The organism is Kocuria arenosa (genome assembly GCF_042879215.1).
In the GTDB taxonomy this organism is placed as follows: Bacteria; Actinomycetota; Actinomycetes; order Actinomycetales; family Micrococcaceae; genus Kocuria; species Kocuria arenosa.
On record NZ_JBHZTA010000003.1, the window covers coordinates 166,562 to 221,233 of the forward strand.

Below are 54,672 nucleotides of genomic sequence, written 5' to 3' on the forward strand. Positions count from 1 at the left end.
GCGCACCGACGCGGGATCCGACATGTCCGCGCGTTCACCGTCGTTGCGGGAGGAGCGCACCACCTCATGCACTGGGGCCAGGGTGTCGGCCACCGTCCGGCCGATCAACCCGGTGGCCCCGACCACGAGCACCTTCTTCATCCTCAGTTCTCCTGTTCCATGATGGCGATCAGTTCACATGCGCTGTCGATCGTGTGCTTCTTGAAGGCCGTCTCGATCTCCGGACGGTCACGCCGCGACAGGGCCTCGATCAAGTAGTGATGCACCAGGCTGGCGCGGGCGGGATCCGAGCGGACGGCCTGGTCCTGAGCCAGGGCGATGGTCAGATGAGCTTCCGTCACGGGCCAGAACCGCAGGAGCATCGAGTTCTCCGACGCCGCCCAGATGCCGCGGTGAAACGCCACATGGGCTTCATGGAGAGTCAGCGGATCAGGATCGTTCTCCCACCGCTCGAACTCCCTCCAGGCGTCCTGGACAGCAGCCATCCGCCGGCCACTGGCGTCCTCGAGAATGGCGTCCACCGCGAGCATGTCCAGGGCGTGCCTGGCCTTGGCGATGTCCAGGAGCTGGTCAGGCTCCAGGTTGGCCACGCGCAACCCCCGGTAAGGCTCCTGGACCAGCAGCCCTTCCTGGGACAACTGGTTCAGTGCCTCACGGATGGTGGGACGACTCACGCCCAGCGTCGATGACAGGGTGACTTCCGTCAGCTTGTCGCCGGGGCGCAGATCTCCCCGCACCACGGCTCTCCGTAGTTCGCGGAGGACTCCGTCCCTGCGCGACATGCTCGCCACGGGAGACAGGTTGCCCTTCCCGCCGTGCTGGACCTCGGTCGGGGAGCCCACAGTCTTCAGATCCATACCTTGTCCTGCCCTCGATGCAGCGCCAGCCAACAGCCACTCTGCAGATTGTCAGACATTTTGTGCTTGAGCTTAGCCTTGAAAGTTCTCCTGTACCAGCCGTCCGAGGTTAGGAATAGGCACACCAAGCCTCCGCCCCCGCAGCAGAGCCTGCATCCGGGCAGATGGGTGGGCCGGGGACAGGATGCACCTGCCCCCGCTCCGAGACGGCTGCCCGGCTCAGGGGGTCCCGGCGAGAAGGACGAGGGCGGCGTGCACCGCCTGGGCCCTGGGGGTCCTCATCGTTTGGAGGTGCGCACAGATCTGCTGGACTGCTTGCGGATCCAAGCGGTGGCCCTCGGCGCTGTTCCTGCACACCGTCCAGTCCACTGCGGCCGCGTAGCGGTCACTGATCAGCATCTCGTGGTCGTGGCAGTAGTGGTGCAGGGGCGCTGCCGTCAGTTCCGGGAAGGTGGCCGCGGTCCAGGCCACCACCGGGAGCAGGGTCACGGCCTCCCGGCCGCACCCACTCACCTCACAGGCGGTCCCTGACGTCACAGCTCTACTGTGCCGGGGCGAACAGGCCCATGAACAGGTTTTTGTGCATCTTCATGGGTATTACGAAGCCACTCCCCCAGCGCTGACAGCGAGGAGAAGTTCGTCCTCGTCCTGGTGCAGGAGATCGTTCTTCCGGGAATGGCCCCTGTCGTGACTGCCCGCAGCGGGACCAGGAGTGTCTGCACCGTCCCGCGACCTGGCGTCCTGTCCTTCTTCAGACCTGGCGGTAGTAGCGTTCCTCGAGCTGACGATCGATTCCCTTTTGGCGCGCCCGGACCGCCAGCATCCGCAGGGCCGGGTCGAGCAGACGCCCGGGGCCGGGGAGATGGATGTCGGACTCCACCAGGATCAGCGCACCGTGGTAGAGGTTCTTCGGCCGCCCGTCGGGGTGGGTCAGCCCGTCGGTGGCCATGTTCTGCAGGGTCACCAGCCACTTCTCGAACCCCGGGTGGGCGGGGCGGACCTCCAGCACGAAGCGCAGGGTGCGGTCACCGGCGGTCCGCCAGCCGTGCACGGCGCGCGGGGGCACCACGGCTTCCTGGCCCTCGATCAGTTGCACCTGCCGGCCGGCGATCCTGCCGTCGAGGGTGCCCTCGAACAGGTGCAGGGTCTCGGTGTAGAGCGTGTGGTAGTGCGGGAACACCCTGATGCCCGGGGCATACTCCGCGTAGAGCAGGCCGTACTCGCCTGCGGTCTCCGCACCGGTGCGCACCCAGGTCAGCGCGGTGCCCTGCGCCTGGTCCCGGTACGTCGCCCGGCCGTTGCGCATCTGGCTGATCTGTTCGGCGCTCCAGTCCATGGTCATCGCCCCCCCGACCAACAGATTACGATCGGCCGCCATCCGGTGTCCCGGGTCGTTTCCAGATCGCAATCTGCCCGATCGCGCCCCGGCGTCACCCGGGGGCTGCGAGCCGACCGCGTGCTGATCGCAGACGGGTCGGTATCCCCGCGGCTCATTGCCGAATCCTGCCGGTGCCCGGGACCCCCCTGAACACACAGCTCGGCAGAAGCGGGAGAACCATGACCGTCAACGTCGGCTCCGGCCCCGTCTACATCAGGGTGCGCTGACCGCACCACCTGGCCCTGGGCGGGCGGCGTCCGGTCGGCCCGACGGGCGCCGCGCATCCAGCCCTCCCTCGGGACGACGCCGACGCAAGGTCCTGCGACGGCCCGCAGCGGGCACACCATTCTCGTGACGGCTTCGACGGCGGTCCCTCCGTCACCGCGAGAAGCGGGACTGCGTCACCAGAGCATGACTTCGACCTCGTGCTGCTCGCCACCACCCCGGTGACCATCCGGTGGTTCCCACGTACCGGGGCGGGGGTGATCGCCGTGGCAGAGGCGACTGCGTCTCCGCCCACGGGAACGCAGGACATGGTTCCGAGGGATCGAGCCACCGCTGAGCGCTGTCACCGCTGAGCGCTCTCGCCCCGGAACGCGGAGACCGTCGTCACCGATCCCCGTGGCACGGTGGCACGTCGAGGCGTGATGCCTCCAGGATCGCAGGAGCAGTCAGTAGACCGGTTTGTCCGGCTCCACCTGCTCCACCCAGGCGAGCACCCCGCCCTCGAGGTGGCGGACCCGCTCCTCCCGCTGCGCGAAGAACGGCCGCAGCGCGGCCAGGGCGGTCGCGGAGCGGGCCCCGGCCTTGCAGTGCAGCACGAGGTCCGCGCCGCGCGCCTCCGGCGGCAGGGCGTCCGCGCCCCGGTCCAGGATGTCCTGCAGCGGGACGGGCACGGCGCCGTCGATGGCCACGAGCTCCCGCTCCCAGGCCTCGCGCACGTCCACCAGGGCGAAGGACGCCTCCCCGTGCTCCCGGCGCTCGAGCAGCCGGGCCAGCTCGGCCGCCCCGACGGTCTCGGCGGGGTCCGCCCCGGGCAGGGCGCAGACGGCGTCGGGCTCGGCCACCGCGGTGACCGGGGCGGCGCCGGGATCCGGGGCCAGGCGCATCTCGCGCCAGGTCATCGCGAGCGCGTCGTGCAGCAGCACCCGCCCGAGCAGGGGCTCCCCGGTGCCGGTGATGAGCTTGACGGCCTCCGTGACCATGACCGAGCCGACGGTCGCGGGGAGCATGCCGAAGACGCCGCCCTCGGCGCAGCTCGGCACCTCCCCGTCCGGCGGGGCCTCGGGGTAGAGATCCCGGTAGGTGGGCCCGTGCCCGGCCCAGAAGACGCTGACCTGCCCCTCGAAGCGCAGGATCGAGCCCCAGACGCAGGGCGTGCCGGTCAGGGCGGCGGCGTCGCTGACCACGTAGCGGGTCGCGAAGTTGTCGGCGCCGTCCAGGACCAGGTCGTACTGGCCGATGAGGTCCACGGCGTTGTCCGCGGACAGACGCACGGGGTGGATCCGCACGTCCACGAGAGGGTTGAGCGCGGTGACGGCGTCGGCGGCGGAGACGGCCTTGGGGCGGCCGACGTCGGCGGTCGTGTGCACCACCTGGCGCTGCAGGTTGGAGAGCGCCACGACGTCGTCGTCGACGATCCCGAGGGTCCCGACCCCCGCCGCGGCGAGGTACTGCAGGGCCGGGGAGCCCAGTCCCCCGGCGCCGACGACGAGCACGCGGGCACCGCCCAGCCGCCGCTGGCCGAGGGGCCCTATCCCGGGCAGGGTCAGGTGCCGGGCGTAGCGCTCGAGCTCCTCGCGGGTCAGTTCGGGGCCGGGTTCCACGAGCGGGGGCAGCGGGCTCACGGCCGCTCCCCCACGGGCGCCCAGTCCCCGCGCGGCGCGTCGGCCGGCTCGGCGGCCGGCCCGTCGTCGGACGCGCCCGGATCGATCCGTCCGGCCATCGGCGAGGACGCCTGGGCGTGGCTGCGGACCGGGATGCGCCCGGCGCCGGCGGCGAGCCGGCCGGCGACCACCGCGTGCCGCATCGCGGTGGCCATCGCCACCGGGTCCTGGGCACGGGTGACGGCGCTGGCCAGCAGCACGGCGTCGCAGCCCAGCTCCATGGCCAGGGCGGCCTCGGAGGCCGTGCCGATCCCGGCGTCGAGCACCACGGGCACGGACGCCCGGGAGGCGATGAGCTCGATGTTGTGCGGGTTGAGGATGCCCAGGCCCGTGCCGATGGGGGCGCCCAGGGGCATCACCGCCGCCGCGCCCAGGTCCTCGAGGCGGCGCGCCACGGCCGGGTCGTCCGAGGTGTAGGCGAAGACCTTGAAGCCGCGCGCCACGAGCTGCTCGGTGGCGTCGAGGAGCTCTACGACGTCGGGCAGCAGGGTGTCCTCGTCGGCGATCACCTCGAGCTTGACCCAGTCGGTCTCGAGGGCCTCCCGGCCGAGCTCGGCGGTGAGCAGCGCGTCCCGGGCCGTGTAGCACCCGGCGGTGTTGGGCAGGATCCGGATGTCGTTGCGCTCGAGCAGCGCGAAGAGGGAGTCGCCCTGGCCGGGGGCGTAGCGGCGCAGGGCCACGGTGGTCAGCTCGGTGCCGGAGGCCAGCAGCGCCTGCTCGAGGGTGTGCAGCGAGCTGAGGCCGCCGGTGCCCATGATGAGCCGGGAGGTCAGCTCCGTGCCGTCGAGCAGGAGCGGGTCGGGGTGCGGGACGGTCACGTCAGCCTCCTTGGACGGCGGTGATGATCTCGACGGCCTGGCCCTCCGCCACAGGGGTCCGCCGCCAGCGGCTGCGGGGCACGACCGCGGCGTCCACGGCCACGGCCACGCCGAGGCGCCCACCGTCCAGCGGGGCGCCGTCGGGGCCCAGGGCCCGGCCGACGGTCTCGGCGACGAGGTCGACGACGGTCGCCTCCGCCGCCACCTCGTGCGGGCGGCCGTTGAGGGTGATGGCGGTCATCGGGGGCTCCTGCTCCGGGGCCCGGGTCCGGCGGCGGCCGGCTCGGGGTCCTGTCGACGGGCCTCGACGGGTCGGTCGAAGCGGTGCGGGTCGGTGGTGGCGAGGTGCTCGGCGTCGGCGGCCGGATCGGGCCCGGCCCCTCCGGCGACCAGCTGCGCGGCGAGCCGGGCGGCCAGCGGGGCGAGCAGGACGCCGTGGCGGAAGTAGCCGGTGGAGACCACGAGCCCCGGCACGGGCGAGCCGTCGGGGTCGCGGACCCGGCCGAGGTACGGGATGTCGTCCGGGGTGCCGGGCCGGGCGCGGGCCAGCACCTCGACCAGCTCGAGGTCGGCGACGCCGGGCACGAGGGCCTGGGCGTCGCGCAGCAGCCGGAACACGCCGCCGGCGCTGGGCCCGGTCAGGTCGTCCTCGCGGGAGGTCGCCCCGATCACCACGGTCCCGTCGGTGCGGGGCACCAGGTAGACGGGCACTCCGTGCACCAGGCCGCGGACGGTGCGCTCGAGCAGCGCCGGCGCCCCGGCGAGGACCCGGGCGCGCAGGATGTCCCCGTGCACCGGCCGCAGGGGCGGGTGCCAGTCCTCCGGCAGACCCTCGAGGTCGCCGAGGTCGGCACCCGGGGCGAGGACCGTCCAGGTCGCGGAGACCATCCCGCCGCCGGCCAGGCGGACGCCGGTCACGGCGCCCTCGGCGTTGCGGCGCAGCCCCGTGGCGAGGTCGTGGACGAGGTGGGCCGGTCCGCCGTCGCGCGCGGGCGATGGCTCGGGGACCTCCGGACGCTCCAGGGGCTCCGGGGCCTCCGAGGTCTCGACGGGCTCCGGGAGCTCCGGGGCGAGGAGGGCGGCGAGCAGCCCGGCCACGAGCCGGCGCGGGTCCACCTGGTGGTCGTCGGGGATCCGCAACGCGGCGGACAGCCGCGGGCTCAGGGCGGGCTCGAGGGCCCGGGCGGCGCGCAGGGTCAGCTGCTCCACCGTCATGCCGTGGCGCCCCTGCAGCGCGCGGAGGTCCGCCAGGGCCTGCCGGTCGGCGGCGTCCACCCCGCAGACCAGGGTCTCGGTGGCCCGGTGGCCCACCGTCCCCCCGGCGGCCTGCTCGAGGGCGGCCACGAACCCCGGGTACTCGGCGGCCGAGGCGGTCATGAGGGGGTACAGGGGCTCCTGCCGGTACTGGACCTCGCTCACCGGGGCGAGCATCCCGGCCGCGGCGCGGCTCGCGCCGGAGCCCGGTTCGGGGTCCACCACGGCCACCGAGCGGCCGCGGCGGCGCAGCTCCCAGGCGGTGGCGAGGCCGATCACCCCGGCGCCGACCACGGCGACGTCGGCCCGGACGTGCTCGGGCTGCCCGACCAGGGGGTGGGGTGCGGTCGTCGGGGCGAGGTGCGCGGAAGTCACACGGAACGTCCTTTCCTACGGCGGCATGACCCGCATCAGGTGTGGCGGTCGGCGCTGGACGCCCTCTCAGCCCCCGGTGGGGCTCCCGCAGAACCGCTGACCTATCATCAGCGTGTGACCCAGCATACCCGTGACGCCTCCGCCCCCGCCGAGCCTCCCCTGCGAGATGCCCGGACGGCAAAGCTCCTCGCCGCCCGGCTGTACGTGTGCACGGACACCCGCCGGGACCGGGGCGACCTCGAGGAGTTCCTGCACGCCGCGTACTCCGGTGGCGCGACCATCGTCCAGCTGCGGGACAAGAGCATCGACGCGGACGAGGAGATCGCCGCGCTGCGGCTGCTGGGCCGGGTCGCCGCCGAGTACGGCGCCCTGTTCGCCGTCAACGACCGCGCCGACATCGCCGCGCTGGTGGGCGCCGACGTCTTCCACGTGGGCCAGCACGACCTCACTCCCGCCCAGGCCCGGCACCTGCTGGGCCCCGACGTGCTGATCGGGCGATCCACCCACGACCTCGGACAGGCCCGGACGGCGCTCGAGGACCCGGACGTCGACTACTTCTGCACCGGCCCCGTCTGGGCCACGCCCACGAAGCCGGGGCGCCCGGCCACCGGACTGGAGTTCGTCCGCGCGGTCGCCGCACTGACGGAGGCCCGGCTCGACGCGGACCCGGAGGTCCTGCCCGTGCCGTGGTTCGCCATCGGCGGGATCGACGAGCAGCGGCTCCCGCAGGTGCTGGACGCCGGGGCGCGCGGCGTCGTCGTCGTCCGCGCCGTCACCGAGGCCCCCGATCCCCGCGTCGCCGCGGGGCAGCTGCGCAGCCTGCTCCCCGCCTGAGCCCGGCACGGTCCCCCACCCCGGCCCACCGTCCCGATGACCGACCGGCTCCCCGCCGCCGCCCAGCACGTTCTGGGAGCATGGACGCAGGACGACGACGGAGAGGTGGCCCATGGACCCCGAGCTCGACCCCCAGGTGCGGCACGCGGTGGAGCGTCCCGCGGAGACCGCCCGCGGCCCGGAGGACGTGCAGCTGCGCGTCCGGCTGGCCGGTGAGCCCGCCCGCCGCGCCCTCGGCACGCACTGGGAGCAGGGCCTCCCGGAGGACGCCGCGCCGAGCGACGACCGGCTTGCCGCCGCCGTGCTGCTCGCCACCCTCTTCGGCGACATCTTCTGGCTGGAGCGCGCGGCCCGGCTGCCCAGCGACGTGCCGGGGTGCCCGTCCGCGCCGCCGAGCGGGCTGCTGGAGCTGACCCGGGTGCCCGGGGCCCGTGCGGCCCTGGCCACCGTGCTCGAGCGCCCGCTGCTGACCGGGCTCCTGGAGTGGGGCACCGACCCCCTGCCGGAGCAGCCCCCGCTCGCCGTGGCACGGGCCGCCCGGGACCTGGGCGTTCCCGACGACGGGCGCGTCTACAAGGTGGTGCGCCGCCGCGCCGAGCGCTTCCTGGCGCGGGAGCACGACGGGTCCGAGCCGCTCGAGCAGTTCGTGACCCTGCTGAACGAGGCGGAGCGGGGCCACCGCGAGGACGGTCCCGTGCTCTCGGGCGAGACCCTGCCCCCGGCGTCTCCACCGGCGCCGGGCCCGACGGCGGGGCCCCCGTCCGCGGCCGGCCCGGCGGCGGACGGCGACGTCCGCCCGGGAACGCCCCCACCGGGTGCTCCCCCGGCGGGCTCGCCCGAGAATCCGCAGTGGGGCGTGAGCCCCGCGACCCCCGCCCCGCCGCCGCCCGGGCAGTTCCCCGGGCAGTTCCCTGGGCAGGGGGCACCCGGACAAGGTGCACCCGGGTACGGGGCTCCCGGACACGGCGTCGAGCACCAGCCGCCCGGAGGACCGGGAGCCGGCGGGCATGGGCCCTCCGGACCGGTGTTCGGTCCGGGCCCCGGCGGCTGGCCGCCGCGCCCGGCCGAGCCCGAGGAGGACGACTCCGACAACCTCAAGGCGTGGGGGTTCGTCTTCCTGGGCATCCTGGCGGTCATCGCGGCGCTGATCTTCATCCTCTGACCACGCCGCCGGCCCACCTGCTCCGACCACCTGATCCGACCACCGAACCGCGGCGGACCGCGGCGGACCCGGAACGGTCGTGCACCCCGCAGCGGATCGAGCACGGGGTCCCGCTCGCCGGCACCACAATTTACTTGCACAGGAAAGCTTCTCGCGCTATTCTTGGGGACATATCAACCAATGCACTGCCCCTGCCGACGGAGAACCCCGAGATGCCGATCTTTCCCCAGAACCCCGATCCCCGGAGCCTGACGAAGCGCCCCGCGGAGGACCTGCTGTCCGCCGGCACCCGGATGGGCGCCGTGGAGCTGCTGGTCTCCGACCTGGACACGATGGTCGCCTACTACGCGGACGCCATCACCCTCGACGTGCTCGCCCACGCCGGGGACACCGCGGTCCTGGGCCGGGACGGCCGGACGGTGGTGCGGCTGCGCCAGGTCAAGGAGCTCCCGCCGGCCCACCGCGGGCAGGCCGGCCTGTTCCACACCGCGGTCGTCTTCGAGGACGAGCCCGCCCTGGCCGCGGCGCTGGCGTCCGTGGCGACCGTGGCGCCCCACTCCTTCACCGGCAGCGCCGACCACCTCTACAGCCAGGCCTTCTACTTCGACGACCCCGAGGGCAACGGGGTGGAGCTCTACACGGACCGGCCCCGCGACACGTGGCGGCGGGAGCCCACCGGCCTGCTGACCCTGGCCTCCAACCCCCTGGACCCGAACGGGTTCCTGCAGGAGCACCTGGCGGAGCAGGGCGGGCGCCCGGCGGCACCGCCGGCCACCCTGGGCCACGTCCACCTGCAGGTGGGCGACATCCCGCTGGGCCGGCAGTTCTACGTGGACGTCCTGGGCTTCGAGGTGATGAGCGACATCGGTTCCGCCCTGTTCATCGCCGCCGGCGGCTACCACCACCACATCGCGCTCAACACCTGGCAGAGCGCCGGGGCCGGCCCGCGTGCGGCGTCACTGGGGCTGGGCCAGGTCAACATCGACCTGCCGGACGCCGACGACGTCACGGCCCTGGAGTCCCGGCTCGCGGACCACCGGATCCCGACCCGGCACGACGGCGCCGTGCTGCGCTTCGAGGACCCCTGGAACACCCTGATCCAGGTGGGCGTCGCGGCGTAGTCCCGGCCGGGTGCCGCGTCCGCACCCACCCGCCGGCGGCACCGTGCTCGATGCCGGCGGATGCTCGCCGACACCACGGTCCGCCGGTAGGTTGGGCCTCACGCCCGGGGCGCCCGGGCGCCGAGGGCGTGCGGCGACACGGCGCCGCCCGGTCCGAGAGCGAGGAGCAGGGCATGGGCGAGAAGGACGACACCACCGGCAAGGACTTCGACGAGGCCGTCAACATGACGGCCGAGCAGCTGTCGACGTGGCTGGACACCGAGGAGTCCACCTCGGTGGGCCAGGACGACGGCGGGGAGTCGGTGGGCCACCGCTCCGGGCGGCGGATCGTGGAGATCCTGCAGAGGCCGAAGGGCGAGCGCACCGAGGCCGACCACGAGCACATGCGCAAGGTGGTCGGCTACGTCCACCGCCACCTGGCCCAGCGCCCCGACGGGGACGTGCGCGAGACCCGGTGGCGCTACTCCCTGATGAACTGGGGCCACGACCCCCTGAAGGACTGAGCCGGAGGGCCGGGCCCATGCCGCCGGATGGGCCCGGCGGCGTGGGCGGCCCACCGCGGTGCCCGGCGACGGGCACCGACCCGCCGCCGCGGCGGGCACCCCGGCAAATATTGCAGTTGTGCAAAACGTGCAGAAGTGCAAAAATGTGGTCGTGAACGACGACTCCCCTCCCACCCTGCGCGCCCGCAAGAAGGCCGAGACCTGGTCCGCGATCCACGAGGCGGCCGCCGCCCTCGCGGTCGAGCGCGGGGTCGAGGGCACCACGGTGGAGGCCGTCGCCGCCGCGGCCGGCGTCTCCCCGCGCACCTTCTTCAACTACTTCCCCGCCAAGGAGGACGCCGTCCTGGGCATGCGGGCCCCCACCCTGGACCCGGAGCTGCTGGAGGGGTTCTCCCTCGAGCACGACCTGCTGGGCCAGGTCTCGCGCCTGCTGCTGGCTGTGACCCGCAGCGCCTACGCGGGCCGGGACGCGGAGCGGCGCCGGAAGCTGCTGCAGGACCACCCGGGGCTGGGCCGCCGCCGGCACGAGCTGATGCTCGAGGCCGAGGCCCTGGTGCGCCGCACCCTCGCGGAGCTGCTGTCCCGGGACCCGGAGTGGTCGGCCGGGATCGAGGAGCACCGTGTGGACGAGGTCGCCCGGATGCTGGTCATCCTCGGCGGCGTCCCCCTGCGCTTCGCCATCACCGCCGAGGGCTACTCCCCGGCGCACGGGCTGCCGGCCGAGGACCACGAGTCGGCGCTCGCCCTCCTCCACCGCCTCCAGGAGAAGCTCTCATGACCCGCACCCCCGCCCACCGGGCCGAACCGGGCTCCGGCTCCCGGCACCTCGTGCTGCTCTTCGTCGGCCTGATGCTCTCCATGCTGCTGGCCGCGCTGAACCAGACCGTGCTCAGCACGGCGCTGCCCACGATCGTGGGCGAGCTCAACGGGGTCGACGAGATGCTGTGGGTCATCACGGCCTACATCCTGGCCTCGACGATCATGATGCCCGTGTACGGCAAGCTCGGGGACCTGATGGGCCGCAAGCCCCTCCTGCTGGGCGCGATCCTGGTGTTCATGGCCGGCTCCGTCGTCGGCGCGCTCGCCGGCACCATCGAGGTCCTCATCGCGGCCCGCGCCGTCCAGGGCCTCGGCGGCGGCGGACTGATCATCCTCTCCCAAGCCGCCATCGCCGACGTGGTGCCCGCCCGGGAGCGCGGCAAGTACATGGGCGTCATGGGCGGGGTGTTCGCCCTCGCCTCGGTGGCCGGTCCGCTGCTGGGCGGGTTCTTCACCGAGGGGCCCGGCTGGCGCTGGGTCTTCTGGATCAACATCCCGCTCGGACTGCTGGCGCTGGCCGGAGCCGTCCTGTTCCTCAAGCTCCCCCGGCACCGCGGCCGGCCGCGCCTGGACGTCGGCGGGATGGTGCTGCTGGCCGTGGCCACGACCTGCCTGGTGCTGTTCGCCACCTGGGGCGGCGGCAAGTACGCCTGGACCGACCCCGTGATCCTCGGCCTGATCGCCGGGACGCTCGTGAGCGCCGCGGCGTTCGTGGCCGTGGAACGGCGCACCGCCGAGCCGATCATCCCGATGCACCTGTTCCGCGAGCGCAACTTCGTCCTCACCACCCTCGCCGGGCTGCTCACCGGGGTGGCGATGTTCGGGGCCCTCGGCTACCTGCCCACCTACCTGCAGATGGTCTTCGGCGTCGACGCCACCCGGTCCGGGCTGCTGATGGTGCCGATGATGGCCACCATGCTCGTGACCTCGGTGCTCGCCGGGCAGGCGGTCAGCCGGACCGGACGCTACAAGTGGCTGCCGGTGGCCGGCAGCGTGATCGTGGCCGTGGCCATGGGCCTGCTCGCCACCCTGACCTCCGAGCAGGGGGTGTGGCACGTGTGCCTCTACATCGCGGTCCTGGGCCTGGGACTGGGCCTGTCCATGCAGGTGCTGGTGCTGATCGTGCAGAACACCTTCCCCCTGCGGCAGGTCGGCACGGCCACCGCGGCCAACAACTTCTTCCGCCAGATCGGCGCCACCCTGGGCTCGGGGGTGGTCGGCAGCGTCTTCGCGAGCCGCCTGTCCGACCTGATGGCCGATCGCCTCGCGGCGACCGCGCTCGAGGGCGGTGCGGGCGGGGCCAACTCGCTCACCCCCGCCGTGGTCGCCTCCCTGCCGCAGGCGCTGCGGGACCCGATCGTGACCTCCTACAACGACGCCCTGACCCCCATCTACCTGTGGATCATGCCCCTGGGGCTGCTGGCGGCCGCCGTGCTGTGTTTCGTGGCCGAGAAGCCGCTGGCCACCACGATCGAGACGGACGTCGAGCCCGAGGCGCTCGCCGAGGGCCGTCTCGTGGACACCGCCGACGAGCCGGACGACCCGCGGACCGGGGACGAGGGCCGGGACGCCGGCGACCCGCGCGAGGAGCCGACCGCCCTCGAGCCGGCCTCGGCGGCCCGGTAGCAGCGCAGCCCAACAGCCCCGGCTCGGCAGCAGCACAGCCCGGCGGCAGCGGCGCAGCCGCCGCTGCCGGGCCGCTGCCGCGCCCGGCAGGGGTCGCCGCACCCCGGTTGGCTCCGTAGGCTGAGGACCGTGCTCGGCACGGCCGGGCACCCGGGCCGGCGGTCGTCCGAGGACGGACGAGTGCCGGCTCGGTTGAGCACCGGAGCAGAGGAGCAGCAGATGAGCCTGAGCAAGGGCACCAAGGTCACGTGGAACACCCCGCAGGGCACGACCGAGGGCAAGGTGGTCGAGAAGAAGACCGAGGACTTCGAGCTCGACGGCCGCACGTACCGCGCCAGCGCGGACGATCCCCACTACATCGTGGAGTCCGACAGCTCCGGGGCCCGGGCGACCCACAAGGCGGACGCCCTCACTGAGGCCTAGCTGCCGGCCTGACGGCAGCCGCAGCGGCAGGATGCGGCGCTCAGCCGCGGACGCCCGGTGTGTCCCAGATGAACGGGCCGAAGGACGGGCCGGCCGGTTCGAGGTACTCGACGTCGGACGCCGGGATCAGGGCACCCGGGCTGTACCCATCGGCCTCGCAGCGCACCAGCACGACCATGCCCAGCTCGATCGGATCGTAGGGCGCGCACAGCACCACCTCGCCCGCCCGCAGGTTCAGGCCCGCGCGGTCGGTGCGCATGCGGTAGCGCGCCACGTGGGAGACGGTGATGGACGAGACCGGGACGACGACCGGACCCACGCCGATGCCGGGGAGCACGTCGAGGGACCCTGTGTCGTCGGGAACAGGGGTCAGTTCGGAAATGCTCATGGTGGGAATCTCCAGTCGTGCGAGCGCATCGGGGTCTGCAAGGGGTCCCGGTGCCGGGCGGGGTGCTCGACGACGCTGTCCTTGTCCATGATAGAGAGCTGCGTCACACAGGGGAAGAGTCCTTCGCATCGGTCCACGGCCCACCGTGCGAAGTGCACGAACTTTCACGCACCGGCGTCCCAGCCGTCGCCCGGCGTCACAAAGTGCTTGCCACCCTGCCGCCAACCCGCTCCCGACCAGGGCTGTTGCGAGAAATCGGCGAATGTGACGCACAGAACGCCCCGATGGCGGCGGCGCGGCCCCGAGTCGCGCTTACATTCGCTGTCATGAGCTACGAGGGGTCGACACCATGATCACGATCAACATGAACAACGCCGCGCTCTGCCGGCTGGAGCAGCAGGACCGGTCCCGGCCCGCCGCACGGCCGGTGAGCAGAGCCACCACCGCGAGCGCCGGCCCGGTGAGCGGACGGGAGACCGCACCGGGACCGAAGGCCGCTCCCCCGACCCCGACCTCGGTCCCGGAGAACGCCAGGGGCTGATCGTCCCGTCCCGGCTCAGCGGCTGCCGACGAGGCGGTTCGCCCGCACCACTCCGAGGTGGGCCTGGCGGCCGGCACCGACGATGCCGGCGGCGTTGCGCAGCTGCGCGGGGGCCACGCGGGCCCGCAGCCGCAGGTGGGGCAGGAACTCCTGGTGCCGCTCGCTGATGCCCCCGCCGAGGACGATCAGGTCCGGCGAGATGAGGCGCTCGAGGTGGGACAGGTAGCGCTGGAGCCGGTCCGTGTAGGTCGGCCAGTCCAGGGCCTCCTCCATCCGGGCGGAGGCGCCGGCCCAGCCGTCGACGTCCCGGCCGTCCAGCCACACGTGGCCGAACTCGCTGTTGGGGATCAGCTCTCCGTCCAGGAACAGCGCCGAGCCGATCCCGGTGCCCAGCGTGATCACCAGCACCGTGCCGTTCGCGCCGCGGGCGGCGCCGAAGCGCACCTCGGCGAGCCCGGCGGCGTCGGCGTCGTTGAGCACAGCGACCTCGCGCCCCAGCCCGTCGGCGAGCAGCTCCCGGGCGTCCGCGCCGATCCAGGAGTCGTCCAGGTGGGCGGCCGAGCGGGCGATGCCGTGGTCGATGATGGCCGGAACGCCGATGCCGACCCCGGCCAGGGGCCCGCCCGGCCCGGGCGCGTTCTCCAGCTTCTCCAGGACCCCGCGCAGGGCGGCCACCACCGCGGCCGGGGTGGCCGGCGCGGGCGTGGGCACCCGGCGGACCGGGCCCACCGTGGTCCCGCGGACCGGGTCCACCACCGCGTACTTGATGCTCGTCCCGCCGATGTCCACCCCGAGGCAGCGGGCGTCGTCGTCGCCCCCGGCGGGGACGGGCGGGACGGTCGGGGGCGTCCGGACGGACGGCAGGGCACAGGTCATCTCACGGTCCTGGATCGAGGCGGGGACGGCGCGCCCTCGAGCGGGCGGCGCCTGTTCGACTGTACAACCGGGCGGGGACGGCAATTATTCGCGCCGGTGCTGCTGCTCGGCCGGCGCGGCCCATCCCGCCCCGGGCGTTCCCTAGAATCGAGAGGTCCAGGTCACCCCGGCGAGCGCCCGCGCCCCGCCCGGAGCCCGGGCGTCCCGCCGCCGTTCGAAGGACATCCTCGCATGACCAGCTCTCCCACCGCCGCGTGGCCCGTGCCGCAGAAGACCACCAACCGGGTGCTGCTCGCCTGCTGGCTCGCGATCCTGGCCGAGGGGTACGACGTCGGAGTGCTCGGCGCCGTCCTGCCCGCCCTAGCGGAGCACCGGGAATGGGATCTCACGCCGCTGGAGCTCGGCGGACTCGGCTCCTACGCCCTGATCGGCATGCTCATCGGCGCCATGACCATCGGCACGCTCTCGGACCGGATCGGCCGGAGGAAGATGCTGCTGGTCTCGATGGCCATCTTCACCACCATGCAGCTGGGCGCCGCGCTGGCCCCCACCCCGGAGGTCTTCGGGCTCTTCCGGCTGCTCGGCGGCCTGGGCATGGGCGGGATCATCCCGGTGGCCGCGGCTCTCACCATCGAGTACTCGGCGCCGCGGAGCCGGTCCTTCCACTACGGCGTGATGTACTCCGGCTACTCCCTCGGCATCCTGGCCGCCGCGCTCGTGGCGATCGCCCTGCTGCCCACGCTGGGCTGGCGCTGGGTGGTCGGCGTCGGGTTCCTGCCCGTGGTCCTGCTGCCCCTGGTCGCCAAGCTGCTGCCCGAGTCCCTCGAGTACCTCGTGGGCAAGGGCCGCCGCGAGGAGGCCGCCCGCCTGGCGGAGCGGCTGCACGTGGACCCGTTCGTCGAGAGCGACTGGACACCGGTGCTCTCCGAGGAGGCGGAGGCGCGGTCCGTGGGATGGAAGCAGTCGCTGGCGGCCATGTTCTCCGGCGGCTACCTGATCGCCACGGTCTTCTTCTGGATCTCCCTGTTCTGCGGCATGGTCCTGGTCTACGGCCTCAACACGTGGCTGCCCTCGATCATGCGCTCGGCCGGCTACGAGCTCGGCCCGGCCCTGACGTTCCTGGTGGTCTTCAGCCTCGCCTCGGCCGTCGGCGGCATCGCCCTGGGCCGCGCCGCGGACGCCTACGGCAAGAAGCTCATCCTGGTGGTCTTCTACCTGCTGGGCGGGGTGGGCATCCTGCTGCTGATGTTCCCCAACAGCATCGTGATCAACTACGTGTTCGTGGCCCTGGCCGGCATCGGCTCGATCTCCACCTCGCTGGTCCTCACCGGCTGGGTCGCCGAGTACTACCCCGCCCACTCCCGCGCCACCGCCACCGGCTGGGCCCTGTCCTTCGCCCGGATCGGCGCGATCTCGGGCCCGCTCATCGGCGGCTGGATCGGCTCCATGGCCCTGCCGTTCCAGTGGAACTTCATCGTCTTCGCCGCCGTGGCGCTGATCGCCGCCGGGGCCGTGGCCCTGATCCCGCAGTTCCCGGGCCCGGCCGCGCGGCCCGGTCCGTCGGGGCGCACCGAGACGGTGCCGGCGGCACCGGGCTCCTGAGCCGGGCCGTCCGCCGGCCGGGCGCCCTGGCCCCGGGCGCGCATCACCCGCTCGGGTCGCGATCGACCCCGCCGGACTCCGGGCGGTCGGTCGAGGCCCGCACCTGCCGGTCGCCGGCCGAGTCCTCCGCGTGCAGGTGGGCGCGCTCGCCGTCGTGGTCGAGCACGGTGAGGATCTCCACCGGCCCGCCCTGCGCCACGATCGCGTGCGGGACCATCGTGGAGAACTGCGCCGCCTGACCGGCCTCGACCACGATGACCCGCTCCCCCAGGTGCAGGCGGGCGGTCCCGGAGAGCACGGTGAACCAGTCCCGGCCCGGGTGCACCGCCAGTCGGTCCGGGGCGGGCGGCCGGCCCGGCTGGATGCGCATCTTGGCCACGGTCATCCCGTGCAGGGTCCGGTCGGAGGAGAGCAGCCACGTGGTCAGCCCCGGCGTGCTGCTGGGCTGCGGGCGGATCACCACGTCCTCGTCCTCGGGGGACTCCACGAGCTGGTCGAGCGAGGTGTCGAGGGCGCGGGCGATGGGCACCAGCTGGTCGAGGGCGATCCTGCGGTGGCCGGTCTCGAGCCGGCTCAGCGTGGACGGGCTGAGGTGGCACCGGGCCGCGAGCGCGTCGAGGGACCAACCGCGGGCCAGCCGGAGGCCCCGGATGCGCCGGCGGATCACGGCGTCCAGGTCGAGTTCTTGCGTCATGGGCAAAATGCTATGTCTCCAACGCATCCGAGGTCTACCGTGGTGCTGCAGCCGGGAGTTCCCGGCCGGAGGAGACCCCAGGAGAGCAGAGGTGTGCCATGAGCCCGGAACTGACCCATGACGTGGTGGTCGTCGGAGGCGGTGCCGCCGGCCTGAGCGCAGCTGTCGCCCTGGCGCGCTCCCGGCGCTCGGTGGTCGTGGTGGACGCCGGCGAGCCGCGCAACGCCCCGGCCGGTGGCGCGCACAACCTCCTCGGCCGCGAGGGGATCCCGCCGCTGGAGCTGCTGGCCGCCGGCCGGCGGGAGGCCGAGGAGTACGGGGCGGAGATCGTGCCGGGCCGGGCCGTCACCGCCCGGGCCGAGACGGACGGGTTCACGGTCGGCCTCGCCGACGGCAGCATGCTGCGCGCGCGGCGGCTGCTGCTCGCCTCCGGGCTGGTCGACGAGCTCCCCGACGTGCCCGGCGTGGCCGAGCTGTGGGGGCGGAGCGTGCTGCACTGCCCGTACTGCCACGGGTGGGAGGTCCGCGGCCGGCGCATCGGCGTGCTCGGCGCCGGCCCCATGAGCATCCACCAGACGCTGCTGTTCCGGCAGCTCAGCGAGGACGTCACCTTCTTCCCGGACCGGATGCCCGACCCCGGCGCCGAGGCGTGGGAGCAGCTCTCCGCCCTGGGGGTCCGGGTGGTCGAGGGGCCCGTGCAGCGCCTGCGCGTCGAGGAGGACGTCCTGCGCGCCGTGGTCCTCGACGACGGGCCGGAGGTCCCGGTGGACGCCCTGGTCGTGGCGCCCCGGTTCGTGGCCCGGGCGGACCTGTACGAGCAGCTCGGCGGCACCCTGACCGACCACCCCGCCGGGGCACTGATCGCCACGGGCCCGATGGGCGGAACCGAGATCCCCGGGGTGTGGGCGGCCGGCAACGCCGGCGACCTCTCGGCCATGGTCTCCTCGGCGGCAGGAGCCGGGGTCGGCGCGGCCGCGGCGATCAACGCGGACCTCGTGGCGGAGGACGCGGCCGCCGCCGTGCGGGCACGGGCGGACGGACTCACCGCAGGGACTCCCGTCCGCGGGTGAGGGACGGGCCGGGATCAGATCTCCACGGATCCCTGGACGTGCTCGAACACGAGGCTGGTCTGGGTGGTCGCCACCGCCTGGTGGGAGGACAGGTGCTCCAGGACGAACTGGCGGATGTGGTCGGTGTCCCGGGCCGTGACGTGGATGAGGAAGTCGTCCGAGCCCGCCAGGAAGAAGAACTGGGACACCTCCGGCACCGACTTCAGCCCCTCGCCGAACGCGGACATCAGGTGCCGGGCCCCCGGCCGCAGTCGCACGCTGATGAGGGCCTCGATGGTGCTCCCGAGCGCCCTGGGGTCCACCTCGACCGTGAACCGGCGGATCACCCCCGAGCGCTGCAGCCCCTTCATCCGGGCCAGGCAGGTGGACGGCGCCACTCCGAGCGCCTCGCTGAGGGCCTGGTTGGTCATCCGGGAGTTCTCCCGCAGCAGCGCGAGCAGGCGCCGGTCGAGGTCGTCCAGCTCGTCCCGGGGCCGCCGATCCTGCGGCGCGGACCGCGTGAGCGGGGTCACTTTCTCCATGGTTCTCCCAGTTCTACACCGATTGCCGAAGGATCGTCGATCCTTGCGTCAGGGACGGCGACAAATCGTAGTTTTGTGGCACCCATTCTATGTTTTCCGCGGAAGGCCCTTCGATGATCATCTCCGTTCCCACCGAAGTGAAGACCGACGAGCACCGGGTGGCCATCACGGTCTCCGGCGTGCACGAGCTGCGCCGCCGCGGCCACCAGGTGCTCGTGCAGGCCGGGGCCGGCGTCGGCTCGGGCTTCTCGGACGAGGACTTCGCCGCCGCGGGCGCGGAGGTCGTGGCGGACCCGGACGAACTGTGGGCCCAGGCGGACATGGTGCTGAAGGTCAAGGAACCGATCGCCTCCGAGTACCACCGGTTCCGGTCGGGTCTGGTCCTGTTCACCTATCTGCACCTGGCCGCGGAGCCGGAGCTCACCCGTGCCCTGCTGGCGTCCGGGGTCACGGCCATCGCCTACGAGACCGTGCAGACCGCGGACCGCCGGCTGCCGCTGCTGGCGCCGATGAGCGAGGTGGCCGGCCGGCTCTCGGTGCAGGCCGGGGCCTCGGCCCTGACCGCCACCGGCGGCGGCAAGGGCGTCCTGCTCGGCGGCGTGCCCGGGGTGCGCCCCGCACAGGTGACCGTGATCGGCGCCGGCGTGGCCGGCACCAACGCGGCCGCCATGGCCGTGGGCCTGGGCGCCGACGTCACGATCCTCGACATCGACGTGGACCGCCTGCGCGCCCTCGACGACCGGTACGCCGGGCGGCTGCGGACCGTCGTCTCCAACGCCTACGAGGTGGAGCGCGCCGTGACCGAGGCGGACCTGGTGATCGGCTCCGTGCTGATCCCCGGCGCCCGGGCCCCGAAGCTGGTCACCAACGACATGGTCGCGGCCATGAAGCAGGGCAGCGTCCTGGTGGACATCGCCGTGGACCAGGGCGGGTGCTTCGAGGACAGCCGTCCCACCACCCACCAGGACCCCGTCTTCCCGGTGCACGACACCCTGTTCTACTGCGTGGCCAACATGCCGGGCGCGGTGCCCAGCACCTCCACCTACGCCCTGACCAACGTCACGCTGCGCTACGTGACCGCCCTCGCCGACCGCGGCGTGACGGCGGCACTGGCCGCCGACCCCGCCCTGACCGCGGGGCTCAACACGATGGCCGGCCACGTGACCCACCGCTCGGTCGGCGAGGCACACGGCCTGGACGTCGCCGACCGGTCGGAGCTGGTTCCCGCCGCATGACGGCCGCCCGCTCCGGGATCGTGGGCGCGCCCGGGTCTTAGCATGGGCGGAGTTCAGCAGATCGTCGCCCCGGCACGAGGAGCCCCATGCCCCGCATCCCCGAAGAAGTCGACACCCCGGACGTCCTGATCGACCGGGACGTGCTCGAGCGCAACATCGCACGGATGGCCGCGGCCGTGCGCGAGCGGGGCCTGCTGCTGCGCCCGCACGCCAAGACGCACAAGGTCCCGGAGATCGTGTCGCTGCAGCTCGCCGCGGGCGCGATCGGACTGACCGTGGCCACGCTCGGGGAGGCCGAGGTCTTCGCCGCGCACGGGGCCGAGGACCTCTTCATCGCGTACCCGCTGTGGGTCGGTCCGCGCCAGGCGGAGCGCCTGCGCCGGCTGAGCGCCGCGGCCCGGATCAGCGTGGGGGTGGACTCCTCCGAGGCCGCCACCGTCATGGGCGAGCAGCTGGGGGAGGCGGCGGGGGACGTCGCCGTGGTCGTGGAGATCGACAGCGGCCACCACCGCAGCGGGGTCCGCCCGGAGGCCGCCGCGGACGTCGCCCGGGCCGCGGCCCGGGCCGGGCTGCGCGTCGAGGGCGTCTTCACCTTCCCGGGCCACAGCTACGCCCCGGGCATGCCGGTCGAGGCGGCCGCGCAGGAGCAGCAGGCCCTGGAGCGGGCGGCCGGGCAGCTGGCGGCCGCGGGCTTCGAGGTGCAGCGCCGCAGCGGCGGCTCCACGCCCAGCGCGCTGCTGACCGACAGCACGACCGCCACGGAGGTGCGGCCGGGGGTCTACGTCTTCGGCGACGCCCAGCAGCTGGAGCTCGGCCGATGCGCCCTCGAGGACATCGCCCTCACCGTGGCCGCGACCGTGGTCAGCCGGCACGAGGGCGGGAACGGGGTGCCGCGGCGGACCGTCCTGGACGCCGGCAGCAAGGTTCTCGGCAGCGACCGGCCCGCCTGGGCCACCGGCCACGGGCGGTTGATGGACCACCCGGACGCCCGGATCACAGCCCTGTCGGAGCACCACGCCACCGTCGTCTGGCCCGAGGACGCCCCGCTGCCCGCCCTCGGCGAGCGCGTGCGCGTGATCCCCAACCACGTGTGCCTCACCATGAACCTGGTCGACGACGTGGCCGTGGTGCGCGACGGGGCGCTGCTGGAGCGCTGGACCGTGGCCGCGCGGGGACGCAACTCCTGACCCGGTGGTGCGCCGGGCGGCCATCGGGCGATCCCCGGCCGACGGTCGAGCGCGCGGCGGTCCCGGACCGGCGGATCAGCGCGGAGGAGGCGGCGGAGCCGGCGCGCCCTTGGGCGGCGCGATCCTGGGGAACGTGCGGGAGGGACCCGCCGCCGCGTCCGCGGTCTCCGGAGCGCCCGCGGTCCCGGGCCAGGCGCGGCCGGCGGCCGGGTCCCAGCGGGTGTCGACCACCTTGCGCTGCACCACGATCGCCAGCGTCAGCACCGCCAGTCCGATCAGGCCGATCACCACGATGCCGCCGACGGACCCGATCTTGGCGGCGGAGCCCACGGCGATCCCGAACCAGCCGAAGTCGGCGTCGCCGAAGGTGGTGTTCTCCTCACCGAAGGCGCCCAGGACGGAGAGCAGGAACGCGGGCAGGAACGTGATGAGCAGCCCGTTGACGAAGCCGCCGGCGAGGGCTCCCCGGCGCCCGCCGGTCGCGTTGCCGTAGACGCCGGCCGCGCCGCCGGTGAAGAAGTGGGGGACGAGCCCCGGCAGGATCAGCGCGAGCCCGATGGCGGGGTTGAGCCAGACGGAGAGGACGAGCAGCCCGATCAGGCCGCCCACGAAGCTGGAGATGAAGCCCAGCAGCACGGCGTTCTGCGCGTAGGGGAAGACGATCGGCGCGTCGAGCGCCGGGATGGCCCCGGGGACGACCTTGGCGGCGATGCCCTGGAAGGCCGGGACGAGCTCGCCCAGGATGGTGCGCACGCCGAAGAGGATCACGGCGACGGCCACGCCGAACTGCAGGCCCTGGGTGATCGACATCATGAGGTAGTTGCCCACCCCGGTGGCGCCGCCCTCGAACGCGGTGAAGGCCTCCTCGGTCCCCGCCCGGGCGAGGAAGAGCACGGCGAGGACCACGTACATCAGGGCCATGGACAGCGCGGTGGCCACCATGGAGTCGCGGAGGAAGCGCAGCCCTTCCGGCAGCTTCGTGTCCTCGGTGGACCGGCTCCGCTTTCCCACGACCTGCCCCACGGCTCCGGCGGCGATGTACCCGGCGGTGCCGAAGTGCCCGATGGCCACGCTGTCGTCGCCGGTGATCCGGCGGGTCCACGGGTGGGCGAGCGCCGGGAGGGAGACCATGAGGATGCCGAGAAGCACGGCGCCGAGCAGCACGGTCACCCAGCCGTCGTACCCGGCGGTGGCGAGGATGATGGTCAGCATCGTGGCCATGAACAGGACGTGGTGACCGGTCAGGAAGACGTAGCGCAGAGGGGTGAAGCGGGCGAGCACCAGGCTCACGGCGAAGCCGAGGATCATCAGCCACGCGACCTGGGCCCCGTACTCGGCCTGGGCGATCCCGGCGATGGCCTCGTTGGTGGGGATCACGCCCTGGGCGCCGGTGGCGCCCAGGATCATGGCACCCAGGGGCTCCAGGGAGGCGACGACGAGGGTGGCGCCGGCGCCGATCAGCAGGAAGCCGAGCGTCGCCTTGATGGCGCCGCCGATGATCTGGCCGGTGCTCTTGCGCAGGGCGGCCAGGCCCACGGCGGTGATGATGCCGATGAGGAACGCCGGGACGGCGAGGATCTCGCTGACCAGGAACTCGGGGATGCTGACGAGCCAGTTCACGGATTGCCTGCCTCAGACGTCGTAGAGCTCGCGCAGGGCGGCGTCGAGCTCGGTGGTGCTGGTGAAGTTCTCGATCACCTTCACGGGGACGCCGACGTCCCCGAGGGTGCGGGCGATCTCCCCGGAGGTGAGGATCAGGTCGGCCTCCTTGGCCTTGCCGCGGGCCGAGATGGTGTCGGTCGCCTCGACGGTGAGGTACCGGCTCCAGCCCCAGCGGTCGAGCACCTGCTCCAGGGTGTTCTTGAGGAACAGGCTGGTGCCGAGCCCGTTGCCGCAGACGGTGAGGATCTTGTTGCGGCTGTCCGCGGCCGCCTCCGTCGTCGTCGGCGCCGGTTCCGCGGAAGGCTCCGGTTCCGCGGACGGCGCCGCGTCCACGGGCCGCTCCGGGGCGCCCGACGACAGGACGGCGAGCACCTCCTCGGGGGTCCTCGCCCCGTCCAGGGCGGCCCGGGTCCCCGGCGAGCCCAGCAGCGTGGCCAGCTTCCGCATGGCCTGCAGGTGCTCCTTCCGGTCCGTCGCGGAGAGGGCGACGACGAGGGTCACGGGGTCGTTCGCCGCGTGCCCGAACTCGACCGGGCGGGCGAGCCGGACCCAGGACATCGCGGTGCGGTGCACGGCCTCCGAGGGCCGGGCGTGGGCGAAGGCGAACCCCGGGGCGACCACGATGTACGGGCCGTTCTCCTCCACGCTGGTGATCATGGCCCTCGTGTACTCCGCGCCGGCGGCGTCCTGCTGCTCGAGCAGCTCGCCGGCCAGCGCGATGGCGCCGCGCCAGTCGTCCGCCACCGCGTCGAGGCGGATCGAGGCGGTGTTCAGCAACCGGGTGATCTCAGACATACCGGCCATCCTAGGCGGGAGTGCCGTCCCGATGTGCGGCGGTCATCTGGCAGGCTGGCGGAAGCACCTGCCCCGCCGGCAGGAGACCACTGCACTGTCGGGGAGGACCGAGATGAGCCAGCGCTCCGTGCCCGCGCGCGCCCTGCCGTGGGTCGTCGTCGGCATCGTGCTCGTCGCGCTCAGCCTGCGCGGGCCGATCATCGCCCCGACCCCCGTGATCACGCAGCTCCAGGCCGACCTCGGCCTCTCGGCGGCGACCGCGGGACTGCTCACGGGCCTGCCGGTGCTGCTCTTCGCGCTGGCCACCCCGCTGGCGTCGAAGCTGATCGGACGCTTCGGGCCGGAGACGGCGGTCCTGGTGTGCCTCACGGGCGTGCTGGCCGGGACCGTGATCCGCTCGGCCGGCCCCGCCCCGGTGGTCCTGGCCGGCACCGTGGTCATCGGCGCCGCGATCGCCATCGGCAACATCGTGGTCCCGGTGATCATCCGCCGCGACGTCCCCTGGCGCCGGATCCCCGTGGTGACCGCCACCTACACCGCCGCGCTCAATGTCGGGTCGATGATCACCGCCCTGGGCACTGCACCGCTGGCCGCGCTGGTCGGCTGGCGCTGGGCACTGGCAGCCTGGGGCGTCCTGACCGTGGTGGCGCTGGTCTTCTGGCTGGTCGTGGCGCGCCGCCGGGCCGGGGCACCGCGCGCCCCCCGCGACGCCCCCGCCGAGCCCAGCACCGCCACCGGGGCGCTGAGGCAGGCCCGGGGCACCGCACAGATCCGGCGCACCGGCTGGTGGCTGACCCTCGCCTTCTGCGGGCAGGCCATCTCCTACTACTCCGTCACCGCCTGGCTGCCCACCCTGCTGGCCGACACCCGCGGGCTGAGCCTGGCGGCCTCCGGCGCCGGGGCCTCCCTGTTCCAGGTCGCCGCGATCGCCGGGGCCCTGGGAGTGCCCCTGCTGGCCGCCCGCACCCCGGCATGGGTGCCGGTGGCCGTCATCGGGGTGCTGTGGATCACCCTCCCCGTCGGGCTGCTGATCGCCCCCGAGGGCTACCTCGTCTGGTCCGCCATCGGCGGCGTCGCCCAGGGCGGAGGCTTCACCACGATCTTCTCGATCGTTGCGCGCATCGTGCGGACCGACGCCGAGGCCGCGGGGACCTCCGCCCGCATCCAGGGCAGCGGCTACCTGGCCGCGACGATCGGCCCTCCCCTGGTCGGCGCGCTGAACTCCGGCACCGGGGGGTGGACCGTTCCGCTGCTGGTCGTGCTGGGCGCCACCGTGGTGTTCCTGGTCGGCGGCCTCCTGGCCGTCGCCGAGACCCGCCGCCGCCCGTAGCGGCCACCGGCCCGGGGAAGCCCCGACGTCCACCAGGTCCCGGTGGCCCAGGGGCAGGACAGGCGCTTCATCGCGCGCGGTCCTGTCGGCTGGATTACGGCAGAGATATGTCAGCTAATCCGGAGCGGACTGCTACAGTCGAGCCACGCACTACTAAGGGTCCCCTTACCCGGCCCGATCCGCTCGACCGAAGGCTCCGCCCATGCTCCGTGGAACCACGCCCCCCGCCGGTACGCCTGCGCCCCACCACCGGGGCGACGCACGGGGTCCCGGCGTCGACGGCGACTTCGCGTTCGCGGGCCGCCACGGGATCCTCCTCGCCCGCCGCGACCGGGAGCTGCCCGCGGAACGGATCACGGACGGCGGTGTCGACGCGGTCCTGGCCCGCCTCGACGAGCTCACCCGCGAGGTGTCCGGCGACCGGGGCCGCGGCGCCGCCCGTCCGGTGGTGTGCGGCGCCATCCCCTTCGACCCGGACGAGCCGGCCGACCTGTTCCTCGCCGAGCGGCCTGCGTGGGCGCCCCGCCCGGCGCCCACGGCCCCGGTGCCCCCGGCGCGGCAGCTCGTGCCCTCCGCCCCGGCGCCGGACGCCGACCACCGCGAGGCGCTCGCCGAGGCCCTGGACCGCATCGGCCGCGGCGCCGCGGAGCACCTGGTGCTGGCCCGCGCGCTGGACCTCCGGCTCCCCGCCCCCGTGGACCTGGACCGGTTGTGGGAGGAGCTGGTGGCCCGCGCCCCGGGCGGCCACGCCTTCCTGGTGCGCCCGCGGGGCGGCGGCCCGGTCCTCGGTGCGGGCCCGGAGCTGACGGCCCAGGTCCGGCCGACCGGATTCGCCGCCCACCCCCACACCGGCTGCGCCGCGCGCCACCTCACGGTCTCGGGCGACGCGGCCGCCCAGCAGTCCCTGCTGCGCTCCCCCGCCGCGCGCCGGCGGCACCAGCACGTCGTCGAGCACCTGGCCCGCCGCCTGGCCCCGCACGCCGCGTCCCTGGACGTGCCCGAGCAGCCCAGCGTGCTGGGCACCGACGCCGCCTGGCACCTCGCGACCCGGCTCACCGGCCGGCTGCACCGCGGCACCAGCGCGCTGCACGCGGCGGTGGCGCTGCACCGTGCCGCCGCCGGCTGCGGCGCCCCGGGCCGGGAGGCCCTGTCCCTGATCCGTGAGCTCGAGCCGCGGCCCCGCGGGGCCTTCGCGGGCCTCGTGGGCTGGACCGACGCCGCCGGGCACGGCCAGTGGGTGCCGGTCCTGCGCAGCGTCCACCTGCACGGCACGCAGGCCCGGTTGCACGCGGCCGCGGAGCTCCACGCCGCCGCCACCGTGGACGGCGCCCTGGCCGAAACGGCGACGAACCTCGGCACGGTGCGCGCGGCGCTCGCGGCCGCCGGCGCCCTTGAGCGGGCCGCCGCGGTCCCGGACGCCGCCTGACCGGTCACGCCCGGGCGGGGAATCGCTCCCGGTCACCGGGGACCGGGTTCAGTCGAGCTCCACCACGGTGACCGGCAGGGGCAGGGACTCCGCGGTGAAGGTGGTCTGCTCGGAGAACGGCACGCCCGCCTCGTCCCGGCCGAAGCACAGGGCGAGCACCTCCCCCGACTCGGTGCCGGCCATCAGGGTCCAGTGCTGGCCCACGGCGTCCACGGCGTGGGCCTGGTGGTCGAGGTCCGCCTCGCCCTCGACGTCGGCGAAGCGGGCCCGGTAGGCCTCCAGCTCCTCGGGGGTCTGCAGCACCCCGGCGGAGACGATCGCCTCCTCGTCGCCGGTGACGGCCGGGGCCACCGGATAGGCGATCCGGAACGGCGGCTCGAGCACCTCCAGCAGCTCCCGGGCGGGGGTGGCGTCGTCGCCGCGCAGCCACAGCCGGCCCGTCGCGTCGACGAAGCCCGTGTACTCCTCGTCGTTGGGGTAGAAGCAGAGGAAGCCCGAGCCCGGGATGCGCGCGGCCAGCCCGGAGAGGTCCGCGGCGTGCTCCACGGTCAGGAAGCGGGTGAGGGGCTCCAGCGGCAGGGGTTCCACGGGCGATGTCTCCTAGCGGTGCGGCGGGGCGGTGGGACGACGACGAAGCGGTCGCGCCCGGACGCTCTACGCTACGCCGCCGGTGCCCGGTCCCGCTCCGGCACGCTCGGCGCAGCCGGGGAACCGCGGTGGTGCCCGGAGACGGCAGCTCGGTGGCAGCGGATCACGGTGTGCTGGGGGACGGCCTACTGCAGCACCGGCATCAGCAGCCCCAGGAGCAGGAGGCCCGCCCCGCAGACCGCCAGCACCCAGGCCGGGCGGTGCGGGGTGCTCAGCCTCCACTGCTCCGGGTGCAGGGAGTGGAACCAGACGACCACATCGGTCCCGGGAGCGGGCGCGGTCACCGGCGGAGGGTGCCAGGGCTCCTCGTGGATCTCGTAGCGGGTGGTGTGCCAGCGCAGGCAGTGCGCTCCGTCCCGGAGGACGTGGATCGCCTCGGTCCGGTGCCACCGGGCGTGCAGGCAGCGGATGATCAGGGCCGCCGCCAGCAGGGCCAGACCGGTGTTGGTGGCGGCGGCGCTGGAGACTTCGAGCAGAGCCGCTCCGCTGAGTCCGGTCACGGCCCCGAGCTTAGTGGCGGGCCGGGCGGCATCTCACAGAATTCTCATCTTTCCCAGGCTTCTCATGGTTGGGGTTGCTAGATTTGCTGGTTCCTGCGGCCTGGAGCTGGGCCGCCCTGTGCACGAGTGAGATACGGAGATCATGAGCGCCCACTGCGACGCGCCCTGTGACAGACCCCGGCCTTCGGGCCGTGCAGATGTGACGAGGTGGTGGGGCTGATGGAAGTCCTGTCGATCCTCGTCGGGGTGGCCCTGATCGCCGCCTGCGGGGCCTTCGTGGCCGCCGAGTTCTCGCTGATCACCGTCAACCGCAACGACGTCGAGGCCGCCGCGGCCACCGGCGACCGCCGTTCGGGCGGGGTGCTGCGGGCGATGAAGACGCTGTCCACGCAGCTCTCCGGAGCGCAGCTGGGCATCACCGTGACGAACCTGGGCATCGGGTTCCTGGCCGAGCCGGCCATCGCCGCCCTGATCGTGGGCCCGCTCACCGACGCCGGGCTGTCCCCGGTGGCGGCACGCTCCACCTCCATCGCCCTGGCGCTGGTGCTGGCGACCGGCCTGACCATGATCTTCGGGGAGCTGGTGCCCAAGAACCTGGCCATCTCCAGGCCACTGGCCACCGCCCGTGCGGTGAGCGGGTTCCAGCGCAGCTTCACCAAGGCCCTGGCCTGGCCGATCCGGCTGTTCAACGGCAACGCCAACCGCATCGTGCGCGCCCTCGGGGTGGAGCCGCAGGAGGAGCTGGCCTCGACCCGCTCGCCCGAGGAGCTCGCCGGGCTGGTGCGCCACTCCGCCGAACGGGGGGCGCTGGCCGCGGCCACCGCCGAGCTGGTCGAGCGCTCCTTCGCCTTCGGCGACCGCCGCGCCCACGACGTGATGACCCCCCGGGGTCAGATGACCACCCTGGCCCCGGACGCGTCCGTGCACGAGATGCTGGCCACGGCCAAGGCCTCGGGGCACTCCCGCTTCCCCGTCCTCGACGCCGGGGAGGGAGCGGTCCTGGGCCAGGTGCACGTGCGCCACGGCCTGGCCGTGCCCTACCGCGAGAGGACCGCCGTGACCGTGGACGAGGTCATGGACGAGGTGACCTTCGTCCCGGACACGGTGGCCCTGGACGAGCTGATGGACACCCTGCGCGCCGGCGGCCTGCAGATGGCGGTGCTGATCGACGAGTTCGGCGACACCGCCGGACTGGTCACCCTGGAGGACCTGGTCGAGGAGCTCGTCGGAGAGGTCCGCGACGAGCACGACCCCGAGCCCGAACCCGTCACGGTGGAGCCGGACGGGTCCTGGGACCTCTCGGCGGCCCTGCGCCCGGACGAGGCCGCCGAGCACCTCGCGGTGGCGGTCCCCGAGCACGAGGACTACGAGACCCTCGCCGGGCTCGTGACCCTGCACCTGGGCCGTCTGGCCGAGGTCGGGGACCGGGTCACGGTGGCGGCCACCCCCGTGCCCGGAGAACCGGAGGCCACGATCACCTTCGAGGTCATCGCGCTGGACGCCCACCGCATCACCGAGCTGCACGCCCACGTCCACCGCCCCGGCGACGGGACGACCCCCGCGGACGCCCCGGAGGGCCGCGCCGTGGAAGCCGCCGCGCACAGCCAGGAGGTGACCCGATGAGCGAGGTCACCGGCCTGATCCTGACCGTGGTGCTCCTGGGCGCCAACGCGTTCTTCGTCGGGGCGGAGTTCGCCCTGATCTCCGCCCGCCGCACCATCATCGAGCCCAGGGCGCTGTCCGGGTCCTGGGCCGCGAAGGTGACCCTGGGAGCCATGGAGAACGTCTCGCTGATGATGGCCGGCGCGCAGCTGGGCATCACCATCTGCTCCCTGGCCCTCGGCTACATCAGCGAGCCGGCCATCGCCCACCTGCTCGAGGTGCCCTTCGGCGCGATCGGCGTCCCGGAGGCCTTCGTGCACCCGATCGCCTTCGCGATCGCCCTGTCCCTGGTGACCTACCTGCACGTGGTGTTCGGGGAGATGGTGCCCAAGAACATCGCCCTGGCCGGCCCGGAGCGCATGGCCATGGTCCTGGCGCCGGTCCTGGTGGGCATCGTCACCGTGCTGCGCCCGCTGCTGTGGGTGCTCAACGGCATCGCCAACGGGATCCTGCGGCTGCTGCGCGTGGAGCCCAAGGACGAGGTCACCTCGGTGTTCACGCGCGACGAGGTCGCGGCCCTGGTCGAGGAGTCCCGCCACGGCGGCCTGCTGGAGGCCAATGACGAGCGCCTGCTGCTCGGGGCCCTGACCTTCGAGGAGCGCAGCGTGACCGGGATCGTGATCCCGCTGGACAGGGTCACCACCCTGCCCGCCGGGGTCACCCCCGCCCAGGCCGAGACGGTGGCCGCCGGCGGGTTCTCCCGGTTCCCTGTCTTCGACGTCTTCGGGGAGCTCGCCGGGTACGTGCACGTCAAGGACCTCATCGAGATCGACGAGGCCGCCCGGGACACCCCGATCGACCCGTCCCTGATCCGCGCCCTGCCCACGATCGACCGGGACATGCCGCTGCGCGCGGCCCTGACGCTGATGCAGAACTCCGGGGCCCACCTCGGCCTCGTGCTCGACGAGCGCGGCAAGGTCGAGGGCATCGTCACCCTGGAGGACATGCTCGAGGAGCTCGTGGGGCAGATCCGCGACGACAGCCGCAAGCTCCAGGCCGGCTAGCACCCGCGGGACAGCCCCCGCCCAGGTGCAGGCCCCGGTTCCGCTCCAGGAGCTCGGGGGCCCGCGCCACGGCGTGGCGCCTCCCCTCCCGCCGTGGAGGGAAACCGTGGATGGGAGCCGTGGAGGGGAAGGTTCACGACGGGACCCGTCGAAGTCTTGACGGAATCGTGAGGATCCCGCGAGGTCAGCGCCAAGCGTGCCGGAGACCCTGGAGGGAGATCGGCTCCGGACGTCCCGGGGCCATGGACGGGGCCCCATGGGCCGCACGCTGCACCGGCCTTCGGGAGAGCCGGCACGAGCAGGGGGAGTCATGAGCACGATGTCACGGGCGGCGAAGACCGATCCAGCGGGGCCGGACGATGGACTGATACGACCGACGCGACGGCTGGTGGGCATCGACGCGGCCCGGGGACTGGCACTGATCGGGCTGATATCGGTGCACATCCTGCCCGACCATGACGATGCGACGGACGAACCGACCTGGTCGTACCTGATCTTCTCGGGGGATTCGGCGGCGCTGTTCGCCCTGCTGGCCGGGGTCGGACTGTCGCTGACCTCCGGCGGGCGCCACCCGCACGACGGCGCGACGATGACCGCCGACCGGATCGGTCTGGCAGTGCGGGCGGCGCTGATCGCGGTCGTGGGGCTGGGGATCGGGGCGCTGATGCCCGCAGACGCCCCGGCGGACAACATCCTGATCTACTACGGGGTGTTCTTCCTGCTGGCGGTCCCGTTCCTGCACGCGGGCCCGAACGTGCTCTTCGGCTGCGCGGCGGTCTTCTGCCTCACGGGGCCGCTGCTGATGCAGGGCCTGGCAGATGCGCTCCCCGAGTCGAGCTCCTCCAACCCCATGTTCGCCGACCTGGTGGGCGAGCCGGCAGGGACGATCTCCCAACTGCTGCTGACCGGCACTTACCCGGCTCTGCCGTACATGACCTATCTGCTGGTCGGGATGGGGCTGGGCCGGTTGAACCTGCGCCAGCAGGAGGTCCAGCTCCGGCTGCTCGTCGTCGGCCTCGGGGTGGCGATCTTCGCCCGGGCTGCCTCCTCCTTCCTGCTCCACGCCTTCGGCGGCTACCAGCGGTTGCTGGACGCCTCCTCGATGGGGGAGGAGGAGCTGGCCGAGGCCCTGGTGTGGGGCCCGGACTCCCTGCCCACCGAGACGGTGTGGTGGCTGGCGATCGCCACTCCGCACACCAACACCCCGCTGGCGATCGCGGCGAGCCTGGGCGTGGGCCTGGCCGTGCTCGGAGCCCTCCTGCTGATCGCCCGCAAGACCGAAACCTGGTTGCTGCCGCTGGCGGCGATGGGCGCGATGACCTTGACCCTCTACACCGCCCACCTGGTGGCCCTGTCCTTCGAGGCCCACGACGACCAGCCCTACCTGTGGTACGTCATCCACCTGGCGGTCGCGGCACTGTTCGCGGTGGCCTGGCACCGGGCCCTCGGCCAGGGCCCGCTCGAGCGGGTCATCGGGCTCAGCGTGAAGGGCACCCGCCGGCTCGTGCTCGGTGGAACCCCCGGGACCTCCGGGACCTCGCACGGGTAGCCGACGCCGCACCCCACCGGCCGTGCCCACCGCCGTGCTCCACTGCCGTGGTGGCGGGCACGGCCCGTCGTCGTTCTCAGACGTCGCCGTTCCCAGGACCTCCTGGCCCGGTGCCCCCAGGGGCTCCGCCGGTGGGCCGGTGGCGGGGCAGGTGGATCCGGAAACTGGCCCCGCGCCCGGGGCCGGCACTGGCGGCCTCCAGTGTTCCGCCCTGGGCCTCGACCAGGGCCTTGCTGATCGCCAGCCCCAGCCCCGAGCCGCCGCGGTGGGCCTCCCGGCCGGTGTGGGCGCGATAGAAGCGTTCGAAGACGTGCGGGAGGTGCTCCTCACTGATGCCCTCCCCGGAGTCGGTGACGGTGTAGGTGACCGCCTCCGGGGTGTGGCCGGTGTGCAGGGTGATGGTGCCCCCGGGTGGGGTGTGGCGCAGGGCGTTCTCCAGCAGGTTGCTCAGCACCTGGCCCATCCGCTCCGGGTCCAGCGGCAGCGAGGCGACCTCCGTGCCGGTGCTCAGCGAGGTGATCGACACGCCCTTGCCTGCGGCGTGAGGTTCGATCGCTGCGACCGCCTGGGCCGCCAGGTGCTGGGGATTCTGAGGAGTGAGCTGCGGTCGGGTCACGCCTTCCTCGGCGGCGGTGAGCTGGCGGATGTCGCGGGCCAGGCGCTCGAGGCGGGTGATCTGGGCGTGGAGGATCCCGGTGGTGTGCTCGTCGAGGGCGACCACCCCGTCCTCGATGCCTTCCAGATGGCCTTTGAGGCTGGCCAGCGGGGTGCGCATCTCGTGCGCCAGATCGGCCAGCATCTGCCGGCGGGTGGCGTCCACGGAGGCGAGCTTGGCCGCCATCTCGTTGAAGGACGAGGCCAGCGAGTCGAACTCCGGGCCCAGCTTCGCCGAGGTCACCCGCACGTCGTAGTTGCCGGCGGCCACCTCGCCGGCGGCGGAGCTGAAGGAGTCCAGGGACCGCCTGATGGTGCGGTAGAGGTAGAAGGTGAGCATCCCGGCGATGTAGAGCGCCGGGATCCCGCCGATGGACAGGGCGGTGAGGGTCACCGACTGGAAGGCGTCTTCCAGGTGCCCCAGCCCGTCGGCCTGATCGGCGTGCCCGGCATCGATGAGTTCGTCGTAGAACATGTCCGGCCCGATCAGCACCGCAGTCACGACCACGATCAGCAGACCGATCAGCAGCACAGCGGTCTGGGCGAGCATCAGCCGCACGGTCAGCGACTCCCAGGGCCGGGTGCGGCCGGTGACGACGGACCTCATCGCCCGGTGCCCATCCGGTAGCCGATCCCGCGGATGGTGTGGATGTACCTCGGGCTGGCGGCCTCGTCGCCGAGCTTCTTGCGGATCCGCCCGATGTGCACGTCCACCAGGTGCGCGTCCCCGGCCCAGGCGGTGTCCCAGACCATCTCCACCAGCTGCCGGCGCGAGAGCACCAGGTGCGGGCGGGCCGCCAGGGCGGCCAGCAGGTCGAACTCGATCCGGGTCAGCACCACCGGCTCCCCGCCCAGGTGCACCTCCCGGGCGGCCTCGTCCACCACCAGGTCCCCGATCACCAGCTCCTGTCCCGCCGGTGTGGGCGCGGGGCGGGTGCGGGCCCGGCGCAGCATGGCCTGGACCCGGGCCACGAGCTCGCGCGGGCTGAACGGCTTGGTCACGTAGTCGTCGGCCCCCACCGACAGGCCCACGATCTTGTCGACCTCGTCGTCGCGGGCCGTGAGCATCAGCACGTGGCAGTCGGAGAAGGTCCGCACCTGGCGGCACACCTCGATGCCGTCGGTCCCGGGCAGTCCCAGGTCCAGCACCAGCACGTCCGGGGCGAACTCCCGGACCACGGCCACCGCCTCGGTGCCGTCGTGGCGCACCGCGACCTCGAGTCCCGCCTTGCGCAGGTAGCCCGCGACCAGCTGGGCCAGATCGACCTCGTCGTCGACCACCAGGACGCGGCCCGTGGGGAGTGAGGACATGTCGGCTCCTTCGTCAGCGGCGCCCGCGCAGGACCGTGCGGGGCGCGCCGTTGGCCCGGGGGAACTGGAGGACGCTGCGTGCTCCGTGGGTGAGCGACCGCAGCAGGTGCAGGCGGGCGGGCTCGGCCGGCATCCGCAGCGTCGCGGTCGCGGCCGCCGGATACTCCGGGGCCACCTCGTGACGCAGGGCGGTGAGCCCCGCGGTGGTCTCAGTCGTGGTGTCCACGCCCCCCATCCTCCTCCACCCAGCCGGTGCGCGGTGGCTGTTGCGGCCAGGAGACCGTCGCGACCCGGGTCCCGATCGCGGCGACCACAGTCGGCACGGCCGCCGACCGGCCCGGCCGTGGCGCCCACCCACCCTGTCACCGGACTCCCGTCCCGGCGCAGGGGCGCACTCCTCAGGACTACCCCGGACGGTGCGCCCCGAGGACCCGAGGAGGCGGCTTCACCGCCTCACGCGCAGTCCAGCGCGGTGCGCAGCACCTCCAGGTTGTTGCGCATGACCTGCTGGTAGTCGGCGTTCTCGTCGGTCTGGCCCTCCACCGGATCCAGCACCGCGGTCTCGATGCCGTGCTCGGCCGCCAGGGTCTCGGCGACCTTCGGGTTGACCAGGGACTCCGAGAACACCGTGGTGACGCCCTCGGCCTCGACGACCTCGCCGATCTCGGCCAGCCGGGCCGGGGAAGGCTCGGTGTCGGGGTCGAGCCCGGCGATGGACACCTGCTCGAGGTCGTACTTGTCCGCCAGGTACCCGTAGGCGTCGTGGGAGACCACGATCGTCTTCCGCTCGCAGGTGGCCAGCCCCTCGGTGAACTCCTCGTCCAGGGCGGCCAGTTCCGTGGTCAGCCGCTCGGCGTTGGACTCGTAGGCCGCGGCGTTGTCCGGGTCGACCTCGGCCAGCTCGTGGGCGACCTCCGTGGCCACCGCGGCGAGCCGGTCCGGGTCCAGCCAGAAGTGCGGATCCTCCCCGTCGTGGCCGTGCCCGTCGTCACCGGAGGCGCCGTCGGCCTGCTGCTCCCCGGCCGGGGGCGCGTCGCCGTGGGCTTCTTCGGTGTGGGACTCCTCCGCGGATCCGTGCTCCTCGGCGGAGTGGGACTCCTCGCCCTCCACCCCGGCGTGCACCGCGTCGAGGGCGTGCTCGGGGGCCGCCTGGGCCACCGCGTCGTCGACCGCCGGCTGGAACCCGGAGAGGTACACGACGGCGTCCGCGGTGCGCAGTCCGTCGACGGCGGCCGGGGACAGCTCCAGGTCGTGCGGCTCGGCCCCGGCCGGGGTCAGCGACTCCACCTCCACGAGATCCCCGCCGACGCGCTCGGCGACGTACTGCAACGGATAGAAGGAGGCCTGCACGCTCAGCGCCTCACCCGATCCCTCCCCGGCGGCCGACGGGTCGGCCGAGCCGGAGGCGCAGGAGGCCAGGGCGAGTGCGGCGGCCAGGGACAGCGGAACGGTGAGAGCACGAGACAGGGTCATGAGAACAATTCTCAGTCAATCTGAGAATCGTTGTCAAAACTCCCCCGCGGGCGGACCCCAGGGTGGGCGGATTCTCAGGTGGCGCGCCGACAGGCGTCGCAGGTCCCGTGGAGCTCGATGGCGTGGGAGACCTCCGTGAACCCGTGCCGGCGGGCGGTCTGGGTGGCCCACCGCTCGACCTGGGTCTCGGCGACCTCCACGGTGTGCCCGCAGTGGCGGCACACCAGGTGGTGGTGGTGCTCGGTGCGCCGGCAGCGGCGGTACCGGGTCTCCCCTCCCGGGGCGGCGAGGGCGTCGACCTCTCCGGTCTCGGCCAGGGCGTTGAGGTTCCGGTAGACGGTGGCGAGGGAGACGGGCTCCCCCTGCTCCCCCAGCATGGCGTGGAGCTGCTGGGCGGAGCGGAACTCGGGGGTCCGCTCGAGCAGCTCGGTGAGGGCGGAGCGCTGTCGGGTGGTCCGGGACATGGTCATGCTCCTCGCAGCTGGAGGTCGTCCTCGATGTCGTGGAGGCGATCCGCGCCGTGCGGTCCGCCGTGGCGGCGGGTGCGCCCCAGGAGGGGCCGGGCGATCAGGACCAGCACGTAGCAGGCGATGGCCAGCACCACGATCGTCGCCCCCGGGGACAGCGGGTGGAAGTAGGTGATGGACAGGCCCGTCACGCAGACCCCGGCCCCGACGGCCATGGCCGTGCCCATGGTCCCGGCGAAGGAGCGGGTGACCAGCTGGGCCACGGCCACCGGGACGATCATCACGGCCGAGACCAGGAGGACGCCGACCACGCGCATCGACACGGACACGGTCAGGGCGGCCATGACGGCCACCAGGATGTTCAGGGCCCGGACCGGCAGCCCGGTGGCGAGGGCGAACTCCTCGTCGTGGCACAGGGAGAAGAGAGCCGGGCGCAGGCCGAGCCCGAGGCCGAGGACCACCGCGGCCAGCCCGGCGGTGAGCCAGACGTCCAGGGGGGTGACGGTGGCGATGGAGCCGAAGAGGTAGCCGGTGAGGTTCGCCGACGTGCCGCCGGCCAGCCCGATGAGCAGCACGCCGCCGGCGATGCCGCCGTAGAACAGCAGGGCCAGCGCGACGTCGCCGCTGGTGCGCCCCTTGGTGCGCATCACCTCGATGAGCACCGCGCCGATGACGGCCGCGACCACCGCCCCGGGCACGGCGAGGACGTCGTGCGGGGTGAGTCCGGCCGCCGAGCCGGCCAGCCAGCCCATGGCCACCCCGGTCAGGGCCACGTGGCCGATGCCGTCACCGAGCAGGGCCAGGCGCCGCTGGACGAGGTAGGTGCCGATCACGGGCGCGGAGATCCCCACCAGGGCGGCGATCAGCAGACCGCGCTGCATCAGCGGGCTGGCCAGCATGGCGGCGAGGGTCTCGATCATGGTCACTGCGGCTTTCCGTGGAGATCGGGGGCGGTGGGAACGGCGGAGGGCGCGTCCCCGTGGGGGTGCAGGTGCTCGTGGTCGGGGGCGTCGTGCCCCGGGGCCGGCAGCGGGGGGCTGCCGTCGTGGACGATGCGTCCCTGGCGCAGCACCACGGCGCGGTCCAGCAGGGGGGCCAGCTCGCCCAGCTCGTGGAGCACGACCAGCAGCGTGGTGCCGTCGGCCTGCAGCTGCGCCAGGATGCGGGCCATGGCCTCCTTGGAGACCTGGTCCACTCCCGACAGGGGCTCGTCCAGCAGCAGCAGCCGGGGCCGTCGCACCAGTGCCCGGGCGATCAGCACCCGCTGCTGCTGGCCGCCGGAGAAGATCGCCACGCTCTCGCGCGCCCGGTCGGCCAGGCCGACCTGCTCCAGGGCGTCGAGGCACGCGCGCCCGCCACCTGCGCCCGGGCGCAGGCGCCGGTGTCCCGTCAGCCCCGAGGCGACGACTTCCAGGGCGGTGGCCGGCACCCCGGCGCCCACGCCGACGCGCTGGGGGACGTACCCGATGCGCGACCACGGCACGGCCCGGCGCGCGCCGGTGACGTCGGCGCCGAACAGCCGGGCCTCGCCGGAGGTGATGGGCACGATGCCGAGCAGGGACTTGATGAGGGTCGACTTCCCGGAGCCGTTGCCGCCCATGAGGGCCACGGCCTCGCCGTCGTCCACGGTGAGATCCACCCCCCGCAGCACCGGAGCGGCGCCGAGGACCACGGTGAGGTCCTCCGTGCGGATCGCCGAGCGGTCCTCGGGGGCCGTCACCGGTGGAGTGGATCGAGGTTTCATGAGATCCATTCTCAAGAATATGAGAACGATGGTCAATTCGGCGTTCGACCCCGTAGTCCGAACCTTCCGTCCTTTCTTTAAGAATCATTCTTATGCAGGGTGGCGGGCATGCATCTTGTCATGGTCAGCTCCCTGGACGCCCTGAGCCGTCAGCGGGCCTGCGAGTCCCTCGCGGACGCCTTCCCGCGTGCCGTCGTGCTGGTGCAGGACCTGCTCGACGAGGGTGCGGTGGTGCGCCGGACGTTCCGGCCGGGCGCCCCCGCGGAACGGGTGACGACGTCGCTGGAGCACGGCTGCCCCAGCTGCGCCGTCCGGCTCGACCTCGTGCCGGCCCTCGACCGCCTGTGCGGGGCCGGGGAGGAGCACGTGGTCGTGGGGCTGCCCCCAGGAGTGCCCACCGCCACGGCAGCCCGCGCGCTGAGCAGCCTCATGGGCCCGCCACCGACCGTGGACGCGGCCGTGCTCGCCTGCGCATCGGCCTCCGTGGAGGACCAGATCTGGGACGGGCAGACCCTGGCCGAGGCCGGCTGCACCACCGTGGACGGGGACGAGCGGACGCCCGGCGAGTTCCTCGTCGGGGAGCTGGCCTTCAACGACACCGTGCTGCTGGCCGACCCGGATCTGGTGCCCGTCGGCGCCGAGGAGCGCGCCCGCGGTGTCGGGCTGCTGCGGGAGCTGGCCCGGCACGCGGACGTCGTCGAGCACGGCTCCCAGGTCCGCCCGGGGCGGCACCGTCCCGCCGAGGCCCTGCACCGCGCCGCCTCCGGGTGCCTGGAACCGTCCCGGGGCGCGCCGTCCTCGCCGTTCACCACCGTGGTGCAGCGGGTGGAGCGCCCGCTGCACCCGGAGCGCTTCCAGCACGCCCTCTCCGCCCTGGCGGCGGGCTGCTGCTGGCTGCGCGGGCTCGTCTGGCTGGCCGTGGCCCCGGAGTACCGCATCCTCGTGCAGGGGATCGGACCTCGGGTGTGGCTCGAGAACACCGGACCGTGGCCGGTGGAGCAGCACCGCGGACCGTCCGGGGGCCACGCGGTGCCGGCAGGTCCCGGGGTGCACGCCACCGTGCTGGCCGCCACCGGCGAGGACCTCGACGCCGCCGAGATGACCGGACTTCTCGCCTCGTGCCAGCTCACCGAGGCGGAGATGCGGTCCGGGATCACCGGACTGGCCGATCCTTTCGGCATCAGCTCCCCGAGCTGAACCCCGGGGGGATCCGCCGGGGGATCCGCACCGGATCCCCCGGCACCACGAGCAGTAACGACATTCAGAACGATGTCCAGAACGACAATCAGGAGGACGGATTGAAAGTACGCAACTCGCTGCGCGCCCTGAAGAAGGTCCCCGGCGCCCAGGTGGTCCGCCGGCGCGGCCGCACCTTCGTGATCAACAAGAAGAACCCGTGCATGAAGGCCCGCCAGGGCTGAGCCCGGCTCCCGACGACGAACGGCCGATGCCGGACCTCGGTCCGGCGGCAGCCGTTCTGTTGCTGCGGCGGGACACCGCCCGCCGGCGAGCCCGCCCGTCATGAGCTGCCGGCGCCGGCCGTCCGAGCGCCGGCCGCACCGCCAGGCTCAGCCCCGCACCGTTCCCACCGGCTCGGCGGCCCCCGTCGGCTCCTGGCCGGGATCCGGAACGGGGACCGTGGCGGCAGTTCCCACCCCGCCACGTGTCGCCCGTCTCGCGACGTCGGCGCTGGAGAGGGAGACGGCCAGGACGGAGGCGAGCACCAGGGCACCTGCGGGGCCGAGCACGGTCCACGGGGCGCGTTCGACGTAGCCGATGCCCTCGGAGAGCAGCAGCCCCCACTCCGGGTTCGGCGGCTGCTGCCCCAAGCCCAGGAACCCGAGGCCGGCGATGGCCAGGGCGGTGCCGGGCAGTCGAAGGATGGCGTGCCGGGTCACCTCCGGGAGGAGAGTGGGCAGGACGGTTCCGGCCAGGACGCGGGCCGGGCCCACGCCGAGCAGGGGCAGCACCCGGACGTAGGGCCGGGCCGAGATCTCGGCGACGAGGGCGGCGGTGTGGGCGGCCAACGGCGCCCAGCTCACCAGGGTGACGGCGAGGGCGGCCCCGGCGGCCGAGGGGCCGGCCACCGCCACGACGAGGATGCCGGCGATGATCGGCGGTGCCGCGTTGGTGACCTCGATCGGGCCGGTGGACCACACCCCGGTCACCCCGACGACGAGGCCGATGACCAGACAGGCGGCGACCACGACCAGGGCGAGGCCCAGGGTGTCCAGGGCGCCGTGGCCCACCCGCGCCAGCACGTCGCGTCCTGCGGCATCGGCTCCCAGGGGCAGCGCCCAGGAGGGCGCTTCGAGCCTCCCGTGGGCGGAGGTGTAAGGGTCCCGGAGCAGCCCGGCGACGATCAGTCCCAGCAGCAGGGCACCCGAGACGGTCGGCACCGTCCACCAGGACCGGCGCCGGCCCGGGGGCGGCCCGGGGACGGGCAGGTCCCCGGAGCGGGCGGCCGGCCCCAGCAGCGCCCGGCGGGCCAAGGCCGCCAGGACCCCGCAGGTCCCGGCGACAACGAGCAGGAGCAGCACCCCGGCCTGCAGGGCGGGGATGTCCTGGGACGCGGCGGCCCCGAGCAGGGTCCGGCCCAGGCCGGGGATCGCGAAGACCTCCTCGACCGGCACCGCTCCTCCGGTGAGCCCGACGACGACGAGGGCGATCTGCCCGATCACTCCGGGCAGGGCCCGGTGCAGCGCCGCGAGCGCGATCCGGGGCCGGGAGTGCCCGGCCACGGCCCATGTGTGCACCCAGCGCTCGGTGAAGGCGCCCGCCAGCGCGGTCGAGAGCAGCCGGCCGATCAGTCCGCCCGCAGGCAGGCCGAGCGCCAGGGCCGGCAGCACCACGTGCTGGGGGCCCTGCCACCCGTAGGGCGGCAGCCAGCCCGCCCAGACGGCCACGACGATCAGCAGCACGGCCGCGAGCAGGAACTCCGGCAGAGCGGTCAGTGCGGCGGCCGCCGCACCGGCCCCGCGGGCGGGGCGCCCGGCGAGCCCGCTGCGGACGGTGGGCACGCAGGTCAGGGCGGCCACGGGCAGGGCGACGAGCAGAGCCGCGCCCATCAGGGTCAGGGACACCCCCATGGCTTCCAGGACGCCGGGCAGGACCGGGCGCCCACTGATCCAGGAGGTGCCGAAGTCTCCGGTGAGCACCCCCGACGCCCAGTCGGCGAACACGGCGATCGGACCGCCGTCCAGGCCCAGCTCGGTCCGGATCTGGGCCAGCACCTCCGGGGTGGCCGGCCGGTCCGCGTAGCGGGCGCGCAGGACCGTGTACTCCGGGCTGTTGCCCGACAGCCATGGCAGGGCCCCGATCAGCACGACGACAGCGGCGAAGGCCGCTGCGCGGGAGATCAGGGCCGCCGCCCCTCCCCGTCCTCTCACTCGGCGACGGTGGTCTCAGCGGTGATGAGCTCGCGCTCGCGCGGGTCGCGGGCGGCACCCTCCACGCCGCTCTGCTCCCCCTGGATGACGCGCTCGTGGAGCATCGGGATCGCCGCGTCCTCGGCCAGGATCGCCGCTTCGGCGGCCATGATGGCCTCCTGGCGCTCCTCGCCGGGAGTGGCCTGTTCCGCGGCGGTCAGGGCGTCGTCGACGGTCTCGGAGCAGAACTGCGAGAGGTTGAACGAGCCCTCGCAGCCGAAGTCGCTGACCATGTAGGCCACCGGATCCCCCGAGTCGAGCACCGTGGCCCGGGAGAGGATGAAGGCGTCGAAGTCGCCGTCCAGGGCGTCGGCCTCGATGTACTGGTACTCGCGCACCTCCAGCTCGACCTCGAACCCAGCGGCCTCGAGCTGCTGCTGGAGCTGGACGGCGACCTCGGGCAGCTCGGCCCGGTCGGTGAAGGTGCCGATGGTGATCTTCTGTCCGGCCGGGTCCCCGGCCTCGGCGCGGTCGGCGAGCAGCTCGCGGTAGGCGTCGGCGTCCCTGCCCTCCGCGGCGTAGGGGATCGCCGGTCCCAGCAGCCCGGCAGCCACGTCGGCCCGGCCCTCGTAGACCCCGTCCACCACGGTCTGCGGGTTCAGGGCCTCGCGGGCGGCCGCGCGCAGGGCGGGGTCGGCGAAGGGCCCGTCCTCGTTGTTGAGGTAGAGGGTGTTGGTGCGCGGCATCGGCACCTCCGCCAGGAGGTCCTCTTCCACCTGGGCGGCCTGGCCCACGGGCACGGCCTCGACGACGTCCGACTCCCCGGTGCGCAGCGCGGCGGCCCGGGCGGTGCCGTCGGGCACGAAGGAGACGTCGATGCCGGCCGCGGCGGCGGCGCCGTCCCAGTAGTCGTCGTAGCGCTCGAGGGTGGCCCCGGAGGTGCCGTCCACGGCGGTGAGCTCGAAGGGCCCGGTGCCGTGGCCCACCGGGGTGACGGTGTCCCCCTCGTAGGCCGCCGGGGCCAGGACCGACAGCTGCGGGCTGGACAGCCGTTGGGGCACGAGCGGATCGGCCTCGGCGGTGGTGACCCGCACCGTGTCGCCCTCGGCCGCCACGCTCATCTCCACCCCGTCGAGGATGCGCGGGGCCGGCTCGGCCTCCACCGCCCGGGCCAGGGAGGCGGCGGCGTTCTCCGCGGTGAGCTCGGTCCCGTCGTGGAAGGTGACGCCGTCGCGAACGGTGAAGGACCAGGTGGTGTCGTCGAGCTGCTCCCACTCAGTGGCCAGCATCGGCTGCGCCTCCCCGGCCTCGTCCAGCCGGACCAGGGTTTCGGCGGTGGACCAGCGGGAGAGCTTGAAGGCGTCGTCGCTCAGCGGGGACAGCCCCGAGCGCGGCGGCTGCAGCATGGCCAGCTCGATCCGGGCGTCGGTCGAGCCGCCGGCTCCCCCGGCGGAGGAGGTGTCCGAGCCCCCGGAGAAGCACCCGGTGAGCAGCAGCAGGCTGACAGCGGCGAGGCCGAGGCCGGCGCGGCGGGGGGCGGGGCGGGGAGCGGTGGGGCGAGGGGGCATCAGAGGACCCTTTCGTCGTGATCGGTGGATGGGGCGGCGGAGATCTCAGGGGTACGGGCCTCAGACGGACAGCCGCGGGACGGCATCCACCAGCTCCTGTGTCGTCGGGTGGCGCGGCGTCTCGAGGAGCCGGTCGGTGGGCCCCTCCTCCACCACCTGCCCGCGGTCGAGCACCAGCGCTCGGTCGCACAGGGAACGGACCGCGGTGAGATCGTGGGAGATGAACAGCAGCCCCAGGCCTCCCCGCACGTGGAGGTCCTTCAGGAGCTCCAGCACCTGGTTGCGCAGCGGCAGGTCCAGCCCACTGACGGCCTCGTCGGCCAGGAGGATCCGTGGGCCGGTCACCAGGGCCCGGGCGATCGCCACGCGCTGGGCCTGGCCGCCGGAGAGCTCGTGGGCGTGCCGGGCCAGGTGCTCGGCACCGAGTCCCACCTGCTCCAGGGCGTCCTGCACCAGGCGCAGGTGGTCGCCGGGGACGCGGAAGCGCCGCAGCGGTTCCCGCAGCTGGCGCTCGACGCTGCGCCGCGGGTCCAGGCTGGACGCCGGGTCCTGCGGGATGTACTGCACGGCCTGCCGGGCCCGCCGGATCCGCTGCCGGCCGGTCAGGGGCGCGCCGTTGAAGAGGACCTCGCCCCGGTCCGGGCGCTCCACGCCCAGCAGCAGGGACAGCAGCGTGGACTTGCCCGAGCCGGAGGGACCCACCAGGCCCAGGGTCTCGCCTTCGCGCACCACCAGATCGACGCCGCGCACCGCGGCCACGGTGCCGGAGCGGGTCCGGTAGGTCCTGGTGAGCCCGATGCCGCGCAGCATGGTGGCGGGGGCTGCCGACCGGCTCACGACGCAACGCCCAGCGGCGCCGCACCCGACTGAGCCGCACTCATCGGAGCGGCTTCGGGCCGGAGCCCGGCGCGAGCTGCGGCGACCAGGGACACGGTGAACGCCGCCTGGGGCGACCGGACCACCTGCTGCACGGGACCGGCCTCGACGACCCGGCCCCGCTCCAGGACGACGACGGTGTCGCACAGGTCGGCGGCCACCGCCAGATCGTGGGTGATGAACAGCAGAGCGCTGCGCCCCGGTCCCGTGCAGCGGCGCAGGGCCTCGACGACATGGCGCTGGCTGATCATGTCCAGGGCCGTGGTGGGCTCGTCGGCCACCAGCAGGTCCGGGGACGCGGCCATGGCCAGGGCCAGGCACACACGCTGCCGCTGCCCACCCGAGAGCTGGGAGGGATGGGCGCGCAGGATTCGCTCCGGGTCCTCGAAGCCGACCTCACGGAGCAGCGCCTCCATCACCTGGACGGCGGCCGCCGCGCCGATCCGCCGTCGACGGGCCACGGCGGGCAGGAGCTGCCGGTCCAGGCGCACCACCGGGTTCAGGGCGGCCTGGGAGTCCTGGAAGACCGCCGCCATCCCCGGGCGCCGCCCTGGCGCCTGGCGCCAGGGCAGTTCACGGCCGGCGACCCGCAGGGAGCCGTGGACGTCGAACTGAGGTCCGAGCAGTCCTAGCAGGGCAAGCACCGTCAGGGACTTTCCCGAGCCTGAGGCGCCGAGGAGGGCCACCCGCTGTCCGGGCTGCACCTGCAGGTCCACTCCATGCAGGAGGGGCCGCCCGGCCACGGCGACGCCGAGTCCCCGCACGTCCACTCCGGTCCCACTGCGCATGCTTCTCCCTTGCCAAACCGGCCTCAACAAGCTCTCATAGTAATGAGTTTCATTCTCAACTACTAATTCGGCGGAGACCACGCCACGCGTCCGTCGACACGCGATCTGGTGCATCGATCCAGGAGGCAGTCCCATGACCCGCAAGCGCACTCCGAGCAGGTCAAGAACCGACGCCAGCGGCCCGCTGGTCGCGGTGTGCCAGGGCCACCGGTGCGCCGGCCTGCGCCGGCTGACCGGGACACCCGAGCAGGTGGAGGATCTCCAGGAGGTGGTGAAGGGCACGGCCGGAGCCGTCCTGATCTCGTCCCCGTGCATGGGACGGTGCGAGATGGCCTCACTGGTCGCCGTGGCACGGCGGGACGGACCCAGCGGGAGGGTCGGCCCTACCGTGTGGCTGAGCGGGCTCGAGGAGGAGCGCCGCGCGCAGGCACTGAACCGCTGGGTGGCCGCCGGCGGACCGCAGCGGATCCACCAGCCGGAGCACGACGCACCGGAACTCCTGCGGGAGGCCGTGAGCGGCTTCGGCCCGCCTCCAGCGGTCTCCCGCCGCACCCACTGACGCAGCACCGCCCGTGCGGCGGGGTCAGTGCTCGGGAACCTCCGGGACGGCCGCCGGCTCGGCGGCATGGGCGACCGCGTCGGCCACGATGTGGGAGACGTGGGTGTCGGCCAGCGCGTGCACCGCTTCGCGACCGTGCCGGGTCGAGATCACCAGGCCGGTCTCGCGCAGGATGCGCAGATGCTGGGACACCAAAGGCTGGGACAGCCCGGAGAGCTCCACCAGCCGGGAGACGGTCGCCGACCCCTCGGCGAGCAGGCACAGCAGCTGCAGCCGGGCCGGGGTGGCCAGGGCCTTGAACAGGCAGGCGGCCGCCTCGAGCTCAGCACGCTCAGCGCGCATCACGTCCTCCGACGCAGCCGGGGGAATGGGCGAGAAGCCCTGCACGGAGCAGAGGCTTCTCGAGATCGGCGAGATCGAGCGACTCAGTGCTCGTCGTAGTGGTCCTCGTGCAGAGCGTGCTTGTGGCCGTCGTGGAGGTAGTCTACGTGGTCCTCGTGCTGCACGGTCTCGTGCCCGCAGTCCTCGCCGTGGGCGTGGTCCGCCACGGTGTGCTCGGCCTGCTTGTCGTGATCGGCCATGACCGTCTCCTCAGTGGTCTCGGTGCGCCCCGGAGAGCCTGCTCCACCAATACAGCAGAAACATGCATACATTGCCATACGTTGAGGCAAGCCGTTCTTGTCCGCGTTGTCGCAGGTCATTGAGCAATACGATCAGTGGTGGAGCCGGACGCTCAGCCGGGGCATCAGCACCTGGACCAGCGGTCCGATGGCCAGCGCGTAGAGCACCGTGCCCAGCCCCACCGTGCCCCCGAGCAGCCACCCGGCGAGCACCACGGCCACCTCGATCGAGGTGCGCACCACGCGCACGGAACGCCCGGTGCGCCGCACCAGACCGGTCATCAGCCCGTCGCGCGGACCGGGCCCCAGGTGCACCCCGATGTAGGCGGCGGTCGCCACGGCGTTGAGGAGCACACCGGCGAGCACGAGCAGCACCCGCAGCGGCACCGACTCGACCGGAGGCAGCACCGCCAGGGTCGCGTCGAGCACCAGCCCGACCACCACCGCGTTGCTGAGGGTGCCGAGGCCGGGCCGCTCCCGCAGCGGGATCCACAGGAGGAGCAGCAGCACGCTGACCACGATGACGACGGTGCCCATGCTCACCCCGAACTGCCGGGACAGCCCCTGGTGCAGCACGTCCCACGGGATGACACCGAGCTCCGCCCGCACGAGCATCCCCATGGTGATGCCGTAGAGCGCCAGGCCGGCGTAGAGCTGCACGAGCCGCCGGGGCAGTCGGCGTGACTCCGGCCGGTCGATCGAGCGGGCCAGGGCACGCGGACTCCAGTTCATGCGGATCATCTTCGCACCGGCGCGGGACCTCCGGGTGTCCCCGGAGGTGGAACAATGCCCCCATCCCTTTCTCGCGACCGGAAGGTGCCTCGTGACCGGCATGGAGCTCGCCGTCGTCGCGCTCGTGGTGAGCGTGGCGTCCTGCCTCCAGGGCGCCATCGGCTTCGGCCTGGGCCTGCTCGCCGCCCCCGTGATCGCCCTGTTCGATCCCACCCTGCTGCCCGGCTCCCTCATCCTGGTGGCCCTCGGGCTCACCGTGCTCGGCGTGCTGCGGGACCGCGCCGCCGTGGACGTCAAGGACGCGGGCTGGGCCGTGATGGGGCAGGTCCCCGGCACGGTGGCGGGAGCCCTGCTGGTGGCCGCCCTGCCCGCCCGGACCCTGGCCCTCGTCCTGGCGGGCACCGTGCTGCTCGCCGTGCTGCTCAGCGTGTGCGGCTGGCAGCCGAGGCCACGGCCCGCGACCGTCGCCGCCGCCGGGGCCGCCTCCGGCCTCCTGGGCACGGCCACGTCCATCGGCGGTCCGCCCATGGCGCTCGTGTGGCACGGGTCCTCGCGCGCCCGGATGCGCGGCACCATGAGCGCGTTCTTCCTGTTCGGCACGCTGCTGTCCCTCACGGCGCTGACCGCGGTGGGATCGATCGACCGCCGGACCCTGCTGTTCGCCGCCGTTCTCCTGCCGGCCATGGTCCTCGGCTTCGCGGCGTCCGGGGCGGTCAACGCGCGGATCAACCGGCGCGTCGTCCGGCGGGTGGGTCTCGGCGCCTCCACGCTGGGCGCCGTGCTCGTCCTGCTGCAGGCGTTCTGAGCGGGACGGACGAGCAAGAGCCCGATTGCCGGGGCTGAGACGGACTCCGGTCGGATGAAGCAGACCGCCCGTCGCTGCTGAGGGACCACGCCCCGCCGTCGCAAGGTCATCCCTGCACGCAGCGTGATCGCCGAGTTCTGCGTCAGGCCTCAGCAGCTGACAGCATCGGCCGGTGACGGACTGTGCGGGCCGTCGTCCGCCGGTCAGGCCTTCCTGACCGTGAGGGTGACGTTGGGGCAGGAGGCGGCGATCCGGGTCAGGGCGGCCTTCTCGGTGCTGTCGACCTTGAGGCCCCAGCGGATCTTCACCGCGACCCACTCCCCCACGTAGCCGCAGCGGTTCTTCGGCGGCATCCAGGACTCGGGGCCGCGGGCCTGCTTGGCCGAGTTCAGTGCTGAGGTCTGGGCGCTGAGCGCGCGGTGGTCGCCCAGGTCGTTGTAGAACGCCACGCGCTTGGCCTTCGTCCAGTGCCGGGCCCCGGAGCCCCAGGCCTCGTGGACGGGCACGGTGTGGTCGATCTGCACGGTGGTGGCCGAAGTGTGCACCCTCCCGTCCCAGGTCGTGATCCAGCGCCCGCCCTTGACGGCGCACCGCTTGCTGGTGGTGAAGCTGATGCTCGCCTTGGACTCGTTCTGCAGCACCTCGGCGCGGGTGTTCTGGCAGTCACGGTTGGCGTCGTTCCAGTCGCCGAACTGCTTGTACCGGTCATAGCCGACGTTGTTCTCCGCGGCCACGGGCAGGGACTGCACCGCGGTGCGCAGCGAGGCGCTGTAGGTGGTCGCCGCCTCGGCGGGCACGGCGCCACCGACGAGGACGAGTCCCGCCACGACCACTGAGGCCGCGGCAGCCCGGAGCGGGCCACCGGCGGCGGAGGAACCGGTGTCGGGAGTGCGGGCACGAGAAAACAGTCCGAGGAACATCGGGGGCCTCCAGGATGGGGGGTGAGGCGCCGTTGTGGCGTCCCCTCATCCTGGCATTGCCATTGCAAATAGATGTGTTATGTCATGATCGCGCTTCTGGGGACAACCGCCCTGACGACGGCGGACCCCGCCCGCTCACAGGCCCCTGTGGGCGCGGGCGCTCACCGGCCGCCTGAGCGCCCGCGCTCACCTCCGGAGCGGCCCGTCGTCGTGGCACGGGTCCTCGCGCCCGGATGCGAGGCACCCGGTCAAGCAGTGGGAGACACTCGACTGCTGGAGGTCAGCCGGCCCGGGCCACCGTCTCCGCCAGCATCTCGGCGGTGGGGTACCGCGAGCGCAGGAAGGCCAGCGGCAGGCCGGTGCGGCGCGCGACGAGGTCGTGGGTGGGCGGTTGCCCCTGACGGCTGAGGTCGAGCACCGTGGCCCCGATCAGCTGTTCGCGCTTCCGGTGGCGCCGCTCCTGCAGGTGCTGCACGTCCTCTGGGCTGAGCCGCCGCTTCTTGCGCACCGGGCGACGACGACCGCCACCCGCGGTCCCGTGCCCCCGCGCGCCCGGCGAGGCGTCGGGAGTCCGTGCGACGTCCTCGCGGGAGGCCCAGGCCCTCGCCCCGGCCACGTCCCTGTGCAGCTGCTCGACGAGCTCCTTCGACGCGGAATACCGCCGCTGCGGCCGGAGCCGCTCGTGCAGCCGGACAAGGACGGTGTGCCCGTAGAGGTCACCCGCGAAGTCGAGCAGGTGGGCCTCCAGCAGGCGCACCCCGTCCCTGCCGTAGTAGGTCGGCCGGCGGCCGACGGACACCGCGGCCAGGTGCACCGGTCCGGACCGGGCCGGGTCGATCTGCACGGTGGCCGCCCAGACCCCGTCGCGCCACGGCTGGTCGGGCACCGCGACGTTGGCGGTGGGGAAGCCCAGCAGCCGGCCGCGCCGGTCCCCTGTGACGACGGTCCCCTCGACCTGCCAGACCACCGCACGGCACCGGCTCAGTTCGAGGACCCCTTGGGGGGAGTGGGGGCACGGGTCCGGGGAGGACGTGCTCGCGCGCGCGTCGGGGACGGGCGGAGGATCCGCCGGGTGCGAGGGCACGGCGCTCGGTGCGGCGGTGTGCGGGTTCTTCATGCGGTGCTCCCCTGGTGCTCTGGTCCTGTTCCGGGGCGAGGCGCCCGTCCCGGGGGGCGTGTCTGCTCCGGTCCGCGCTCAGGCGTACCGGAGTCCGGCGACGGCGTACCGGGCGTAGTCCTTGCGGGCGCTCGTCCGGAGGGCCTCGGTGACCTCGGCGGCCGCGTCCTGCATGGCGCGGACCCACTCCTGGACGGTGGCGCCGTCCACCGCTGCGGGCAGGCGGCACAGGCGCAGCACCAGTCCCGAGTTGGCGAGCTCGCCGGCGTCCGGGGCGAACACGGGCACCACCACGCTGGCCAGCTCGATCCCGGTCTCGGAGGCCTCGACGGAGCCGCCGAAGAAGTGGCTCGCGCCGGCAATGGTGGTGCGCACGGCACGGTCGCGGGCCGGGGTCAGCTCGCCGCCGGCGTACTCGCTCAGCGCCTCCCCCAGCCGCTCGTAGCCCTCGGGGTCGTGGTCCACGCGGGAGATGGCGTACCCCTGCTCGCGCACCCGCTCCGCGGCCTCGCGGTAGGCGGTGCTCACCTGCTCGTCCTGCGGGTGGATCCGCGAGACCCAGCGGTCCACCTGGTCCGGGCTCCAGGCCACGGCGGCCTCGCCCAGCGGCGGGATGAGGGGCACGCGCACGCCGATGCGCTCGTCGGCGTCGGTGTCCCCGCCGTAGGAGGTCGCGCCGATGGTCTGATCCAGGGCGCTGACCTGCACCAGCGCCGCGGCCGAGCACCCGAACCGCCGCGCGAGCCGGTCCAGCTGCGGACGGGCCGCCTCCGCGATCCGCACGGCGGAGATGAGCGACTCGTCCACGTGGGCAGACAGCCCCGTCGTGGAGAAGCCGCCGTAGCCGCCCTGGAAGAACAGCAGCGGCGTCACCGGCCGGTTCACCGCGATGTCGTCGACGGCCACCAGGGTGATGTAGTGGTCGCCGGCCTCGATCTCCCGCTCGATGCTCCCGTGGAGGTGCGCCACGGCGCCGGCGATCACCGGCGCCCCCGAGGGCGAGCGGCTCCACTCGACCTTGTCGAACTTCTCCGGGTCCTTCGAGGCGAGGGTCCTGCAGGCCTGCAGCTGGTCGTGGGCGAAGACGCTGATGCACACACCGTCCGCCGCCCGCAGCTTCGCGTAGGAGGCGGAGGTCGTCATCGGCATGAAGGAGACCAGCGGCGGCTCCAGCGAGACGGAGCTGAAGGTGCCGACCACCATGCCCACGGGTGCGTCGTCGACCATCGCTGTCACCACCACCACACCCGTCGGGTAGTGACCCATGACGTCGCGGAACGCCCGCGGATCGAAGGTGGTCGGGGTGTCGAGAGTGCTCTCGCTCATGGCGTTCTCCTCGTGGTGTGGTTCGGCGACCCCTCGGCCAACCGTTTGCACTATCCAGATTAGAATATATTCGTGATCCGGATCACGCCACCCCTGTCCCGAAGTTGATCACACCACCCGTCATTCATGCTGGGAAGGACAAAATCTTTTCAAACCAATTATGCAGAATCCGTTGACAGTGTCATAAATCACACACAAGATGGGGCTTCAGCACCGGGACCCGTGAGTTCGCGCGGGATGTCCGGAGAAATCTACGGAGAGGTCATCGTGAACCGACTCAGATCAGTCAGCGCACCGCTGCTCGTCTTCCTGCTGTTCATCGGCGCGTTCTTCGGCTATCCACTGCTGATGCTCGTCTACGGCGCCTTCCGCAGCGGCCAGCCGGGCACCAGCGGGGACTTCGGTCTCTCCGGGTTCACGAACGCCTACGGGGACCCGGCAACGTGGGAGACGCTGTGGGCCTCGGTCCTCTACGCCGTCGGCGTGCAGACCATCGGCATCGTGGGCGGGTTCGTCTTCGCCTGGCTGTCCACCCGGACCAACACCCCGGGAAGCCGAGCCATCACCGTCACGATGATCACCATCTTCGCCATCCCCACGCTCTTCTTCGCGATCAGCTGGGGCATGCTCACGAGCCCGACCGGCCTGATCACCCAGATGCTCGGCACAGGACCGGAGGGCGGACCCCGCCTCGACGCGTTCTCCTGGACCGGATTGATCCTGGTGAGCGGTCTGAAGGGCATCGCGGTGATGTACCTGCTCCTGATGGGCCCCGTGCGCGCCCTGAACCGCTCGATGGAGGAGGCGGCCCGGCTGTCCGGGGCGAGCCGGCTCCGGCTGTTCGTGGACATCAACATCCCGATCCTGCTGCCCACCCTGTCCGGTCTGGCGATCCTCGGCTTCGTGAACTCCCTGGGGCAGCTCGACGTCGCCCTCATCCTGGGCGTGCCGGCCGGCATCTACGTCTTCCCGACGCAGATCTACGACTTCCTCGCCACCACCCCGATCCGCTACGACTCCGCGAGCGCGCTGGCGCTGCTGCTGATCGCCATCATCTACCTGCTGGTGCTGCTGCGGTCCAAGGTCCTCGGCAACCGGAACTTCATCACCGTGACCGGCAAGGCCTACCGCCTGGAGCGGGAGGACATCGGCGCCTGGAAGTGGGCGGGCCTCGCGCTCTTCCTGCTGTACACGGCCGTGGCGCTGGTGGTGCCCCTGATCCAGCTCGTCATCGGCTCGCTCCAGCCCGTCCTGGGCGTCTCCGGATTCACCGTCCAGCACTACCTCGACCTCTTCGACTCACCGAACGTGCTGAGGGCCCTGCAGAACACCTTCTTCGTCGGCGTCATCGGCGGGTTCTTCGCCACGGCCCTGGCGGTGCTCATCAGCTACCTGGCGCTGCGGAGCAGGAACCGGTTGGCCAAGGTCCCCGAGCTCGTCGTCTGGGCTGTCGTCGCTGTTCCCGGGATCGTGCTGGCCCTGGCGATCACCTGGGCCTACCTGAGCGTGCCCGGCCTCCGGAACCTCTACGGGTCGATCTGGATCGTCCTGATCGCCCTGATCATCGTGGTCACGCCGATCGCCCAGCGCGCCACCAGCGGGCCGGTCGGCCAGCTCGGCGTCGAGCTGGAGGAGTCCGCAAGGGTCCACGGCGCCTCCGCGCCGCGCATGATGGGAACGATCGTCGTCCCCCTGATCGGCCCCACGTTCCTGGCGTCCTGGTTCATCTCCGGCGTGATGGCCGCCGGCAGCCTGGACATCCCGATCCTGCTGTCGAGCACCCGGACGGAGACCGTCTCGCTGCTCGTCTACAACTACTACACCCAGCTCGGCAACGGGTCCCGGGCCGCCGCCCTCCTGCTGGTCCTGCTCGTGCTGCTGGCCCTGGGCGGGGCGCTCATGCTCGGCATCGGACGCCTCCTGCGCCGACGCGCCGAGCGCAGGACCAGGTCCCGCGGCGCCCTGGTGGACGCCGTCCGGCCCGACCCGGACCCCGACCGGACGGCCCCCACGCCCGATCCGGACCAGATCCCCGACGACACCCGCGCCGTCAGCGCGGCCTCCACCCGATAGGAAGAGCCATGGCAAGAGTGATCATCGAGTCCCTGGAGAAGCGGTACTCCCCCAAGGCGGCGCCGGCCGTGCCGTCGCTGGACCTGGAGATCGAGGAGGGCGAGTTCCTGACGCTCCTGGGCCCGTCCGGGTGCGGGAAGACGACCACCCTGCGCTGCGTCGCGGGACTGGAGCGCCCGACGGGCGGCCGGGTGTCCATCGGGCACGAAGTGGTCGATGCCCCCGCGGAGCGCCGCCACGTCCCCCCGGAGAAGCGGGACATCGGCATGGTCTTCCAGAGCTACGCCCTGTGGCCCCACATGTCCGTGGCCGCCAACGTCGGCTATCCCCTCCGGATGCGCAAGGTCAGTGTGCCGGAACGGGCCCGCCGGGTGCGCGACGTCCTCGAGATGGTGGGTCTGGACGAGTACGCGAGCCGCATGGCCACGGACCTGTCCGGAGGCCAGCAGCAGCGCGTGGCCCTGGCCCGGGCCCTGGTCGCCGCCCCCCGCCTGCTGCTCTTCGACGAGCCGCTGTCCAACCTGGACGCCCGGCTCCGCCAGGACATGCGCAGCGAGCTGCGGGACATGCACCGCCGCCTGGGGACGACCTCCATCTACGTCACCCACGACCAGGAGGAGGCCGTCTCCCTGTCGACGCGCATCGTCCTCCTCAACAAGGGCGAGATCGAGCAGGTCGGCACGCCCCGGGAGATCTACTGGCACCCCGTCTCGCACTTCGTCGCCGACTTCGTCGGCTACGACAACTTCCTGGGGGCGACGGTCGTCACCGCCGACGACCACGGCGTCGCCGTCCGCCTCGACGGCACCGACCTGCGGCTGGACTGCCCTGCCCGCGCCGGGCTGCGCGAGGGGGACCGGGTCGAGATCGCCATGCGCTCGGCCTCCGTCATCATGGGCGAGCCGGCCGAGACGATGCCCAACCGGTGCACGGGCACGGTGGTCGACATCGTCTACCTCGGCGACGAGTACATCTACGCCCTCGAGATGGGCCCGCAGCGCTTCTCCGTCTCCCTGCGCACGGCGGAGGTCGCCAACATCTGGCCTCACGGCGCACCCTCCCGCGGCGACACCGTCACCGCGGCGATCCCGCCGGACTCCCTTGCCTGCCTGCCCCTCTGATCCCGCCCGCACCATCCTCACGAAAGGTCCACACATGAAAGCACGTAAGAGCCTCACCGTCCTGGGACTGGCCTCGGCCCTGGCGCTGACCGGCTGCGGCGGGGACGCCCCGGCCGCCGAGGGCCTCGGCGAGCGGGAGGGGGTCGACGCGGAAGCCGGCCTCGGCGGCGCGGAGGCCATGGCGGAGTTCGAGCAGATGTACGCCTCGGCGGTCGAGAGCGGACAGACCTCGGTCAACGTCTACACGCCGCTGACGGCCACCTGGCCCGCCGTCTTCGAGGGCTTCCAGGAGCGTTTCCCGGAGATCCAGGTCGAGCCCCTCCAGATCGTCGGCGCCGAGCTCGACACCAAGGTCTCGCAGGAGCAGTCCTCGGGCCAGCGCATCGCCGACGTGGTCATCACCGGTGACACCGGTGCCGTGGCGCTCGCCGACCGGGACTACTTCTCCGAGTACCGCCCGTTCAACGCGGAGGAGCTCACCGGTGACCCGCAGTTCTCGCTCGACGCGGGGACTCTCACCGCGGTCTCGGCCTCGCCCCGCGGGTTCGTGCACGACACGCGTCAGGATGTGGGGGGTGCGCCGGAGAGCTGGGACGATCTGCTCGACCCGGCACTGAAGGGCAAGATCACCATGACCGATCCCGCCACCGACGGCGGCGGGATGCAGTGGGCCGATCTGGTGCTCAACGAGGACTCCCTCGGGAAGGAGTACCTCGAGAAGCTGGCCGACCAGGACGTGGTCATCGCGTCCAACACCGCCGAGTGCCACAACGCCGTGGTCCAGGGGCGCGCCTACGTCTGCCTCATGGGCGCCATGGGCAACTACCTGACGCTGTCCGGGGACGGGGCGCCGGTGGAGATCACCTATCCCGTCGAGGGCGGCAACTGGGCGACCTACTGGTACGCCGGGGTCATCGACGGCGCCGAGAACGCCGAGGCGGCGAAGCTGCTCACCGCCTGGTTGAACAGCCCCGAGGCCAACGGGATCAAGGCCGAGGCCGGCCACGGCCCGGTGACCAACGCCGAGGACGTCGACCTGCAGTTCGAGAACCCGGCGGACGTGCCGCAGCTGCCGCGACCGGACCTCGTCGACGTCGCCGACCGGCAGAAGTCCAGTCAGCCGGTGATCGCGAGCATCTTCGGCTGACACCCGCCGAGCGGCGGCGGGACCACCGGGAGCCGGTGGTCCCGCCGCCGCTCGTGCCGTCGGACCGCCGCCCCCGGCGGCCCCTCACCGGCGTCGGCGTCCGACGGCACGCACCTCGGCCCGGAGCACCGAGCCACCAGCGAACAGGAGTGGAGCACTGTGGGACACGAACCGGAACGAGGCATGCGCGTCATCACCCTCGGAACCGCCGGTGGTCCGCTGCTGCGGCCGGGACGGGACGCGCGCCACCGCAGCGG

58 protein-coding genes and 1 riboswitch (2 of these 59 only partly in view) are annotated in these 54,672 nt (G+C 73.1%); of the genes, 25 read left to right on the forward strand and 33 right to left on the reverse strand.

The genetic code is table 11. From position 1 onward, the window contains the following. The 8 genes from ACFYE3_RS06785 to ACFYE3_RS06820 all read right to left on the reverse strand — a co-directional run. Positions 1–141, reverse strand: partial view of a short chain dehydrogenase gene (locus ACFYE3_RS06785; protein WP_387607309.1) — the 5' end (the start) only. It extends 453 nt beyond the left edge of the window; the window shows 141 of its 594 coding nt (coding positions 1–141); its start codon is at positions 139–141; the stop codon falls past the left edge of the window. A 2-nt stretch (positions 142–143) separates the two neighbouring features. Continuing rightward, the gene (locus ACFYE3_RS06790) at positions 144–857 is read right to left on the reverse strand and encodes a GntR family transcriptional regulator (RefSeq protein WP_387607310.1); all 714 of its coding nucleotides are present in this window, start codon (positions 855–857) and stop codon (positions 144–146) included. Positions 858–1,076: 219 nt separating this feature from the next. After that, positions 1,077–1,346, reverse strand: a complete 270-nt coding sequence (locus ACFYE3_RS06795; RefSeq protein ID WP_387607312.1) for a hypothetical protein — start codon at positions 1,344–1,346, stop codon at positions 1,077–1,079. 262 nt (positions 1,347–1,608) lie between these two features. After that, positions 1,609–2,193, reverse strand: coding sequence for a cupin domain-containing protein (locus ACFYE3_RS06800; protein ID WP_387607314.1), 585 nt, complete (start codon positions 2,191–2,193; stop codon positions 1,609–1,611). 713 nt (positions 2,194–2,906) lie between these two features. After that, on the reverse strand, positions 2,907–4,082 hold the full coding sequence (moeB, locus tag ACFYE3_RS06805) for a molybdopterin-synthase adenylyltransferase MoeB (RefSeq protein WP_387607316.1): 1,176 nt from the start codon (positions 4,080–4,082) through the stop codon (positions 2,907–2,909). Beyond that, positions 4,079–4,939, reverse strand: coding sequence for a thiazole synthase (locus ACFYE3_RS06810; RefSeq protein ID WP_387607318.1), 861 nt, complete (start codon positions 4,937–4,939; stop codon positions 4,079–4,081). The genes moeB and ACFYE3_RS06810 overlap by 4 nt, the downstream gene beginning before the upstream one ends. Before the next feature lies 1 nt (position 4,940). Continuing rightward, positions 4,941–5,180, reverse strand: coding sequence for a sulfur carrier protein ThiS (gene thiS, locus ACFYE3_RS06815; protein WP_368831800.1), 240 nt, complete (start codon positions 5,178–5,180; stop codon positions 4,941–4,943). Then, complete coding sequence (locus tag ACFYE3_RS06820) at positions 5,177–6,568, reverse strand: FAD-dependent oxidoreductase (protein ID WP_387607321.1); 1,392 nt, start codon at positions 6,566–6,568, stop codon at positions 5,177–5,179. Before ACFYE3_RS06820 ends, thiS begins: the two co-directional genes overlap by 4 nt. Next, a riboswitch (TPP riboswitch) is annotated at positions 6,564–6,667 on the reverse strand. It overlaps the preceding gene by 5 nt. 15 nt (positions 6,668–6,682) lie before the next feature. Between ACFYE3_RS06820 and thiE the strand changes: the two genes are divergently transcribed. The 7 genes from thiE (at position 6,683) to ACFYE3_RS06855 (ending at position 13,056) form a co-directional block, all read left to right on the forward strand. Further along, positions 6,683–7,402: a thiamine phosphate synthase gene (gene thiE, locus ACFYE3_RS06825; protein WP_387607323.1), complete on the forward strand. Its 720-nt coding sequence runs from the start codon at positions 6,683–6,685 to the stop codon at positions 7,400–7,402. 112 nt (positions 7,403–7,514) lie between these two features. Next, complete coding sequence (locus ACFYE3_RS06830) at positions 7,515–8,564, forward strand: hypothetical protein (protein WP_387607324.1); 1,050 nt, start codon at positions 7,515–7,517, stop codon at positions 8,562–8,564. A 212-nt stretch (positions 8,565–8,776) separates the two neighbouring features. Further along, a complete protein-coding gene (locus ACFYE3_RS06835; protein ID WP_387607327.1) occupies positions 8,777–9,685 on the forward strand; it encodes a VOC family protein in 909 nt (302 codons plus the stop codon). 173 nt (positions 9,686–9,858) lie between these two features. Further along, the gene (locus ACFYE3_RS06840; protein WP_387607330.1) at positions 9,859–10,188 is read left to right on the forward strand and encodes a DUF3140 domain-containing protein; all 330 of its coding nucleotides are present in this window, start codon (positions 9,859–9,861) and stop codon (positions 10,186–10,188) included. A gap of 151 nt (positions 10,189–10,339) precedes the next feature. Continuing rightward, entirely contained in the window at positions 10,340–10,966 is a 627-nt protein-coding gene (locus tag ACFYE3_RS06845; protein ID WP_387607332.1) for a TetR family transcriptional regulator, read from the forward strand. After that, on the forward strand, positions 10,963–12,633 hold the full coding sequence (locus tag ACFYE3_RS06850; protein WP_387607333.1) for an MDR family MFS transporter: 1,671 nt from the start codon (positions 10,963–10,965) through the stop codon (positions 12,631–12,633). Before ACFYE3_RS06845 ends, ACFYE3_RS06850 begins: the two co-directional genes overlap by 4 nt. 219 nt (positions 12,634–12,852) lie before the next feature. Beyond that, entirely contained in the window at positions 12,853–13,056 is a 204-nt protein-coding gene (locus ACFYE3_RS06855) for a hypervirulence associated TUDOR domain-containing protein (protein ID WP_387607335.1), read from the forward strand. Positions 13,057–13,096: 40 nt separating this feature from the next. Here ACFYE3_RS06855 and ACFYE3_RS06860 read toward each other — a convergent pair whose 3' ends face one another. Continuing rightward, complete coding sequence (locus ACFYE3_RS06860) at positions 13,097–13,444, reverse strand: hypothetical protein (protein WP_387607337.1); 348 nt, start codon at positions 13,442–13,444, stop codon at positions 13,097–13,099. 349 nt (positions 13,445–13,793) lie between these two features. On the opposite strand from ACFYE3_RS06860, the gene ACFYE3_RS06865 reads away from it, so the two are divergent. Beyond that, on the forward strand, positions 13,794–13,985 hold the full coding sequence (locus ACFYE3_RS06865; RefSeq protein WP_387607339.1) for a hypothetical protein: 192 nt from the start codon (positions 13,794–13,796) through the stop codon (positions 13,983–13,985). A gap of 15 nt (positions 13,986–14,000) precedes the next feature. On the opposite strand, the gene ppgK is transcribed toward ACFYE3_RS06865, so the two are convergent. Beyond that, positions 14,001–14,861 carry a polyphosphate--glucose phosphotransferase gene (ppgK, locus tag ACFYE3_RS06870; RefSeq protein WP_387607341.1) on the reverse strand — a complete coding sequence of 287 codons (861 nt, stop codon included), beginning with the start codon at positions 14,859–14,861 and terminating at the stop codon, positions 14,001–14,003. A 231-nt stretch (positions 14,862–15,092) separates the two neighbouring features. Between ppgK and ACFYE3_RS06875 the strand changes: the two genes are divergently transcribed. After that, complete coding sequence (locus ACFYE3_RS06875) at positions 15,093–16,463, forward strand: MFS transporter (RefSeq protein ID WP_387607344.1); 1,371 nt, start codon at positions 15,093–15,095, stop codon at positions 16,461–16,463. 43 nt (positions 16,464–16,506) lie between these two features. Here the strand turns inward: ACFYE3_RS06875 and ACFYE3_RS06880 are convergent, their stop codons facing one another. After that, a complete protein-coding gene (locus tag ACFYE3_RS06880; protein WP_387607346.1) occupies positions 16,507–17,157 on the reverse strand; it encodes a helix-turn-helix domain-containing protein in 651 nt (216 codons plus the stop codon). Positions 17,158–17,255: 98 nt separating this feature from the next. On the opposite strand from ACFYE3_RS06880, the gene ACFYE3_RS06885 reads away from it, so the two are divergent. Continuing rightward, positions 17,256–18,227 carry an NAD(P)/FAD-dependent oxidoreductase gene (locus ACFYE3_RS06885; RefSeq protein WP_387607348.1) on the forward strand — a complete coding sequence of 324 codons (972 nt, stop codon included), beginning with the start codon at positions 17,256–17,258 and terminating at the stop codon, positions 18,225–18,227. A gap of 14 nt (positions 18,228–18,241) precedes the next feature. On the opposite strand, the gene ACFYE3_RS06890 is transcribed toward ACFYE3_RS06885, so the two are convergent. Further along, positions 18,242–18,748 (reverse strand): Lrp/AsnC family transcriptional regulator, encoded by a 507-nt coding sequence (locus ACFYE3_RS06890; RefSeq protein WP_387806084.1) that lies wholly within the window; start codon positions 18,746–18,748, stop codon positions 18,242–18,244. 113 nt (positions 18,749–18,861) lie between these two features. On the opposite strand from ACFYE3_RS06890, the gene ald reads away from it, so the two are divergent. Together ald and ACFYE3_RS06900 are read left to right on the forward strand one after the other, a co-directional pair. Further along, positions 18,862–19,983: an alanine dehydrogenase gene (ald, locus tag ACFYE3_RS06895; protein WP_387607354.1), complete on the forward strand. Its 1,122-nt coding sequence runs from the start codon at positions 18,862–18,864 to the stop codon at positions 19,981–19,983. An 86-nt stretch (positions 19,984–20,069) separates the two neighbouring features. Then, positions 20,070–21,170, forward strand: a complete 1,101-nt coding sequence (locus tag ACFYE3_RS06900) for a D-TA family PLP-dependent enzyme (protein WP_387607356.1) — start codon at positions 20,070–20,072, stop codon at positions 21,168–21,170. Between the two features lie 75 nt (positions 21,171–21,245). Here the strand turns inward: ACFYE3_RS06900 and ACFYE3_RS06905 are convergent, their stop codons facing one another. Continuing rightward, complete coding sequence (locus ACFYE3_RS06905; protein WP_387607359.1) at positions 21,246–22,790, reverse strand: PTS ascorbate transporter subunit IIC; 1,545 nt, start codon at positions 22,788–22,790, stop codon at positions 21,246–21,248. 12 nt (positions 22,791–22,802) lie between these two features. Beyond that, positions 22,803–23,627, reverse strand: coding sequence for a PTS sugar transporter subunit IIA (locus tag ACFYE3_RS06910; protein WP_387607361.1), 825 nt, complete (start codon positions 23,625–23,627; stop codon positions 22,803–22,805). Positions 23,628–23,739: 112 nt separating this feature from the next. Between ACFYE3_RS06910 and ACFYE3_RS06915 the strand changes: the two genes are divergently transcribed. Both ACFYE3_RS06915 and ACFYE3_RS06920 read left to right on the forward strand, forming a co-directional pair. After that, positions 23,740–24,957 carry an MFS transporter gene (locus ACFYE3_RS06915; protein ID WP_387607363.1) on the forward strand — a complete coding sequence of 406 codons (1,218 nt, stop codon included), beginning with the start codon at positions 23,740–23,742 and terminating at the stop codon, positions 24,955–24,957. A 202-nt stretch (positions 24,958–25,159) separates the two neighbouring features. After that, positions 25,160–26,383, forward strand: coding sequence for a chorismate-binding protein (locus tag ACFYE3_RS06920; RefSeq protein ID WP_387607366.1), 1,224 nt, complete (start codon positions 25,160–25,162; stop codon positions 26,381–26,383). A 48-nt stretch (positions 26,384–26,431) separates the two neighbouring features. Here ACFYE3_RS06920 and ACFYE3_RS06925 read toward each other — a convergent pair whose 3' ends face one another. Both ACFYE3_RS06925 and ACFYE3_RS06930 read right to left on the reverse strand, forming a co-directional pair. Next, on the reverse strand, positions 26,432–26,971 hold the full coding sequence (locus ACFYE3_RS06925; protein ID WP_387607368.1) for a hypothetical protein: 540 nt from the start codon (positions 26,969–26,971) through the stop codon (positions 26,432–26,434). 185 nt (positions 26,972–27,156) lie between these two features. Continuing rightward, entirely contained in the window at positions 27,157–27,531 is a 375-nt protein-coding gene (locus ACFYE3_RS06930; RefSeq protein ID WP_387607370.1) for a hypothetical protein, read from the reverse strand. A 219-nt stretch (positions 27,532–27,750) separates the two neighbouring features. Between ACFYE3_RS06930 and ACFYE3_RS06935 the strand changes: the two genes are divergently transcribed. The 3 genes from ACFYE3_RS06935 to ACFYE3_RS06945 all read left to right on the forward strand — a co-directional run bounded on the left by ACFYE3_RS06935 (position 27,751) and on the right by ACFYE3_RS06945 (position 31,746). Beyond that, a complete protein-coding gene (locus ACFYE3_RS06935; protein ID WP_387607373.1) occupies positions 27,751–29,154 on the forward strand; it encodes a hemolysin family protein in 1,404 nt (467 codons plus the stop codon). Continuing rightward, entirely contained in the window at positions 29,151–30,197 is a 1,047-nt protein-coding gene (locus ACFYE3_RS06940) for a hemolysin family protein (protein WP_387607374.1), read from the forward strand. The genes ACFYE3_RS06935 and ACFYE3_RS06940 overlap by 4 nt, the downstream gene beginning before the upstream one ends. Positions 30,198–30,507: 310 nt before the next feature. Beyond that, positions 30,508–31,746 (forward strand): heparan-alpha-glucosaminide N-acetyltransferase domain-containing protein, encoded by a 1,239-nt coding sequence (locus tag ACFYE3_RS06945; RefSeq protein ID WP_387607376.1) that lies wholly within the window; start codon positions 30,508–30,510, stop codon positions 31,744–31,746. 76 nt (positions 31,747–31,822) lie between these two features. On the opposite strand, the gene ACFYE3_RS06950 is transcribed toward ACFYE3_RS06945, so the two are convergent. From ACFYE3_RS06950 to ACFYE3_RS06980, 7 genes are all read right to left on the reverse strand, one after another. Continuing rightward, the gene (locus tag ACFYE3_RS06950; RefSeq protein WP_387607378.1) at positions 31,823–33,007 is read right to left on the reverse strand and encodes a sensor histidine kinase; all 1,185 of its coding nucleotides are present in this window, start codon (positions 33,005–33,007) and stop codon (positions 31,823–31,825) included. Continuing rightward, a complete protein-coding gene (locus tag ACFYE3_RS06955; protein WP_387607380.1) occupies positions 33,004–33,711 on the reverse strand; it encodes a response regulator in 708 nt (235 codons plus the stop codon). The genes ACFYE3_RS06950 and ACFYE3_RS06955 overlap by 4 nt, the downstream gene beginning before the upstream one ends. Before the next feature lie 13 nt (positions 33,712–33,724). Continuing rightward, the gene (locus ACFYE3_RS06960) at positions 33,725–33,937 is read right to left on the reverse strand and encodes a hypothetical protein (protein ID WP_387607382.1); all 213 of its coding nucleotides are present in this window, start codon (positions 33,935–33,937) and stop codon (positions 33,725–33,727) included. 227 nt (positions 33,938–34,164) lie between these two features. Then, positions 34,165–35,184, reverse strand: coding sequence for a metal ABC transporter substrate-binding protein (locus tag ACFYE3_RS06965; RefSeq protein ID WP_387607384.1), 1,020 nt, complete (start codon positions 35,182–35,184; stop codon positions 34,165–34,167). Between the two features lie 74 nt (positions 35,185–35,258). Beyond that, entirely contained in the window at positions 35,259–35,648 is a 390-nt protein-coding gene (locus ACFYE3_RS06970; protein WP_387607386.1) for a Fur family transcriptional regulator, read from the reverse strand. A gap of 2 nt (positions 35,649–35,650) precedes the next feature. Next, positions 35,651–36,571: a metal ABC transporter permease gene (locus tag ACFYE3_RS06975; protein WP_387607388.1), complete on the reverse strand. Its 921-nt coding sequence runs from the start codon at positions 36,569–36,571 to the stop codon at positions 35,651–35,653. 2 nt (positions 36,572–36,573) lie between these two features. After that, positions 36,574–37,395 (reverse strand): metal ABC transporter ATP-binding protein, encoded by an 822-nt coding sequence (locus tag ACFYE3_RS06980; protein ID WP_387607391.1) that lies wholly within the window; start codon positions 37,393–37,395, stop codon positions 36,574–36,576. A 120-nt stretch (positions 37,396–37,515) separates the two neighbouring features. Here ACFYE3_RS06980 and ACFYE3_RS06985 point away from each other — a divergent pair, with 120 nt between their 5' ends. Further along, positions 37,516–38,592, forward strand: coding sequence for a GTP-binding protein (locus ACFYE3_RS06985; RefSeq protein ID WP_387806087.1), 1,077 nt, complete (start codon positions 37,516–37,518; stop codon positions 38,590–38,592). A 101-nt stretch (positions 38,593–38,693) separates the two neighbouring features. After that, positions 38,694–38,816: a type B 50S ribosomal protein L36 gene (ykgO, locus tag ACFYE3_RS06990; RefSeq protein ID WP_387607395.1), complete on the forward strand. Its 123-nt coding sequence runs from the start codon at positions 38,694–38,696 to the stop codon at positions 38,814–38,816. A 147-nt stretch (positions 38,817–38,963) separates the two neighbouring features. Here the strand turns inward: ykgO and ACFYE3_RS06995 are convergent, their stop codons facing one another. The 4 genes from ACFYE3_RS06995 to ACFYE3_RS07010 are packed head-to-tail and all read right to left on the reverse strand — an operon-like array spanning position 38,964 to position 43,995. Next, the gene (locus ACFYE3_RS06995; RefSeq protein ID WP_387607398.1) at positions 38,964–40,784 is read right to left on the reverse strand and encodes an ABC transporter permease subunit; all 1,821 of its coding nucleotides are present in this window, start codon (positions 40,782–40,784) and stop codon (positions 38,964–38,966) included. Then, positions 40,781–42,331, reverse strand: coding sequence for an ABC transporter substrate-binding protein (locus ACFYE3_RS07000; protein ID WP_387607400.1), 1,551 nt, complete (start codon positions 42,329–42,331; stop codon positions 40,781–40,783). Before ACFYE3_RS07000 ends, ACFYE3_RS06995 begins: the two co-directional genes overlap by 4 nt. Before the next feature lie 60 nt (positions 42,332–42,391). Continuing rightward, complete coding sequence (locus ACFYE3_RS07005; RefSeq protein WP_368833743.1) at positions 42,392–43,168, reverse strand: ABC transporter ATP-binding protein; 777 nt, start codon at positions 43,166–43,168, stop codon at positions 42,392–42,394. Then, on the reverse strand, positions 43,165–43,995 hold the full coding sequence (locus ACFYE3_RS07010) for an ATP-binding cassette domain-containing protein (protein WP_387607402.1): 831 nt from the start codon (positions 43,993–43,995) through the stop codon (positions 43,165–43,167). Before ACFYE3_RS07010 ends, ACFYE3_RS07005 begins: the two co-directional genes overlap by 4 nt. Before the next feature lie 133 nt (positions 43,996–44,128). Here ACFYE3_RS07010 and ACFYE3_RS07015 point away from each other — a divergent pair, with 133 nt between their 5' ends. After that, positions 44,129–44,554 (forward strand): hypothetical protein, encoded by a 426-nt coding sequence (locus ACFYE3_RS07015; RefSeq protein WP_387607404.1) that lies wholly within the window; start codon positions 44,129–44,131, stop codon positions 44,552–44,554. 24 nt (positions 44,555–44,578) lie between these two features. Here ACFYE3_RS07015 and ACFYE3_RS07020 read toward each other — a convergent pair whose 3' ends face one another. The 3 genes from ACFYE3_RS07020 to yczE form a co-directional block, all read right to left on the reverse strand. Beyond that, entirely contained in the window at positions 44,579–44,896 is a 318-nt protein-coding gene (locus ACFYE3_RS07020; RefSeq protein WP_387607406.1) for an ArsR/SmtB family transcription factor, read from the reverse strand. A gap of 83 nt (positions 44,897–44,979) precedes the next feature. Beyond that, complete coding sequence (locus ACFYE3_RS07025; RefSeq protein WP_368833739.1) at positions 44,980–45,135, reverse strand: zinc transporter permease; 156 nt, start codon at positions 45,133–45,135, stop codon at positions 44,980–44,982. 132 nt (positions 45,136–45,267) lie between these two features. Next, positions 45,268–45,915: a membrane protein YczE gene (yczE, locus tag ACFYE3_RS07030; RefSeq protein WP_387607408.1), complete on the reverse strand. Its 648-nt coding sequence runs from the start codon at positions 45,913–45,915 to the stop codon at positions 45,268–45,270. Between the two features lie 91 nt (positions 45,916–46,006). Here yczE and ACFYE3_RS07035 point away from each other — a divergent pair, with 91 nt between their 5' ends. After that, positions 46,007–46,711, forward strand: coding sequence for a sulfite exporter TauE/SafE family protein (locus ACFYE3_RS07035; protein WP_387607921.1), 705 nt, complete (start codon positions 46,007–46,009; stop codon positions 46,709–46,711). Between the two features lie 203 nt (positions 46,712–46,914). On the opposite strand, the gene ACFYE3_RS07040 is transcribed toward ACFYE3_RS07035, so the two are convergent. From ACFYE3_RS07040 to ACFYE3_RS07050, 3 genes are all read right to left on the reverse strand, one after another. Further along, positions 46,915–47,631 (reverse strand): HNH endonuclease family protein, encoded by a 717-nt coding sequence (locus ACFYE3_RS07040; protein WP_387607410.1) that lies wholly within the window; start codon positions 47,629–47,631, stop codon positions 46,915–46,917. Positions 47,632–47,911: 280 nt separating this feature from the next. Then, the gene (locus ACFYE3_RS07045; protein ID WP_387607412.1) at positions 47,912–48,748 is read right to left on the reverse strand and encodes a riboflavin kinase; all 837 of its coding nucleotides are present in this window, start codon (positions 48,746–48,748) and stop codon (positions 47,912–47,914) included. Positions 48,749–48,826: 78 nt separating this feature from the next. Next, complete coding sequence (locus ACFYE3_RS07050; protein ID WP_387607413.1) at positions 48,827–50,074, reverse strand: flavin reductase; 1,248 nt, start codon at positions 50,072–50,074, stop codon at positions 48,827–48,829. Between the two features lie 267 nt (positions 50,075–50,341). Here ACFYE3_RS07050 and ACFYE3_RS07055 point away from each other — a divergent pair, with 267 nt between their 5' ends. The 4 genes from ACFYE3_RS07055 to ACFYE3_RS07070 form a co-directional block, all read left to right on the forward strand. Further along, entirely contained in the window at positions 50,342–52,147 is a 1,806-nt protein-coding gene (locus tag ACFYE3_RS07055) for an ABC transporter permease (RefSeq protein WP_387607415.1), read from the forward strand. An 8-nt stretch (positions 52,148–52,155) separates the two neighbouring features. Further along, positions 52,156–53,268 carry an ABC transporter ATP-binding protein gene (locus ACFYE3_RS07060; protein ID WP_387607417.1) on the forward strand — a complete coding sequence of 371 codons (1,113 nt, stop codon included), beginning with the start codon at positions 52,156–52,158 and terminating at the stop codon, positions 53,266–53,268. Positions 53,269–53,302: 34 nt separating this feature from the next. After that, positions 53,303–54,415, forward strand: a complete 1,113-nt coding sequence (locus ACFYE3_RS07065; RefSeq protein ID WP_387607420.1) for an ABC transporter substrate-binding protein — start codon at positions 53,303–53,305, stop codon at positions 54,413–54,415. A gap of 183 nt (positions 54,416–54,598) precedes the next feature. Next, positions 54,599–54,672 carry the beginning of an MBL fold metallo-hydrolase gene (locus ACFYE3_RS07070; RefSeq protein ID WP_387607422.1) on the forward strand. Its footprint extends 922 nt past the window's final position, so the window shows 74 of its 996 coding nt (coding positions 1–74); its start codon is at positions 54,599–54,601; its stop codon lies off the right edge, out of view.

Bases quoted from the DNA above. Each gene is read 5' to 3' on its own strand.
- ACFYE3_RS06790 (WP_387607310.1), bottom strand. From the start codon at position 857: ATGGATCTGAAGACTGTGGGCTCCCCGACCGAGGTCCAGCACGGCGGG.
- ACFYE3_RS06800 (WP_387607314.1), bottom strand. From the start codon at position 2,193: ATGGACTGGAGCGCCGAACAGATCAGCCAGATGCGCAACGGCCGGGCG.
- thiS (WP_368831800.1), bottom strand. From the start codon at position 5,180: ATGACCGCCATCACCCTCAACGGCCGCCCGCACGAGGTGGCGGCGGAG.
- ACFYE3_RS06830 (WP_387607324.1), top strand. From the start codon at position 7,515: ATGGACCCCGAGCTCGACCCCCAGGTGCGGCACGCGGTGGAGCGTCCC.
- ACFYE3_RS06835 (WP_387607327.1), top strand. From the start codon at position 8,777: ATGCCGATCTTTCCCCAGAACCCCGATCCCCGGAGCCTGACGAAGCGC.
- ACFYE3_RS06840 (WP_387607330.1), top strand. From the start codon at position 9,859: ATGGGCGAGAAGGACGACACCACCGGCAAGGACTTCGACGAGGCCGTC.
- ACFYE3_RS06850 (WP_387607333.1), top strand. From the start codon at position 10,963: ATGACCCGCACCCCCGCCCACCGGGCCGAACCGGGCTCCGGCTCCCGG.
- ACFYE3_RS06855 (WP_387607335.1), top strand. From the start codon at position 12,853: ATGAGCCTGAGCAAGGGCACCAAGGTCACGTGGAACACCCCGCAGGGC.
- ACFYE3_RS06860 (WP_387607337.1), bottom strand. From the start codon at position 13,444: ATGAGCATTTCCGAACTGACCCCTGTTCCCGACGACACAGGGTCCCTC.
- ACFYE3_RS06865 (WP_387607339.1), top strand. From the start codon at position 13,794: ATGATCACGATCAACATGAACAACGCCGCGCTCTGCCGGCTGGAGCAG.
- ppgK (WP_387607341.1), bottom strand. From the start codon at position 14,861: ATGACCTGTGCCCTGCCGTCCGTCCGGACGCCCCCGACCGTCCCGCCC.
- ACFYE3_RS06875 (WP_387607344.1), top strand. From the start codon at position 15,093: ATGACCAGCTCTCCCACCGCCGCGTGGCCCGTGCCGCAGAAGACCACC.
- ACFYE3_RS06880 (WP_387607346.1), bottom strand. From the start codon at position 17,157: ATGACGCAAGAACTCGACCTGGACGCCGTGATCCGCCGGCGCATCCGG.
- ACFYE3_RS06885 (WP_387607348.1), top strand. From the start codon at position 17,256: ATGAGCCCGGAACTGACCCATGACGTGGTGGTCGTCGGAGGCGGTGCC.
- ACFYE3_RS06890 (WP_387806084.1), bottom strand. From the start codon at position 18,748: ATGGAGAAAGTGACCCCGCTCACGCGGTCCGCGCCGCAGGATCGGCGG.
- ald (WP_387607354.1), top strand. From the start codon at position 18,862: ATGATCATCTCCGTTCCCACCGAAGTGAAGACCGACGAGCACCGGGTG.
- ACFYE3_RS06900 (WP_387607356.1), top strand. From the start codon at position 20,070: ATGCCCCGCATCCCCGAAGAAGTCGACACCCCGGACGTCCTGATCGAC.
- ACFYE3_RS06910 (WP_387607361.1), bottom strand. From the start codon at position 23,627: ATGTCTGAGATCACCCGGTTGCTGAACACCGCCTCGATCCGCCTCGAC.
- ACFYE3_RS06915 (WP_387607363.1), top strand. From the start codon at position 23,740: ATGAGCCAGCGCTCCGTGCCCGCGCGCGCCCTGCCGTGGGTCGTCGTC.
- ACFYE3_RS06920 (WP_387607366.1), top strand. From the start codon at position 25,160: ATGCTCCGTGGAACCACGCCCCCCGCCGGTACGCCTGCGCCCCACCAC.
- ACFYE3_RS06935 (WP_387607373.1), top strand. From the start codon at position 27,751: ATGGAAGTCCTGTCGATCCTCGTCGGGGTGGCCCTGATCGCCGCCTGC.
- ACFYE3_RS06940 (WP_387607374.1), top strand. From the start codon at position 29,151: ATGAGCGAGGTCACCGGCCTGATCCTGACCGTGGTGCTCCTGGGCGCC.
- ACFYE3_RS06945 (WP_387607376.1), top strand. From the start codon at position 30,508: ATGAGCACGATGTCACGGGCGGCGAAGACCGATCCAGCGGGGCCGGAC.
- ACFYE3_RS06950 (WP_387607378.1), bottom strand. From the start codon at position 33,007: ATGAGGTCCGTCGTCACCGGCCGCACCCGGCCCTGGGAGTCGCTGACC.
- ACFYE3_RS06955 (WP_387607380.1), bottom strand. From the start codon at position 33,711: ATGTCCTCACTCCCCACGGGCCGCGTCCTGGTGGTCGACGACGAGGTC.
- ACFYE3_RS06965 (WP_387607384.1), bottom strand. From the start codon at position 35,184: ATGACCCTGTCTCGTGCTCTCACCGTTCCGCTGTCCCTGGCCGCCGCA.
- ACFYE3_RS06970 (WP_387607386.1), bottom strand. From the start codon at position 35,648: ATGTCCCGGACCACCCGACAGCGCTCCGCCCTCACCGAGCTGCTCGAG.
- ACFYE3_RS06975 (WP_387607388.1), bottom strand. From the start codon at position 36,571: ATGATCGAGACCCTCGCCGCCATGCTGGCCAGCCCGCTGATGCAGCGC.
- ACFYE3_RS06980 (WP_387607391.1), bottom strand. From the start codon at position 37,395: ATGAAACCTCGATCCACTCCACCGGTGACGGCCCCCGAGGACCGCTCG.
- ACFYE3_RS06985 (WP_387806087.1), top strand. From the start codon at position 37,516: ATGGTCAGCTCCCTGGACGCCCTGAGCCGTCAGCGGGCCTGCGAGTCC.
- ACFYE3_RS07000 (WP_387607400.1), bottom strand. From the start codon at position 42,331: ATGCCCCCTCGCCCCACCGCTCCCCGCCCCGCCCCCCGCCGCGCCGGC.
- ACFYE3_RS07010 (WP_387607402.1), bottom strand. From the start codon at position 43,995: ATGCGCAGTGGGACCGGAGTGGACGTGCGGGGACTCGGCGTCGCCGTG.
- ACFYE3_RS07015 (WP_387607404.1), top strand. From the start codon at position 44,129: ATGACCCGCAAGCGCACTCCGAGCAGGTCAAGAACCGACGCCAGCGGC.
- ACFYE3_RS07020 (WP_387607406.1), bottom strand. From the start codon at position 44,896: ATGCGCGCTGAGCGTGCTGAGCTCGAGGCGGCCGCCTGCCTGTTCAAG.
- ACFYE3_RS07025 (WP_368833739.1), bottom strand. From the start codon at position 45,135: ATGGCCGATCACGACAAGCAGGCCGAGCACACCGTGGCGGACCACGCC.
- yczE (WP_387607408.1), bottom strand. From the start codon at position 45,915: ATGATCCGCATGAACTGGAGTCCGCGTGCCCTGGCCCGCTCGATCGAC.
- ACFYE3_RS07035 (WP_387607921.1), top strand. From the start codon at position 46,007: ATGGAGCTCGCCGTCGTCGCGCTCGTGGTGAGCGTGGCGTCCTGCCTC.
- ACFYE3_RS07040 (WP_387607410.1), bottom strand. From the start codon at position 47,631: ATGTTCCTCGGACTGTTTTCTCGTGCCCGCACTCCCGACACCGGTTCC.
- ACFYE3_RS07045 (WP_387607412.1), bottom strand. From the start codon at position 48,748: ATGAAGAACCCGCACACCGCCGCACCGAGCGCCGTGCCCTCGCACCCG.
- ACFYE3_RS07050 (WP_387607413.1), bottom strand. From the start codon at position 50,074: ATGAGCGAGAGCACTCTCGACACCCCGACCACCTTCGATCCGCGGGCG.
- ACFYE3_RS07060 (WP_387607417.1), top strand. From the start codon at position 52,156: ATGGCAAGAGTGATCATCGAGTCCCTGGAGAAGCGGTACTCCCCCAAG.
- ACFYE3_RS07065 (WP_387607420.1), top strand. From the start codon at position 53,303: ATGAAAGCACGTAAGAGCCTCACCGTCCTGGGACTGGCCTCGGCCCTG.